51 protein-coding genes and 2 pseudogenes are annotated in these 56713 nt (G+C 71.1%); 32 read left to right on the top strand and 21 right to left on the bottom strand.

The window, feature by feature from the left end:
- Window positions 1–496: 496 nt before the first annotated feature.
- Window positions 497–1261, top strand: coding sequence for a PIG-L deacetylase family protein (locus ABZX96_RS25380; RefSeq protein WP_355548689.1), 765 nt, complete (start codon window positions 497–499; stop codon window positions 1259–1261).
- A gap of 19 nt (window positions 1262–1280) precedes the next feature.
- On the opposite strand, the gene ABZX96_RS25375 is transcribed toward ABZX96_RS25380, so the two are convergent.
- On the bottom strand, window positions 1281–2213 hold the full coding sequence (locus ABZX96_RS25375) for an alpha/beta hydrolase (RefSeq protein WP_355548686.1): 933 nt from the start codon (window positions 2211–2213) through the stop codon (window positions 1281–1283).
- Between the two features lie 267 nt (window positions 2214–2480).
- On the opposite strand from ABZX96_RS25375, the gene ABZX96_RS25370 reads away from it, so the two are divergent.
- Both ABZX96_RS25370 and ABZX96_RS25365 read left to right on the top strand, forming a co-directional pair.
- Complete coding sequence (locus tag ABZX96_RS25370) at window positions 2481–2774, top strand: hypothetical protein (protein ID WP_355548683.1); 294 nt, start codon at window positions 2481–2483, stop codon at window positions 2772–2774.
- Between the two features lie 55 nt (window positions 2775–2829).
- Window positions 2830–3408, top strand: a complete 579-nt coding sequence (locus tag ABZX96_RS25365; RefSeq protein ID WP_355548680.1) for a Uma2 family endonuclease — start codon at window positions 2830–2832, stop codon at window positions 3406–3408.
- A 43-nt stretch (window positions 3409–3451) separates the two neighbouring features.
- Here ABZX96_RS25365 and tal read toward each other — a convergent pair whose 3' ends face one another.
- Window positions 3452–4579, bottom strand: a complete 1128-nt coding sequence (tal, locus tag ABZX96_RS25360; protein WP_355548677.1) for a transaldolase — start codon at window positions 4577–4579, stop codon at window positions 3452–3454.
- A 133-nt stretch (window positions 4580–4712) separates the two neighbouring features.
- On the opposite strand from tal, the gene ABZX96_RS25355 reads away from it, so the two are divergent.
- On the top strand, window positions 4713–5123 hold the full coding sequence (locus ABZX96_RS25355; RefSeq protein WP_355548674.1) for a hypothetical protein: 411 nt from the start codon (window positions 4713–4715) through the stop codon (window positions 5121–5123).
- A gap of 125 nt (window positions 5124–5248) precedes the next feature.
- Here ABZX96_RS25355 and ABZX96_RS25350 read toward each other — a convergent pair whose 3' ends face one another.
- The 3 genes from ABZX96_RS25350 to ABZX96_RS25340 form a co-directional block, all read right to left on the bottom strand.
- Window positions 5249–5638 (bottom strand): cupin domain-containing protein, encoded by a 390-nt coding sequence (locus tag ABZX96_RS25350; protein ID WP_355548672.1) that lies wholly within the window; start codon window positions 5636–5638, stop codon window positions 5249–5251.
- Window positions 5635–6348 carry a cupin domain-containing protein gene (locus tag ABZX96_RS25345; protein WP_355548670.1) on the bottom strand — a complete coding sequence of 238 codons (714 nt, stop codon included), beginning with the start codon at window positions 6346–6348 and terminating at the stop codon, window positions 5635–5637. Before ABZX96_RS25345 ends, ABZX96_RS25350 begins: the two co-directional genes overlap by 4 nt.
- A gap of 125 nt (window positions 6349–6473) precedes the next feature.
- Complete coding sequence (locus ABZX96_RS25340) at window positions 6474–7706, bottom strand: sedoheptulose 7-phosphate cyclase (RefSeq protein WP_355548668.1); 1233 nt, start codon at window positions 7704–7706, stop codon at window positions 6474–6476.
- A gap of 333 nt (window positions 7707–8039) precedes the next feature.
- On the opposite strand from ABZX96_RS25340, the gene ABZX96_RS25335 reads away from it, so the two are divergent.
- The 5 genes from ABZX96_RS25335 to ABZX96_RS25315 all read left to right on the top strand — a co-directional run bounded on the left by ABZX96_RS25335 (window position 8040) and on the right by ABZX96_RS25315 (window position 12919).
- Window positions 8040–9080, top strand: coding sequence for a VOC family protein (locus ABZX96_RS25335; protein WP_355548665.1), 1041 nt, complete (start codon window positions 8040–8042; stop codon window positions 9078–9080).
- A 193-nt stretch (window positions 9081–9273) separates the two neighbouring features.
- Window positions 9274–10317 carry a ketoacyl-ACP synthase III family protein gene (locus ABZX96_RS25330; protein ID WP_355548662.1) on the top strand — a complete coding sequence of 348 codons (1044 nt, stop codon included), beginning with the start codon at window positions 9274–9276 and terminating at the stop codon, window positions 10315–10317.
- Window positions 10318–10394: 77 nt separating this feature from the next.
- A complete protein-coding gene (locus ABZX96_RS25325) occupies window positions 10395–11378 on the top strand; it encodes a ketoacyl-ACP synthase III (protein WP_355548659.1) in 984 nt (327 codons plus the stop codon).
- 15 nt (window positions 11379–11393) lie between these two features.
- A complete protein-coding gene (locus ABZX96_RS25320; RefSeq protein ID WP_355548656.1) occupies window positions 11394–12134 on the top strand; it encodes an SDR family NAD(P)-dependent oxidoreductase in 741 nt (246 codons plus the stop codon).
- Complete coding sequence (locus tag ABZX96_RS25315; protein WP_355548653.1) at window positions 12131–12919, top strand: enoyl-CoA hydratase/isomerase family protein; 789 nt, start codon at window positions 12131–12133, stop codon at window positions 12917–12919. Before ABZX96_RS25320 ends, ABZX96_RS25315 begins: the two co-directional genes overlap by 4 nt.
- 249 nt (window positions 12920–13168) lie before the next feature.
- Here ABZX96_RS25315 and ABZX96_RS25310 read toward each other — a convergent pair whose 3' ends face one another.
- Entirely contained in the window at window positions 13169–14077 is a 909-nt protein-coding gene (locus ABZX96_RS25310; RefSeq protein ID WP_355548650.1) for an NADP-dependent oxidoreductase, read from the bottom strand.
- A gap of 351 nt (window positions 14078–14428) precedes the next feature.
- On the opposite strand from ABZX96_RS25310, the gene ABZX96_RS25305 reads away from it, so the two are divergent.
- From ABZX96_RS25305 to ABZX96_RS25275, 7 genes are all read left to right on the top strand, one after another.
- A complete protein-coding gene (locus ABZX96_RS25305; protein ID WP_355548647.1) occupies window positions 14429–15640 on the top strand; it encodes an acyltransferase in 1212 nt (403 codons plus the stop codon).
- 299 nt (window positions 15641–15939) lie between these two features.
- Complete coding sequence (locus tag ABZX96_RS25300; RefSeq protein ID WP_355548644.1) at window positions 15940–17172, top strand: cytochrome P450; 1233 nt, start codon at window positions 15940–15942, stop codon at window positions 17170–17172.
- 42 nt (window positions 17173–17214) lie between these two features.
- Complete coding sequence (locus ABZX96_RS25295; RefSeq protein ID WP_355548641.1) at window positions 17215–18492, top strand: MFS transporter; 1278 nt, start codon at window positions 17215–17217, stop codon at window positions 18490–18492.
- Between the two features lie 119 nt (window positions 18493–18611).
- On the top strand, window positions 18612–20246 hold the full coding sequence (locus ABZX96_RS25290) for an FAD-binding protein (protein WP_355548638.1): 1635 nt from the start codon (window positions 18612–18614) through the stop codon (window positions 20244–20246).
- Between the two features lie 146 nt (window positions 20247–20392).
- A complete protein-coding gene (locus ABZX96_RS25285; protein WP_355548635.1) occupies window positions 20393–21145 on the top strand; it encodes a 3-oxoacyl-ACP reductase family protein in 753 nt (250 codons plus the stop codon).
- 129 nt (window positions 21146–21274) lie between these two features.
- Complete coding sequence (ccrA, locus tag ABZX96_RS25280) at window positions 21275–22657, top strand: crotonyl-CoA carboxylase/reductase (RefSeq protein WP_355548632.1); 1383 nt, start codon at window positions 21275–21277, stop codon at window positions 22655–22657.
- 29 nt (window positions 22658–22686) lie between these two features.
- Window positions 22687–23649, top strand: coding sequence for a 3-hydroxybutyryl-CoA dehydrogenase (locus ABZX96_RS25275; RefSeq protein WP_355548629.1), 963 nt, complete (start codon window positions 22687–22689; stop codon window positions 23647–23649).
- Between the two features lie 290 nt (window positions 23650–23939).
- On the opposite strand, the gene ABZX96_RS25270 is transcribed toward ABZX96_RS25275, so the two are convergent.
- Window positions 23940–24410 (bottom strand): MarR family transcriptional regulator, encoded by a 471-nt coding sequence (locus ABZX96_RS25270; RefSeq protein WP_355548626.1) that lies wholly within the window; start codon window positions 24408–24410, stop codon window positions 23940–23942.
- 291 nt (window positions 24411–24701) lie between these two features.
- Complete coding sequence (locus tag ABZX96_RS25265) at window positions 24702–25937, bottom strand: sulfotransferase (RefSeq protein ID WP_355548623.1); 1236 nt, start codon at window positions 25935–25937, stop codon at window positions 24702–24704.
- A 410-nt stretch (window positions 25938–26347) separates the two neighbouring features.
- Between ABZX96_RS25265 and ABZX96_RS25260 the strand changes: the two genes are divergently transcribed.
- Both ABZX96_RS25260 and ABZX96_RS25255 read left to right on the top strand, forming a co-directional pair.
- Window positions 26348–27070, top strand: coding sequence for a ScbR family autoregulator-binding transcription factor (locus ABZX96_RS25260; protein WP_355548620.1), 723 nt, complete (start codon window positions 26348–26350; stop codon window positions 27068–27070).
- A gap of 240 nt (window positions 27071–27310) precedes the next feature.
- Window positions 27311–28630: a cytochrome P450 gene (locus ABZX96_RS25255; RefSeq protein WP_355548617.1), complete on the top strand. Its 1320-nt coding sequence runs from the start codon at window positions 27311–27313 to the stop codon at window positions 28628–28630.
- 53 nt (window positions 28631–28683) lie between these two features.
- Here ABZX96_RS25255 and ABZX96_RS25250 read toward each other — a convergent pair whose 3' ends face one another.
- The gene (locus ABZX96_RS25250; protein ID WP_355548614.1) at window positions 28684–29679 is read right to left on the bottom strand and encodes a ScbA/BarX family gamma-butyrolactone biosynthesis protein; all 996 of its coding nucleotides are present in this window, start codon (window positions 29677–29679) and stop codon (window positions 28684–28686) included.
- 235 nt (window positions 29680–29914) lie between these two features.
- On the opposite strand from ABZX96_RS25250, the gene ABZX96_RS25245 reads away from it, so the two are divergent.
- A complete protein-coding gene (locus ABZX96_RS25245) occupies window positions 29915–30589 on the top strand; it encodes a ScbR family autoregulator-binding transcription factor (RefSeq protein WP_355548611.1) in 675 nt (224 codons plus the stop codon).
- Between the two features lie 64 nt (window positions 30590–30653).
- Complete coding sequence (locus ABZX96_RS25240; RefSeq protein WP_355548608.1) at window positions 30654–31418, top strand: SDR family oxidoreductase; 765 nt, start codon at window positions 30654–30656, stop codon at window positions 31416–31418.
- 220 nt (window positions 31419–31638) lie between these two features.
- On the opposite strand, the gene ABZX96_RS25235 is transcribed toward ABZX96_RS25240, so the two are convergent.
- Complete coding sequence (locus ABZX96_RS25235; protein WP_355548605.1) at window positions 31639–31812, bottom strand: hypothetical protein; 174 nt, start codon at window positions 31810–31812, stop codon at window positions 31639–31641.
- Between the two features lie 211 nt (window positions 31813–32023).
- Between ABZX96_RS25235 and ABZX96_RS25230 the strand changes: the two are divergent.
- Window positions 32024–32248, top strand: a pseudogene (locus tag ABZX96_RS25230) (prevent-host-death protein).
- Between the two features lie 61 nt (window positions 32249–32309).
- Here the strand turns inward: ABZX96_RS25230 and ABZX96_RS25225 are convergent.
- The 5 genes from ABZX96_RS25225 to ABZX96_RS25205 form a co-directional block, all read right to left on the bottom strand.
- A complete protein-coding gene (locus tag ABZX96_RS25225) occupies window positions 32310–36131 on the bottom strand; it encodes an AAA domain-containing protein (protein WP_355548602.1) in 3822 nt (1273 codons plus the stop codon).
- A 629-nt stretch (window positions 36132–36760) separates the two neighbouring features.
- Window positions 36761–37147: a hypothetical protein gene (locus ABZX96_RS25220; RefSeq protein WP_355548731.1), complete on the bottom strand. Its 387-nt coding sequence runs from the start codon at window positions 37145–37147 to the stop codon at window positions 36761–36763.
- A complete protein-coding gene (locus tag ABZX96_RS25215; protein ID WP_355548599.1) occupies window positions 37051–37446 on the bottom strand; it encodes a hypothetical protein in 396 nt (131 codons plus the stop codon). The genes ABZX96_RS25220 and ABZX96_RS25215 overlap by 97 nt, the downstream gene beginning before the upstream one ends.
- A gap of 137 nt (window positions 37447–37583) precedes the next feature.
- Complete coding sequence (locus ABZX96_RS25210; protein WP_355548596.1) at window positions 37584–38114, bottom strand: NUDIX domain-containing protein; 531 nt, start codon at window positions 38112–38114, stop codon at window positions 37584–37586.
- 1 nt (window position 38115) lies between these two features.
- Window positions 38116–39471, bottom strand: a complete 1356-nt coding sequence (locus ABZX96_RS25205) for a tetratricopeptide repeat protein (RefSeq protein WP_355548593.1) — start codon at window positions 39469–39471, stop codon at window positions 38116–38118.
- 222 nt (window positions 39472–39693) lie between these two features.
- Between ABZX96_RS25205 and ABZX96_RS25200 the strand changes: the two genes are divergently transcribed.
- The 5 genes from ABZX96_RS25200 to ABZX96_RS25180 all read left to right on the top strand — a co-directional run bounded on the left by ABZX96_RS25200 (window position 39694) and on the right by ABZX96_RS25180 (window position 42942).
- Entirely contained in the window at window positions 39694–40443 is a 750-nt protein-coding gene (locus tag ABZX96_RS25200; protein ID WP_355548590.1) for a hypothetical protein, read from the top strand.
- An 81-nt stretch (window positions 40444–40524) separates the two neighbouring features.
- Complete coding sequence (locus ABZX96_RS25195; RefSeq protein WP_355548587.1) at window positions 40525–41436, top strand: aminoglycoside phosphotransferase family protein; 912 nt, start codon at window positions 40525–40527, stop codon at window positions 41434–41436.
- Between the two features lies 1 nt (window position 41437).
- Complete coding sequence (locus tag ABZX96_RS25190) at window positions 41438–42130, top strand: class I SAM-dependent methyltransferase (protein ID WP_355548584.1); 693 nt, start codon at window positions 41438–41440, stop codon at window positions 42128–42130.
- A 31-nt stretch (window positions 42131–42161) separates the two neighbouring features.
- On the top strand, window positions 42162–42707 hold the full coding sequence (locus ABZX96_RS25185; RefSeq protein ID WP_355548581.1) for an HAD domain-containing protein: 546 nt from the start codon (window positions 42162–42164) through the stop codon (window positions 42705–42707).
- A gap of 112 nt (window positions 42708–42819) precedes the next feature.
- Window positions 42820–42942, top strand: a complete 123-nt coding sequence (locus ABZX96_RS25180) for a hypothetical protein (RefSeq protein WP_355548578.1) — start codon at window positions 42820–42822, stop codon at window positions 42940–42942.
- Window positions 42943–43050: 108 nt separating this feature from the next.
- Here the strand turns inward: ABZX96_RS25180 and ychF are convergent, their stop codons facing one another.
- On the bottom strand, window positions 43051–44139 hold the full coding sequence (gene ychF, locus ABZX96_RS25175) for a redox-regulated ATPase YchF (RefSeq protein WP_355548575.1): 1089 nt from the start codon (window positions 44137–44139) through the stop codon (window positions 43051–43053).
- Between the two features lie 263 nt (window positions 44140–44402).
- Here ychF and ABZX96_RS25170 point away from each other — a divergent pair.
- A pseudogene (locus tag ABZX96_RS25170) lies at window positions 44403–45077 on the top strand (DUF6542 domain-containing protein); the annotation flags it as partial.
- 115 nt (window positions 45078–45192) lie between these two features.
- Here the strand turns inward: ABZX96_RS25170 and ppgK are convergent.
- Both ppgK and ABZX96_RS25160 read right to left on the bottom strand, forming a co-directional pair.
- A complete protein-coding gene (gene ppgK / locus ABZX96_RS25165) occupies window positions 45193–46002 on the bottom strand; it encodes a polyphosphate--glucose phosphotransferase (protein WP_355548572.1) in 810 nt (269 codons plus the stop codon).
- A 76-nt stretch (window positions 46003–46078) separates the two neighbouring features.
- Window positions 46079–47095 (bottom strand): 4-hydroxy-3-methylbut-2-enyl diphosphate reductase, encoded by a 1017-nt coding sequence (locus tag ABZX96_RS25160; protein WP_355548569.1) that lies wholly within the window; start codon window positions 47093–47095, stop codon window positions 46079–46081.
- Window positions 47096–47666: 571 nt separating this feature from the next.
- On the opposite strand from ABZX96_RS25160, the gene ABZX96_RS25155 reads away from it, so the two are divergent.
- Window positions 47667–49109 carry an APC family permease gene (locus tag ABZX96_RS25155; protein ID WP_355548566.1) on the top strand — a complete coding sequence of 481 codons (1443 nt, stop codon included), beginning with the start codon at window positions 47667–47669 and terminating at the stop codon, window positions 49107–49109.
- A gap of 227 nt (window positions 49110–49336) precedes the next feature.
- On the opposite strand, the gene ABZX96_RS25150 is transcribed toward ABZX96_RS25155, so the two are convergent.
- On the bottom strand, window positions 49337–50350 hold the full coding sequence (locus ABZX96_RS25150; RefSeq protein ID WP_355548563.1) for a winged helix-turn-helix domain-containing protein: 1014 nt from the start codon (window positions 50348–50350) through the stop codon (window positions 49337–49339).
- Window positions 50351–50410: 60 nt separating this feature from the next.
- On the opposite strand from ABZX96_RS25150, the gene ABZX96_RS25145 reads away from it, so the two are divergent.
- The 3 genes from ABZX96_RS25145 to ABZX96_RS25135 all read left to right on the top strand — a co-directional run bounded on the left by ABZX96_RS25145 (window position 50411) and on the right by ABZX96_RS25135 (window position 53484).
- On the top strand, window positions 50411–51649 hold the full coding sequence (locus ABZX96_RS25145; protein ID WP_355548560.1) for an MFS transporter: 1239 nt from the start codon (window positions 50411–50413) through the stop codon (window positions 51647–51649).
- A gap of 292 nt (window positions 51650–51941) precedes the next feature.
- Window positions 51942–53192 (top strand): exodeoxyribonuclease VII large subunit, encoded by a 1251-nt coding sequence (xseA, locus tag ABZX96_RS25140; protein WP_355548557.1) that lies wholly within the window; start codon window positions 51942–51944, stop codon window positions 53190–53192.
- Between the two features lie 10 nt (window positions 53193–53202).
- Window positions 53203–53484: an exodeoxyribonuclease VII small subunit gene (locus ABZX96_RS25135; RefSeq protein ID WP_355548554.1), complete on the top strand. Its 282-nt coding sequence runs from the start codon at window positions 53203–53205 to the stop codon at window positions 53482–53484.
- A gap of 197 nt (window positions 53485–53681) precedes the next feature.
- Here the strand turns inward: ABZX96_RS25135 and ABZX96_RS25130 are convergent, their stop codons facing one another.
- Both ABZX96_RS25130 and ABZX96_RS25125 read right to left on the bottom strand, forming a co-directional pair.
- Entirely contained in the window at window positions 53682–54275 is a 594-nt protein-coding gene (locus ABZX96_RS25130) for a malonic semialdehyde reductase (RefSeq protein WP_355548551.1), read from the bottom strand.
- A 409-nt stretch (window positions 54276–54684) separates the two neighbouring features.
- Entirely contained in the window at window positions 54685–55224 is a 540-nt protein-coding gene (locus tag ABZX96_RS25125; protein ID WP_355548722.1) for a DUF4245 domain-containing protein, read from the bottom strand.
- 312 nt (window positions 55225–55536) lie between these two features.
- Between ABZX96_RS25125 and glpX the strand changes: the two genes are divergently transcribed.
- Entirely contained in the window at window positions 55537–56568 is a 1032-nt protein-coding gene (glpX, locus tag ABZX96_RS25120) for a class II fructose-bisphosphatase (protein ID WP_355548548.1), read from the top strand.
- Window positions 56569–56713: the final 145 nt, after the last annotated feature.

Raw genomic sequence — 56713 nt, 5'->3', positions numbered from 1 at the left:
CCGGCCCTAGCGGAGAGCGACGACGGCCGGCAGGTCCGTTCGACGCCGCTGCCGGGCACACCACTCGGGGGCGGGGCGGCCGAAGCCCCGGACGGGCGTGCCGCACTCCGCGCATGCGCCGCCGCGCGTGCCTCACTCCGCGCGTGCGCCTCCACACGTGCCTCGCTCCATGCATGCGCCGCCGCGCGTGCGCCTCCGCATCGCGGCCGACAGGCCCGTCCGCGCCCGGGCCCCTCCCCCGGGCCCCTGGCGGCGGAGCGCCCCCGACCGACAGAGGCCGGTCCGCGCGCGGCCCCCCGGCCCCGGCGCAAGCCGGCGCGCGCACACCGTCCGCCTGACTCCGTCCCTCCGCGACGGAACGGTCGTACGATTCCGGCACGGCCCGTGTCCGCACCGCGAAGAACCCGCCCCAAGGCCGCCCCGGCGCCGCGAAGGCACCCCGCGCCGACGCCGGCGAGACCCCGCCGCGCCCCGTCCGGCCAGGAGAGGAGCCTCCATGTCCACCGCCGCCCAGCCCGCGCCCCCCACCCCGCTCGATCCCATGCCGGAGGACTGGCAGCGCGCGCTGGCCATCGTCGCCCACCCCGACGACCTGGAGTACGGCGCCGCCGCCGCGATCGCCGAATGGACCGACGCGGGCCGCGAGGTCGTCTACGTCCTGGCGACGCGCGGCGAGGCGGGCATCGACGGACTCGGCCCCGAGGAGTGCGCCAAGATCCGCGAGGCCGAGCAGCGGGCCAGCGCCGCCGTCGTCGGCGTGCGGACGGTGGAGTTCCTCGATCACCGGGACGGCATGATCGAGGAGGGCCTGCCGCTGCGCCGCGACCTGTCGGCCGCCATCCGGCGGCACCGCCCCGAGGTGGTGATCACCATCAACCACCACGACGACTGGTTCGGCGTGCACTGGAACACCCCCGACCACCGGATCGTGGGGCGCGCCGTCCTGGACGCGGTCGGCGACGCGGCCAACCGCTGGATCTTCCCCGAGCTGGTGACGGACCACGGGCTGGAGCCCTGGAAGGGCGTGCGCTGGGTCGCCGTGGCCGGTTCCCAGTACGCCACCCACGCGGTCGAGGTCGGCCCGGGCGTCGAGCGGGCCATCGCCTCCCTGTCCGAGCACCGGGCGTACATCCAGGGCCTGGGCGGCGAACACCAGGACGCGCACGCCTACGCCCGCGAGTTCATCGGCTACTCCCTGAAGATGGGCGCCGAACGCCACCAGGGGCGGCCCGCGGTCACCTTCCAGGTGTACGCGACCTGAGCGCCGCCGCGCAGCGCCCCTACGCCCGAGCGGCCCGCCGCACGAACCCCGATATCAACTCCGCCACCTCCCCCGGCCGTTCCAGCGGCATGGCGTGGGTGCCGTCCACCCCGGCCACGGTCACCTGCGGGTGGTCCCGCCCCAGCCGCTCCAGGTCACGGGCCAGCCCCTTCGTGTAGGCGGCCATCAGCTCGTCGAACCAGGGCACGCCCGGCACCGAGGGGTTGGGCCGCAGCGCCCGGACGATCAGCAGCGGACGGCACACCCCCGCATACCGCGCGAACAGGTCCAGCCCGGCCATGGCCGCGTGCATCTCCAGCCCCGGCATACGCGCGGGCCGCAGAAAGAGCGCCCCGTCCTCCGTCTCCCCCAGCGAACGCCGCACGCCCGCCTCCAGCAGGTCGTACGGGATCCCCAACTTTTGCGCCATGGATGCCTGGTACGCGAGGACACCGTCCAACGCCTCCTTCGGGAAGGCCCGCCCGGCCGCGTCCTCGGTGAACTTCCGGGCCTCGGCGAGGCGTTCCTCGACGTACGAGCGGTCGAGTCCGAGGTACTGCTCGGGGCGGCCCATCCCGTGGCCGTCAAGGTTGACGGCGACGGGGACGCCAGGGTCTTCGTCCAGACACAAGGTGGCGACCATGCCGCCCAGCGAGTGCCCGACGACGGCCGCGTCCGCGAGCCCCAGGGCAGCGCGCACGGCCGCCACGTCCGCGAGCACGTCCGGGAACGTCCAGGTCCCGTCGCCGGACCGCCCGTGGCCGCGCAGGTCCATCGCCACGACGCGGTGCCGGCCGGTGAGCAGCGGGGCGACCCGCTCCCAGTCCAGGAGCGTCCGCCCGGCACCGTGCAGGAGCAGGAGCGGCGGGCCGTCGCCGCCGTGGTCGCGTACGGCCAGTTCGAGGCCGTCGGGCGTGCGGACGTGGAGGTCATGGGGGTGGTGGGAGGTCATGCCCTCACGCTAGGCGCGTTCGGCGGCACGAAGATCGTCCGCGCAGAGGACGAAGAGGGGGCGATTCCCGGGCCATAATGGATCTACGGCGGTTCGGTGGGGCTCCTTTTCTGCACGGTTGGCCGCGGGCCTCCTTCGAACTTGATCGGGTTTTCTGCGGCCTGGCATGAGCGGCCCGCTCGGTGCCCGTCACGCCAGCGGTCGTTCCCCGTCCGGGGTCCGCTCCTCGGTTCCGTGGCCCTCACTCCCACTGGTACGGCTTCTCCCATGAGCGGCGGCAAGAAGCACCCGATCAGCCCGGCTGAAGGCCAAGCCGCGACCGAAGCCCTCGACCATCGTGTCGCCATGGACAAGCTGCGCGAGATCGTCACCAGCTTCGAGACCGATGACGACGAGCTCTCCCGCGACGAGATCGAAGCGGCTCGCGCCCTCCCGCGTCACGACCACCGGCGAGCCGACGGACCGGCTACCCGATGCCCGACGGTCCATTTGCCTGGCTATGAAGCCTTCGTCGAGCCGAGCCCGATCTCACGCAGTTCAGGATCGATTGCCGTTCGATGACCGGCTCACCAGGGAACTCGCGGCCCGGCCCGAGCCAAGTCACTACGGTTGTGCCATGACCGCCCCACCCGACCGGACGCGCCCGCCGCGCCCCGAAGGCCGGCTCGCGGAGGACCTGGACCGCCTGCCCGAGGCGCCCCGTCACACCGAGCTGATCGACGGCGCGCTGGTCGTCAGGAAGTCCCCGCAACGGTCATGGCACGGCCGTCTCGTCACCGGTCTCACGGTCGCGCTCATGGACCAAGCCCCGGCCACCATGGAAGTCGAGCGGGAGATGACCATCCGGCTCGACGCCCGCAACCGCCCCGAGCCCGATCTCCTGGTCACCACTCTCCCGTACGACCCCGACCGCACGTGCTACGCCCCGGCGGACGTCCTGCTGGTCGTCGAGGTCGTGTCGCCCGAGTCGGCCCACCGGGACCGCACGGTGAAGTTCCGCAAGTACGCGGAGGCCGGTATCCCCCACTACTGGCGCGTCGAGGAGGAGGCCGGCTCCCCCGTCGTCCACGTCTACGAACTCGACGGCCCGGCACGGGCCTACGCTCCGGCCGGGATCTTCCGCCGCACCGTCCAGCGATCGGTGCCCTTCGAGATCGGGATCGACCTCGACCGGCTGGCGGCCGGGCGGCGGTAGACCGGTCTCCCGCCGCCCGCGCAGGGGCGGGCGGGCCGCCGCGCTACAGGGCCAGGGCCAGGGACCGCCGATGTGCGTCCAGCGCACCGCCCACCGCGGTGAGCAGCGCGGCCCTGGACGCGGCGGACTGCCGGAGTGTCGCGGCTTCCAACTGGCTCACGACGGTGCGGTAGGAGATGCCGAACCACGGCAGGTAGGAGAGGACGCGCCGCGACTCCTCGTAGTGGCGACGCACGCTGTCGCCCCGGACCGCGCCGTGGTCGGCGACGGCCCGCAACGTCTCCTCGGACAGCACGCTGATCGTGTCCGGGGCGACGAGTTCCTCGACGTACTCGGTGTCCGGGCGGACCGGTGTCGTGCGCTCGTTGGAGGTCCACGCCAGACGCTGCGGACGGGCTCCGTGTGCTTCCAGCGCTTGCCACCTCGGCGAGCCGAACACGTTCTCGTACACCTCGTAGGCCAGACGGGCGTTGACCACCCCGCACTTCCCCGTCAGCGCCCGCGCCTCCGCGGTGCCGGCCCGGTCCAGTTCCCGGTCGATCTCGACGTCCAGCGGACTGACGGAGAACGACGCGACGGAGGCGACGGTCCGCAGGTCGCGCCCCGCCGCGTGGGCCCGCTCCAGGCCGTTGAGGAAGGCCTCGGTGACCTGGGCATAGCGTTCGGGCGAGAAGATCGCGACAGCGTTCACGCCGATGCCCTCGGCGAGACAGGCGCTGATCGCGGGCAGGTTGGCGGCCGAGGCCGGGATCTTGACCAGGACGTTCGGACGGTTGACCGTGCGCCACAGGGCACGGGCTTCCGCCACGGTCGCGTCCGCGTCCCAGGCGTTCCGGGAGTCGATGTCGATGGAGGCGAAACCGTCGCGCCCCGCGGTGCGCTCGTGGACGGGGAGCAGCGCGTCGCACGCCGCCCGGACGTCCTCGGTGGCCAGTTCCCAGACGACCTCCTCCGCCGTGAGCCCGCGGTGCGCCAGGTTGCCTATCCGTTCTTGATAGGCACCGTCTATGGACAGCGCTTCAGCGAAAACGGCAGGACGGCCAACCACTCCCGTGATGCCTTCCGTCCCGGTCTTCCGGCGCGTGCCGCTCGAAGCGGGCTCGGCCGGTGGGATGCCGTCGAGCCAGACGGAGACACCCTCGTTGGCGAGCCGTGTGAAGACGTCGTTCATGGCGTTGCTCAGAACTCCTACGGTTGCACGGGCGGGGAAGTGCGGGTGGGGGGTTCGGTGTCGTTGGGCGGTCGGGTGCGGGCTCGTCGCTGTGGGCGGCGTCGGAAGGGTCGGACGAGTCGGACGAGTCGAGGTGGACGAAGACCTCGTGGTCGGCCGTGTGGAAGGCGGGCCAGTCACCGGGCAGGTCGTCATCGGGCAGGTCGTCGTCGTGGAAGATCGCCTCGATGGGGCTGACGGGGTCGGCGGCGCCCCATTCGAAGCATGCTTCGGGTTGTGTGACGTGCTCTCCGGGATGAGGGAAGGGCTCGCGCACGCCCTCGTCAACGCGGTCGATGCGGTCAACGTCGATGTCGATGCCGCCGACGCCGCCGATCGGGCACTCGTCGAGGCATGCCCGGTCGACCGCATCGACGCAGGGGGCGGCGCGGCCACAGGCCATAAGGGGACTCCTAGGGAGGTGGGGGGTGGGGGTGAGCCGGAGTTTCAGCCGGTGACGGGCCAGGTGTCGCCGCCCGCGAGCAGCGCGGGAAGGCCGCACTGATCACCCGGTCCGGACGGCTGCCCTCCGCACGCCGCGACGACGGCCCCCTCACGCCGCGCCGACTCGTGGACCGGCACCGGCGTCAGGTCGACATGCACGGTGTACGCCGTTTCGGAACGGGCTTCTCAGTCGGCCGGGAGGAGTTCCGGTATCCGGCGCGGCAGCCGGGCGGACACGTCGGCCGGCAGGCCGCGGACCGTGACCGCCGTCGCGGGCCGGGCGCCGGTCCGCAGCACGCCGTTGACGCCATGCGGGACAAGCAGCACCTGTCCGGTGTTGGCCGTGATGGTTTCGTCCTCGTCCACACGCAGGGTGAGCTGACCGCTGATGACGAGGATCGCTTCCTCGACCCCGTGGTCGGCCCGGATGTCGAGGCGGGCGCCGGGCGGCAGGGCCCAGTACTCGACGCCCTCGCACTCGCTGTGCAGCATGCCCCGCCTGATCAGGCTCTGCCACTGGGCGGACCGGCCACCGGCCCGCACCATGACATCGCCCCGGGCCCTGGAGACGATCACTTCTCGCCGCCTTCGCCCTCGACCGCCAGCGTCACCACGAGCAGCCGCAGCGCCTCCGCCGCCCGGAAGGTCGACCGCGAACCGGCCTCCAGCAGCAGGCAGGTGTCCTTGCCGACGGTCACGGTCTCCGTCAGGCCCGCGGCCTCCACCACGCCGTCACCGGCGTGGACGTAGACGGCGAGTTCGGCCCCGGGGGTGCCCAGCACCCGTTCGTCCCCCGCGGCGACGTCGATGACCTCGACGCGCTTGAGGGGTCCGCTGAACACGCCCGCCGTGTCCACGCGCTTCTCCTGGAACAGGTCGTGGACCACGGCCTGTGTCATGTCTCCTCCTTCAGGGGACTCGCCTCCGGCCAGTACCGAACTCGTGGCCGGGGCGAGGGTTTCGATGACCCACCAGTCGAGGTGGTCGTCACCCGTGTTGCGCAGGCCGTGGATGTTGCCCACGCTGGTCAGGGCGAGCGAACCGGCCCGGACCTCGTGCGGCCCGCCGTTCAGCAGGAGTTCCCCGGTGCCCGACAGGATGAGGTAGATCTCCTCGGTGCGGGTGTGCCGGTGTTCGCCGCTGACGGCCTTGGCCGGGAGCGAGGCCCATTCGACGGCCTCGCTGAGCGAGCGCAGTTGCCGGCGGGTGGCGAAGGCCTTCCAGTAGGTCTTGCCTTCGGCGCCGTGCACGCCGTACACCGACGCCTTGGTGCTGGTGTCGCTCACCGCGACCCAGGGGACGGCGGTTTCTTCGTGTTCTTGGTGTTCTTCGCGTTCTTCGTGGGCGTGTTCTCCGTGGACGTGTTGCTTATGGACGTCTTCTACGTGGGCGTGTTCCGAGTGGGTCGTGGTCACTCCGCGTCTCCCCAGTGGTAGTCGGCCAGCTTCTGGGCGGCGTCGGACAGTTCGTCTTCGGTGAGGTCGTTGACGAACACGGCGGAGCCGATGCCGACGGGAAGCGGCAGGCGCTGCTGTCCGTCGCGGTGCCGCACGGTGTCCCGCAGCGCCGGCACCAGCAGCTTGGGCGTGCAGGTCTCGTGCCAGGTCGGCAGGCCGAGGGCGGCCATCACGCGCAGGATGCGGCGCCGCTGCTCCGCGTCGAGCAGGCCGCGCTGTTCGGCGATGACGGTGGTGAGCGCCATGTCCACGGCCACGGCCTCGCCGTGCAGCAGCTCGGGCAGTGCGTGCATCTCGACGACCGGGCTGAACGAGTGGCCGTAGTCCACGACCCGCTCCAGCACCTTCTCCCAGAGGTTGGGCTGCAGCTCCTCCAGCATGCCGTGGATCGCCCGCTCGATGACCTCGGTCGCGGGGTCCTCCACCGGGTGGGAGGACAGCCCGATGCCGGGGGCGGCCGGCGGCTGCAGGCGGTTGCGCAGCAGGTCGTCGCCGTACTGCTCCAGAAGGTCGAACAGGCGCGCGTCCTTGATCAGGGCGATCTTGAGGATCTCGGCCAGGCCGTTGCTGATGTGCCGCTCGTCCAGGGTGTTGAGGAACGTGCGGTCGAGCAGGGTGCGCTGGGCCGGGAAGTAGGTGCCGAGCCGGTTCTTGTGCCCGTCGTTGTTGACCCCGGTCTTGGCCCCCACGCCCGCGTCGACCAGGCCGATGAGGGTCGTGGGGATGCGGATCCACGGGGTGGACCGCCGGTACATGCTGGCGGCGAATCCCACGATGTCCATGAGGACGCCGCCGCCGATGGCGATGACGGGCTCGCGCCGACGGTCGATGCCGAAGGTGTCGAGACCGTCGATGACCTTGAGCACCAGCTCCATGTTCTTGGCGGGCTCGCCGGTCGGCAGGACGAGCAGGTGGTAATCGACGTTGTGGTGGTCGAAGTAGTTCCTGATCCGGGTGCCGTAGAGCTCGTCGACGACGGAGTCGACCACGATGAAGCGGCGGACCACCTGCCCTTCGACGGCGTCCTCCAGGATCGCCCGGTTCTCGGTGCTCAGCAGGTTCTCCTCCACCCGCACCTCGTAGCCGACCTGCTGCGTGGCCCGTACGGCCCAGTGCGTGACGGGGGCTCCGACGGTGAACAGCCCGTCCGAGACGGTGCGTTCGGCCGACTGAAGGTCTGACTGCATGCCTGTCTCCTCGATGGGAACGGTGCGGCTCCGCGCGGGGACGGTCTCGTGCCGCACAGCGCGGTATTGATCTCTTCGCTCAGGGACTATGACAGTCGATCAATGCATTCGCAAGCATGTTGACGAGTGGCCGGCGTCACCAGTGTATATATCGAGGCGCCCCCGCCATGCGTGCAACCACCCTTCGAACGCGCCCCCACCTGCAATGAAGCACCGGACTACCCCCAACCCACCCAAGCAACCCCACCTGTTTAGTTGCTTTCAGATGCATGCATCGCTATCGTCCTCAACCACGGGTTTCCGTCACGCAGATCATCGGGAGGGAGCGCGGGCATGCCGCGCCTAGACGTAGAGGCCGATCACACGACCGGCCGCACCGGTATTCCGTCCATCCGCCGCGTGGACCACTTCGCGTTCACCGTGAAAGACCTCGACGCGGCCGTCCGGTTCCTCGCCGAGGTCCTCGGCGGCGAGCTGTGCTACATCGAAGGACCCGTCCAGGACCCCCAAGGGGACTGGATGAGCCGCAAGCTGGGGGTGCACCCCAGGGCCGTGGCCCACGTGGCCATGGTGCGCGTCGGTCCGCACACCAATCTGGAGCTGTTCCAGTACACCGCCCCCAGGCAGCGCACGGCGGCGGTGCCGCTGGACGGCCCGGGTGGCCGCCGGATGGCGCTGCGCGTCGAGGACGTCGACGCCGTGGCCGCCCGGCTGCGCCGGCGCCCGGACACCACGGTGACCTGCGACGCGGTCTGCCCGACCGTCCAGCCGGGGCGCTCCGTGCGACGGGTGGGGTTCACCACCTCGTGGGGCATGGAGCTGCAACTGTGCGGCACGGCCGACCCGTTGGACGCGCGGAGCGCAGCCGCATCGCCGTCGGCGGCGGGCCCGGCCAAGGTGCTGGGCGCCGATCACCTGGCGCTCACCGTCGGCGACCTCGCGGCGTCCGTGCGGTTCTTCACGGACGTCATCGGCGCCTCGCCGCTCCCCCCGCGCAGCCCGCGTGAGCGTTCGGGGGCCCCGACCCGCGCCCACCTGCGCCTCGGGCCCACCGACCGGATCGAACTGCGCCAGTACGAGGGGAACGGCGTCCCGCCCGCCCCCGGCAACAGCGATGTGGGGGGTTCCCACCTCGCCTTCCACGTGGACGACGTCGACACCGCGGCGGCCTACCTCCGGTCCCAGCCGGGCGTGCGTGTGATGGGCGAGCCCGAGACCATCACCGGCGGGCCCATCGAGGGCAACCGGTGGGTGTACTTCACCACCCCCATCGGCGTGCAGATGGAGATCCTTCGCATGCCGGACGGACGGCTGCCCTACGAGCGGACGACCGCTGCCCGCCGGGCGTCCTCGCACTCCTTCGTCTGGGCGTAGACCGGCCGCGGCACGCACCCGCCGCTCCGGGCCGGGCAGCGGCACGCACCCGCCGCTCCGTGAGCGTTCCGGACCGGGCAGGCAGCCGTCCCGAGGCGGACGGTCGATGCCGCCCGTCCCCGGGCCGCCTCCCCCGCGCCCCCTTCACCCCGCCCCGTTTCCGCCATCCACTTCTTCCCTGAGGAGCACCACCATGCGGTGGGACCACCTGTACATCGCCGGTACCGGCGCCTACCTGCCCAAGACCATGAGCGTCGAGGAAGCCATCGACGCCGGGGCGTACGACGAGGAGTCCGTCCGGCACAGCGGGCACCTGTCCGTCACCGTCGCCGCTCCCGAGGACAGCATCCCGGACATGGCGGTGCGGGCGGGCCGCCAGGCGCTGGAGCGTTCCGGTTACCGGCCGGAGGACGTCGCGGCGGTCACGTACTCCGTCGTCTTCCACAACGGCATCGACATCTGGAACTCCGGTTCCTACATCCAAAAGGGCATCGCCGCGCCGGGCTGCCTGGCGGCCGAGGTGCGCTCGGGCTCCAACGGCGGGCTGATCGCGGCCGAGCTCGCCGCCGGCTACCTGCACGCCCACCCCACCGCGAAGGTCGCCGTCTCCACGGCGGGCGACCTGTGGACGGACCCGTACTTCGACCGGTGGCGCACCGACCGCATCCTGTACGGCGACGGGGCGGCGGCCGTGGCGCTGTCCCGGGAGGGCGGCTTCGCCCGCATCGTGTCGATGGCGACCTACTCCGACCCCGAGCTGGAGGCCATGCACCGCGGTCACGAGCCGTTCGGTCCCTTCCAGCACGACGCCGAGCACCCCATCGACCTCAACCGCCGCCACCAGCAGTTCCTTGAGGACTTCGACAAGGACGAGGTGTGGCGCCGGGTCGAGGGCGGTTTGCGGAAGGCCGCGCACCAGGCCCTCGAAGAGGCCGGCCGGTCCATGGACGAGATGGACCACCTCGTCGCCCCGCACTTCGGCGCCGGTCTCACGCTGCGCCAGTGCCTGCGCCCGCTGGGCGTGGAGGACCTGAACCGGACCGCCTGGGACTTCTCCCGGCGCACCGGCCACCTCGGCCCCGCCGACCAGTTCGCCGGTCTCAACCACCTCACCGAGACCGGTGCCCTCACCCCCGGCAAGCGCGTCCTGCTGCTCGGCGTCGGCGGCGGGTTCACCTGGACCTGCGCCGTGGTCGACGTCCTCGAAGCGCCCGCGTGGCGTGACATTCCGGCGTGAACCGCACCGCGCCGGCGGCCCCGTTCCCGAGTCCCGTCGGGATTCCCACCCACCAGCCAGTCAAGGAGACACCGAGAATGCCCGTCGGAATCGTCGGTCTCGGCGCGTACGCTCCGCCACGCGTCATCGACAACGCGCAGATCAGCGAGTGGACCGGGGTCACCCCGGAGTGGATCACCGAACGGACGGGGGTGCACGCCCGGCACTACGCGGACCCGGGTGTCACCACCTCCGCCATGGCCGCGCGGGCGGTCGAGGAGCTGTTCGCCGAGTCGCCCCACCACCGCGAGGGCGTGGGCCTGACGGTGCTCGCCACCTCCACGCCCGACCAGCCGCAGCCCGCGACCGCGGTGCGGATGCAGAAGCTGCTGCGGATGCACAGCACGCCCGCCTTCGACGTGAACGCCGTCTGCTCCGGATTCGTGTACGGGCTGAGCGTGGCCGAGTCGATGGTGCGCACGTCGCCCGGGAACGGGACGGCGCTGGTCATCGGCGCCGACATGTACTCCAGCATCATGGACCGCGGCGACCGGCGCACCGTGTCGCTGTTCGGCGACGGCGCCGCCGCGGTGCTGCTCGGTGAGGTGCCCGAGGGGTACGGCATCCACGCGACCCGGCTGTTCTCCGACGGCGACGGCGCGGACCTGGTCGAGGTCGCGGCCGGCGGCACCCGTGAGATCGCGGACGACGCCGCCCGCGCGGCCGGCCGGCACTACTTCCGGATGCAGGGGCGCGCGGTCAAGGACTACGCGCTCCAGGTCATCCCGAAGGTCGTGGACGACGTCCTGAGCCAGTCCGGCCTGCACATCGGCGACATCGACCGGGTCTTCATCCACCAGGGCAACGCCCGGCTGGTCGAGGCGGTCGCGCGGCAGCTCGGCGTGGAGATGGACCGGGTCCCGCTCACCGCGCCGCAGTACGGCAACACCGGCGCCGCCTCCATCCCCTTCACCCTGTGCCACGCGCACCGCGAGCGGCCGATCGAGCGCGGCGAGCGGATCCTGTTCGCGGCCGTGGGTGGCGGGATGACCGCGGGCGCGGCCGTCCTGACCTGGTACTGAGAGGAGGAGCTTGCCATGCGTCTGAAGGACAAGGTGGCCGTCATCACGGGCGGCACCCGCGGCCTCGGCCGGGCGATTGCGGAGCGGTTCGTCGACGAGGGCGCCACCGTGGTCTGCGCGGCCCGGAACCCGTACGACATCCAGAACCTGATCAACCAGCTCCCGGACCGGGTCATGTTCCACGAGACCGACGTGAGCGACCCCAAGAGCGTGGACGGCCTCATGGACGCCGCGGTGGCGGCCTACGGGCAGATCGACGTCCTCGTCGCCAACGCCGGCGTCAACCGCGACGGCAAGGTCGACCGCATCGCCCCCGACGACTGGCGGGCCATGATGGAGACCAACGTCAACGGCACCTTCTACAGCCTCCAGAGCGCGGCCCGCCGCATGATCCGGCAGGGCACCGGCCGCATCATCACCGTCTCCTCCAGCATGGCGACCCGCGTGGCCATCGGCGCCGCCGGCTACTCGGCGACCAAGGCGGCCATCGAGACGCTCACCAAGGTCTCCGCCATCGAACTGGGCCGCAAGGGCATCCAGGTCAACTGCCTCGCGCCGGGCGTCCTGGAGGACGGCATGGGGCGCGAGCTGTCGCAGAACGAGAAGGTCTGGGAGGCGTACCACACCCGCTTCTCGCTGGGGCGCGCCGGAAAGCTGGACGAGGCGGCTCTCGGCGCGGTGTTCCTCGCCGCCGAGGACAGCTCGTACGTCAACGGACATGTGCTGGAAGTCAACGGAGGTCTGCTGTGGGCGTGAAGCGTGAGGAACCCGGGGTCCGGCTCGTCGTGGCCGACGGCGTCGGCACCATCGAACTGTCGCGGGCCCCCGTCAACGCCCTGGACCGGGCGACGCAGACGGAGCTGCGGGAGGCCGCGCACGAGGCGGCCCACCGCAGGGACGTGGAGGCGGTCGTGCTCTACGGCGGTCCCGAGAAGTTCTCCGCCGGCGCCGACATCCAGGAGATGGCGGGCCTGGAGCCGATCGACATGGTGCTGTGGGCGAGCCAGCTCCAGGCGGCGTTCACCGCGGTCGCCGACATCCCCAAACCCGTCGTGGCGGCGGTCACCGGCTTCGCGCTCGGCGGCGGCTGCGAGCTGGCGCTCACGGCCGACCACCGCATCCTCGCCACGGAGACGAAGATCGGGCTGCCCGAGGTGAAGCTCGGCGTCATCCCCGGCGCCGGCGGCACCCAGCGGCTGTCCCGGCTGGTGGGAACGGCCAAGGCCAAGGAGATCATGTTCACCGGGCGGGCCCTGAGCGCCCAGGAGGCACTGGAGATCGGCCTCGCCGACCGGGTGGTGGAGCGGGACCAGGTGCTCAAGGAGGCCATGGCCTGGGCGCGGCAGTTCGTGGGCGGGCCCTCGCTGGCCCTGCGGGCGATCAAGCAGGCCGTGGACCTGGGGACGGGCACCGATCTGCGCTCGGGCCTGGAGATCGAACGCACCCTGTTCGAGGGGCTGTTCGGGACGCGGGACCAGCTTGCGGGCATGCGGACGTTCGTGGAGTCCGGGCCGGGCAAGGCGGTGTTCACCGGGCGGTGAGGCCGGAGCGTCGTACGGGTGCGGCCCCGGGGAGGATCCCCGGGGCCGCACCCGTTTTTCGTGCCGTGCTTTTGAGGTGACTGGGCTGCTGCTGACGGCAGGTGACTGCCGGCGGCGCGGGCTGCCGACGGCCCGTGGCTGCCGACCGCAGGTGCCTGCTGACGGCAGGTGATTGCCAACGGCACGCGGCTGCCGACGGCGCTCCCCGCGTCAGGAGCCCCGTCGGCGCGGCGTCACGGCGTCACCGCCTCACGGCGTCAGCAGCAGCTTGCCGCGCACGCCACCGGCGGCCAGCCTGCGGTGCGCCTCCGGCCCGAAGGAGAAGTCGCCGACCTCGGCCACACGCAGGGTGAGCACCCCCTCGTCGACCAGCGACGACAGGATCGCCAACTGGTCGCCGTCCTGCTCGACGAAGGTCTGGGACACGGTGATGCCCCGCTCGGCCTTCGGCGGCTCGGGGGCGTAGATGGAACCGGCGCGCCCGCCGTCCCGTACCGCGCCGATCACCTTCGGCGCGATGCCGGCGGTCTCCAGGAGGACGTCCGCGATGCCGCCCGGCACCGGCTCGGCGGAGGAGAGCACCGAGGCGGCGCCCAGCTCCCGGGCCAGTTCGGCGTCCTCGGGGCGGGCCAGGGCGATGACCTCGACGCCGCGGGAGGCGGCGAGCTGGGAGGCGAAGCCGCCCACCGCGCCGACCGCGCCGCTGATCAGGAGCTTCTCGCCGGGCCGCGGGTCCAGCTTGGCCAGGGCCTGGTACGCGGTGAGCCCGGCCAGCGGCAGCGCGGCGGCCTCCACCAGGTCCACGGTGCGCGGCGCGGGCGCGGCGATCGCGGCGGGCAGGGCGACGAACTCGGCGTGGGTGCCGATGCCGGTCGCGTACTGCGCCGACATGGCCACCACCCGGTCGCCGGGAGCGAAGCGGTCCACGCCCTCGCCGACGGCCTCGACCGTGCCGGACAGGTCCCAGCCGAGGATCAGCGGGAAGGGGTGGGTGATGTTCGCGGCCATGGCGCCGCCGCGGACCAGCAGGTCGACGGGGTTGACGCCGGTGCCCGCCGTGCGGACCAGGATCTGGCCCGGCTGGGGGGCGGGGGTGGGGAGTTCGGTGACGGTCAGCAGCTCGGGGCCGCCGTACTCGGCGAGCGTCAGTGCACGCATGTCGGGTGTCCTTCCGTCCGTAGACATTGAAAACACTTGCACCCGGAAGCATACGACCATTGATCGAACGACGACACCGAGCCCCCGCACCTTCAACAACCCGCAGCGCAATCCCGCAACTTGCCCGCCCTTATTTGCTTGCGGCTGCATACTTCTCCGCATTAAGGTGACCCCAACGGTCGAGGCGAAGCCATCGCGCCCCGGAGTCGGTCCGGCCTATCGGACTGGTCCATCGATCCAGCCGATCGACCCGGCCGACCGACCCGGCGCCCTTCGCCACCCTGTCCGCACCGCCGCGAGCCGCGGGTGCCGACCTCTTATCCGTTTCTCTCCGCAGGGAGGCAGTCCCCCATGCCCAGAACCACCGACTCACCGGCCGTGCCCGGTAGTTCGCGGCTTCCCACACTGACCGGGATGCGCTTCATCGCCGCGGCGCTCGTGTTCCTCCACCACGGGATCTGGGTGAACGTCTTCGCCGACGGCGATGTCGTGTCCTTCTACCACGACCTGTTCATCAACGCCGGGCACGTCGGCGTCTCGTTCTTCTTCCTGCTCAGCGGCTTCGTGCTCACCTGGTCGGCCCGGAAGAAGGACACCTTCGGGCGCTACCTGCGGCGCCGGCTCGTCAAGCTCTACCCCAACCACGTGGTGACCTTCGTGGCGGCGCTGCTGCTCATCGCCACGTCCACCCAGCTCTACCAGGCGATCCCGAACCTGTTCATGGTGCAGTCCTGGTTCCCCGTCTACGACCTGCTGTTCAGCGTGAACCCGCCGAGCTGGTCGCTGGCCTGCGAGGCGCTGTTCTACCTCGCGTTCCCGCTGCTGCTGCGCTGGGCCAACCGGATTCCGGTGGTGAAGCTCTGGTGGTGGGCGGTCGGAGTGATCGCCGCCGTCATCGGCGCCGCGGTGTTCGCGCAGACCGTGCTGACCGGCGGCCCGGCCATGCCGGACGGGCAGCCGGTGGGCCTCTACCAGTTCTGGTTCGTGTACGCCCTGCCGCCGGTGCGCGCGCTGGACTTCTTCCTGGGCATCCTGCTGGCGCGCATCGTCATCAACGGCAAGTGGATCCGCGTCGGCATCCTGCCCGCCACGCTGCTCTTCGTCGCCTGCTACGCCCTGGCCGGTCAACTCCCTTACGTGTACGGGCTGAACGCGGCGACGATCATCCCGATCGCCCTGTTGGTGCCCGCGGCGGCGGTGGCCGACATCAACGGGCGGCGGACCGGCCTCCAGGGGCGCTTCGCGATCTGGCTGGGCGAGATCTCGTATGCCTTCTACCTCGTGCACGCCATCGTCCTCATCTGGTGCCGCGCCCAGCTCGGCAATCCGCAGGGCTGGAGCACCCCCGCCGGCCTGGCACTGCTGCTGGCCGGGATGGTGCTGAGCGCGCTGGTCGCCTGGGCGCTGTACGCCCTGGTGGAACGGCCGGCGATGCGCCGGTGGAGCAAGCCGCGGGCGGACCGGGCGCGGGCCGGGGCCGCGACGCAGACCACGACCACGACCGCGCCCGAGGCGAAGGCCGCGATGGACCCCGAACCGGGCGAGCTCGCCGCGACCCGGTAGGCCCGTCGAAGGGGAGCCCCCAAGGGGGAGAGCGTCACGTCCATGGCACCTCTCCCCCTCGCAACGGTCGCCCCTCTGGCACTGCCACACATTGATCTGCGGTCATTTTACGAACCGGTCATGCGGTTGTTAACCCTCTCATGCACCTGACCGTGAGCCCTACCGCGCCCGTTTTGCCCACCTATACCTACCTAATCCGCGCATCTTGACCGGCATCCACCCTGCGAGACAGTCGGTTGACAAACCGGCGGGCACGTTTTTTACTGACGTCAGTTCGTAGCGATCTTGGGGAGAGAACGATGACGACGAACACGGGGGTCCTCACCAGGCCGCAGGCCATCAGCTTCGGTGGGGAGGAGAACCCCTACGCCCTGTACGCGCGACTGCGCCGGCAGGGCCCCGTAAGCCACATGTGCCTGCCGGACGGCGGGGAATTCTGGCTGGTGACGCGGTACGCGGACGCCAAGGAGGCGCTGACCGACCAGCGGTTGAGCAAGGACCCGAACCTGGTCGGCGACCGCTGGCGCGCCACCGTCGCCCAGCCGACCGACGGCGAGGACGCCTCGCTCGTCCGCCACCTCCTCAACGTCGATCCGCCGGACCACACCCGACTGCGCCGCCTCGTCCACAAGGGCTTCACCCCCCGGCGCATCGAGGCGCTGCGCGGCCGGATCCAGGAGATCACCGACGGCCTGCTCGGCGAGCTGGAGACGGCCGAGGGCCCGGTGGACCTGCTGGACGCGTTCGCCTTCAAGCTCCCGGTCACCGTGATCTGCGAACTCCTCGGCGTCCCGCTCGCCGACGTGGACGACATCCACCACTGGTCGACGGCGCTGTCGACCCTCGTCGCCGACGAGGAGGGCCACGCCCGCGTCGCGGAGGCCGCCGGTCAACTCGGCGAGTACCTGGCGGAGTTGGTGGAGCACAAGGCCGACCACCCGGGCGACGACCTGATCAGCGCACTGATCGAGGCACGGGACGAGGGGCAGCGCCTGTCCCACGGGGAACTCACCGCGATGGCCTTCCTCATGCTGATCGGCGGCCACGAGACCACGGTGCACCTCATCGGCAACGGGATGCTCTCGCTGATGCGGCATCCGGACCAGATGGAGCTGCTGCTGAACGACCCGTCGCTGATCACCAGCGCGATCGAGGAGTTCCTGCGGTACGAGGGCTCGGTGGAGGTCGCCACCTGGCGGTTCGCCAAGGAGGACCTGGACTTCGACGGGGTGGTGGTGCCCGCCGGCGCCCCCGTGCTCGTCTCGCTCGCCTCGGCGGGCCGCGACCCGGAGCGCTTCGAGGACCCCGACACCTTCGACATCACCCGCGGCGACGCCGGCCACCTGGTGTTCGGCCACGGGATGCACTACTGCCTCGGCGCGCCGCTGGCCCGCATGGAGGGGCAGATCGCCGTCGGCAGTCTGGTGCGCCGGTTCCCCGGTATCCGGCTCGCCGTACCGGCGCGGGAGCTCCGCTGGCGCGAGGGCCTGCTGATCCGCGGGCTCTACGAACTCCCCGTCCACCTGCGCTGACCCACGGCCCCGTCACCCTTCACCCCCTCCGGAGTCACGCCCATGCCGGCCCCTCTCCTCGCCCTCGTGCTGAGTGTGTTCAGCCTGGGCACCGCCGAGTCCGTCATCGCCGGTCTGTTACCGCGGCTCTCGGCGGACCTCGACGTCTCGCTGTCCCAGGCCGGTCTGCTGGTCTCCGGGTACGCGCTGGCCATCGTGGTCGGTGGACCGCTGGTCACGCTGGCGACCAGCCGACTGCCCCGCAAGCCCCTGCTGGTGGCGCTGATGTCGCTGTTCGTCGCCGGCAACGTGCTCGCGGCGCTGGCCCCCGGGTACGGCGTGCTCATGACGGCCCGGGTGCTGTCCGCCCTCAGTCACTGCACGCTGTTCGCCCTCTCCCTGATCACGGCGGCGGAGATCGCCGGGCCGCGCAAGTCCGGCTCCGCGGTGGCCCGCATCATCATCGGCGTCAACCTGGCGACGATCGTGGGCGTGCCGCTGGGGCTGCTGCTGGCCCAGCAGTGGGGGTGGCGGGCGACGTTCTGGGGCGTGACGGCGCTCAGCGCGATTTCGCTGGTGGCCTGCGTCCTGCTGGTGCCCGGCGTGCGGACGAGCGGTGAGGAAGGCGCCGCCGCCGAGCTGAAGGTGCTGCGGGACCGCCGGGTCCAGGTGGCGCTGGTGCTGACGGTGGTCGGCATGGCGGGCGGGTTCGCCGCCTTCACCTTCCTCACGCCGCTGCTGGAGCAGGTCAGCGGGTTCTCCGGGCCCCAAGTAACCATCCTGCTCTTCTTGTTCGGTCTCGGTTCGCTCGCCGGCGGCCTGCTCGGCGGCAGGCTGGCGGACCGGGCCCTGATGGGGTCGCTGACCGTACTGCTCGGCGTGCTGGCCGTGGCCCTGGCCGCCTTCGCGGGCGTCGCCCCGCAGCCGGTCGCCGCCGTCGGCGCCCTGGTCGTCTTCAGCGTCGTCTTCTTCGCGCTCAACCCCGGCCTCGGGGCCCGCGTCCTCAACTCCGTCTCCGGCCGTGCCCCCACCCTCGCCGTCTCCATGAGCATCGCGTCGGTACAGACCGCGATCGCGCTCGGGGCCTGGCTCGGTGGGCAGGTGCTCGACCTCGGATACGGGCTGCGGAGCGTGTTCCTGGTCGCCGCGGCCGTCACCGTCGCCGGCTGCTCCCTCGCCTGGCTCGAATGGCGAGCCGATCATCGCGCTACCCCACAGCCCGGGAACCCGGCCGCGACCGCGCCGGCGACCGATGATCCGCGAACGCCCCTCACCAGCGCCGTCCCCGAGGCGTCCGCCGCGGCGAGCGCCCCGGCGCTCACGCCGGATCGTCTCGGCTGACCGGCCTCTCTCATGCCCCGCCGCGCGCTTCGGCACGGCGGTCGGCCTCTCCTCCCCCCACCCCGCACAGCCCACCGCGGCGCTCGTCGCCTCCCTCCAGAGAAGGTAAGGAAACAGAAGTGACCAGCACGGTGTCACGCAGAAGGTTCGTCAAACGCACCGCGACCGGCGTCGGCGTCGCGGCGGTGGGGACCGGACTCGGTGCGGGGGTCTTCGCCCCGTCCGTCGCCACCGCCGCGGAGGAAGGGACGTCGGCCGGCTTCGGGCCCGTCACCGTCGGCTCCTCGGACCACCGCTACGCGGACCTGCGCCGCGGCACGAACCAGCGGTTCGAAGGGAGCCCGGAGAACATCCAGCTCGTCGGCACGACCGGTCAGGTCGTCATGGCCGTGCAGGGGGCGGTGACCGCGGGCAAGAAGATCGCCGTCCGCAGCGGCGGGCACTGCTACGAGGACTTCGTGGCCAACCCCGCCGTCAAGGTCGTCATCGACCTGTCCGCGATGAACGCCGTCGGATTCGACGAGACCCGCAACGCCTTCGTCGTCCAGGCGGGTGCCAAGCTGGGCCAGGTCTACGAGCGGCTGTTCAAGGGCTGGGGCGTCACGGTGCCCGGCGGCGCCTGCCCGACCGTCGGCGCCGGCGGTCACATCCAGGGCGGCGGCTACGGCGCCCTGTCCCGCAAGCACGGCCTGATCAGCGACCACCTGTACGCGGTCGAGGTCGTCGTGGTGGACAAGGGGGGCACGGCCAAGGCCGTCATCGCCACCCGCGAGACGAGCGACCCCAACCGCGACCTGTGGTGGGCCCACACCGGAGGCGGCGGCGGCAATTTCGGCGTGGTGACCCGGTACTGGCTGCGCGCCCCGGGCGCCACCGGGTCCAACCCGGCCAAGCTGCTGCCCGAGGCCCCGTCCGAGGTGTGGATCTCCACGGTCAACTGGCCCTGGGCGGGCCTGACGAAGGCCGGTTTCGGCCGGCTGATGAAGAACTACGCCCAGTGGCACATCGACCACAGCGCCCCGGGCGCGCCCGAACTCTCCCTCTTCAGCGAGCTCAAGCCGTCCCACAAGGCGGCCGGCGCCATCTCGCTGACCGTCCAGGTGGAGGCGTCGGCCCCGGGCGCCGAGCAGATGCTCAAGGACTTCGTGGCCTACATCGGCGCGGGCACCGGTGTGACGGCCCAGGTGGCCGAGCACCGGAAGGTGCCGTGGCTGCATGCCACCCAGTGGACCGGCTTCACCGGCCCCGACCCGCTGTTCCGCTTCAAGGGCAAGCCCGCCTACCAGCGCAAGAACTTCACCGACGCGCAGGTCGACGCGATGTACCGGCACCTGACGCGGACCGACTACGAGTACCCGGCCGCGCTGATGCTGATCTCCGCCTACGGCGGCAAGGTCAACGAGATCGCCCCGGCCGCCACCGCCGTGGCCCAGCGGGACTCGATCCTGAAGGTGCAGACCGCGGTGCTGTGGACCGACCCCGCCGACGACGCCAAGCACCTGGCCTGGGTGCGGGAGTTCTTCCGCGACCTGTACAGCGAGACCGGCGGCGTGCCCGGCCTGGACGGCGTCACGGACGGGATGTTCATCAACTACGCCGACGTGGACGTCAAGGACCCGGCCTGGAACCCGTCCGGACCGCCGTGGCAGCAGCTCTACTACAAGGGCAACTACGCCGCCTTGCAGAAGGCCAAGGCGAAGTGGGACCCGCGGAACACCTTCTCGCACGCGCTCTCCATCGAGCTGCCGAGCTGAGCCGTCCCACCGGCGCCACCTCCCTTCCGGAGCCGCCTCTACCGGGGTCGGCATCCCCCATAAAATTGCTTGCGCATGAAATGAAGCTGAGCTAGATTCCTGTGTAAGCGCCACCAGAAGAAACAGACGAAAGAGGTATGACCCACATGACCACCCAGACCGTCAAGCGCCTGCAGGGCAAGAAGGCCCTGGTCACCGCCTCCTCCCGGGGCATCGGCCGGGCCATCGCCCTGCGCCTGGCCGCGGACGGCGCCGACGTGGCCGTCACGTACCAGAGCAACGCCGCCGCCGCTCAGGAGGTCGTCGACGCCATCGTCGCCGGCGGTGGCAAGGCCATTGCCCTGCAGGCCGACTTCGCCAAGAAGGAGGACGTCGAGAACCTGTACAAGGAGGCCGTCAACGCCTTCGGTTCGCTCGACATCGTCGTCAACAACGCCGGCATCGGCGCCAACGGCAACATCGCCGACGTGGACGACGAGACCTTCGACCGCGTCGTCGACGTGAACCTCAAGGGCACCTTCTACTCGCTGCGCCAGGCCGCGGCCCAGGTCAGCGACGGTGGCCGGATCGTCAACATCTCCACCGGCTACACCCACTCCACCTTCGCGGGCACCGGCGTCTACACGGCCACCAAGGCCGCCGTCGAGCAGCTCGGTCTCGCCCTCGCCCGTGAGGTCGGCGGTCGCGGCGTCACCGTCAACTCGGTGCTGCCGGGTCTGGTCCGCACGGACCAGACCGCTCCGATCGCGGACCAGTACGACGCCTTCGCGCAGATGATGCCGCTCGGCCGCATCGCCGAGCCGGAGGACATCGCGAACGTGGTCGCGTTCCTCGCGAGCGACGACGCCTCCTACATCACGGGTCAGTACATCGCCGCCGCCGGCGGCCTCGTTTCCTGATCCCGGGCCGCGGCACCCGCGGCGTCACCGGCCGCGCGGGCGGAATGTGCCTCCCCCGTCCATTCCGCCCGCGCCCCTCCCCCCACAGCGAGCCCAAGTTTCCCCCCGCGTCGACGACGAAGGACTGACATGGATTCCCTGGCGGAGGCCGTCCTGCACGGCGCCACCCCTGAACAGCTGGAGCGGGAGCCGCTGCCCGGCGACTATCTGGCCGTCCACACGCGGGCGGAGGACGCGGACATGTTCCGCGGCGTCGCCGACAAGGACGTACGGAAGTCCCTGCACGTCGGCCGGGTCCCGATGCCGGAACTGGCGCCGGACGAGGTGCTGGTCGCCGTCATGGCGAGCTCCATCAACTACAACACCGTCTGGTCGGCCACCTTCGAACCGGTGCCGACCTTCGCCTTCCTCGACAAGCTGGGCAGGCAGGGCGGCTGGGCCGAGCGGCACCGGCAGCCCTTCCACGTCCTGGGGTCCGACGCGTCCGGTGTCGTGGTCCGGGCCGGTTCCGCCGTCCGCCGCTGGAAGGCCGGCGACCACGTCGTCGTCAGCTGCGTCCAGGTCGACGACCAGGAACCGGCGACGCACGCCGACGGCATGATGGGCGCCGAACAGCGGATCTGGGGCTACGAGACCAACTTCGGCGGACTGGCGCACTACACCGTCGTCCGCGCCAGCCAGCTCCTGTCCAAGCCCGCCCACCTGACCTGGGAGGAGTCGGCGAGCACCATGCTCACCGCCGCGACCTCCTACCGCATGCTGATCAGCGACCGGGGCGCCCGCATCAAGCAGGGCGACATCGTGCTCATCTGGGGCGCGACCGGCGGGCTCGGCGGATTCGCCGTGCAGCTCGTCAAGAACGCCGGGGGCATCCCCATCGGCGTCGTCAGCTCGCCGGCCAAGGCCGAGATCCTGCGGCGGATGGGCTGCGACATCGTCATCGACCGTACGGAGATCGGCCTGGACGGCGACTCCGCGCCCGGCCCCGAGAAGACCATCGCACTCGGCAAGCGGCTCGGCCGGGCCATCCGGGAACGCGTCGGCGAGGACCCCCACGTCGTCTTCGACTTCATCGGCCAGGCCACCTTCGGCATCTCCGTCTTCGTGGTGCGCCGCGGCGGCGCGGTGGTGACCTGCGGCTCCAGCACCGGGTACACCCACCAGTTCGACAACCGCTATCTGTGGATGAACCTCAAGCGGATCATCGGCAGCCACGCCGCCAACCTCCAGGAGCAGTGGGAGTGCAACCGGCTGTTCCAGCTCGGCATGCTCGCGCCCATCCTCTCCACGACCTACCCGCTCGCCGAGACCGCCGAGGCCGCCCGCCTCGTGCAGACCAACCGGCACACCGGCAAGGTCGGGGTGCTCGCCCTCGCCCCCGAGCCCGGGCTCGGCGTCACCGACCCGGGGCTCCGCGCCCGCATCGGCGAGGAGCGGCTGAGCCCGCTGGCGGACGCCGCGGCCCCGCGTGAGCTCGCCCTGACCTCGCGCGAACCGGCCCTGGTGGGCTGACGGTGACGGACGAGAAAGGGACGAGTGCCATGGTGGAGATCGTGTCCGGAGCGTTCACGTCCGGAGTACGGGGGGACTCGGGCGTACAGGAGGACTCCGGCGTGCGGGAGGCCGCCGAGGCGGAGACCGGCGCCGCGCCGATCGAGCGGGTGGGCGTCGTCGGCTGCGGCACCATGGGGGCCGGCATCGCCGAACTGTGCGTCAGGGCCGGGCTCGACGTCCGGGTGGCCGTCAGCTCCGAGGGCTCCTGGGCCCGGGGCGAGGCGAGGATCCGCGCTTCCCTGGACCGCGCCGTCGCCAAGGGCCGGATCACCGAGGCCGACCGGGCCGCCGCGCTGGACCGCGTCTCCTTCACCACGGACCTCGGCGAGCTGGCCGACAGCCAGCTCGTGCTGGAATCCGTACGCGAGGACGAGCAGGTCAAGCTGGAGGTGTTCGCCTCCCTCGACAAGGTCCTGGAGTCCGAGGACGCGATCATCGCCACCAACACCTCGTCCCTGTCGGTGGCGCGGCTCGCCCGCGCCACCACGCGGCCGGACCGGGTCGTCGGCATCCACTTCTTCAACCCGGTGCCCGTACTGCCCCTGGTGGAACTGGTCGGCTCCGTCCTCACCTCCCCCCGGACCCGCGCCCGCGCGGCCGAGTTCGCCGGCGGGACGCTCGGCAAGACCGTCGTCAGCGCTCCCGACCGGGCGGGCTTCCTGGTGAACGCGCTGCTGTTCCCCTATCTCATCTCAGCCATCCGCATGGTCGACAACGGCCTCGCCACGCCTGAGGTCATCGACCAGGGCATGGTGGCGGGCTGCGCCCACCCGATGGGCCCGCTCAAGCTCGCCGACCTCATCGGCCTCGACACCACGGTCTCCATCGCGCAGGCGCTGTACGAGGAGACCAAGGAATCCCTCTACGCCCCGCCGCCGCTGCTGCTGCGCATGGTCGAGTGCGGGCTGCTGGGGAAGAAGTCGGGGCAGGGGTTCTATACGTACGGGTAGCGGGCCGCCCTCCCGTACCTCGGCACCGCGAAGTCGCACACATCGATATCCGTTGAGCCACGGCGAGAGCGCCGTGGCTCAACGCCGTGTACGCGCGGCGCCTGGCGCTCGTCCGGCGACGACTCGGCGCTCGGGAACGCCGACGCGAGGGGGGAGTTATCCGCCGACGCGAGAGTCATCTCTCCGCCGACGCAGGGGGCAGTTCTCCGCCGTCGCGGGGCTCAGCTCTCCGCCGATGCCAAGGGCAGTTCTCCGCCGACGCGGGAGTCAGTTCTCCGCCGACGCGGGAGTCAGTTCTCCGCCGACGCGGGGTTGTGCCGCAGCCGGGCCACCAGCGGGGCGGTCTGCTCGTCGAACGAGGCCACGTCGAGGGCCGTGGTGAGTTCCTTCTGGAAGGTCGCGGCGGCGGCCGTCACGACCGCCTTGCCCTGGTCGCTGATCTGCGCGTACATGACGCGACGGTCCTCTTCGCCGATCGACCGGGTGGCCAGCCCTTCGCTCTCCAGCCGCGCGACCAGCCGGCTCACCGTGGACTGGCTCAGCCCGATGGCCTCGGCCAGATCCTGCATGCGCACCCCGCCGGCCTTCGCGTTCTCGCGCATGACGACGAGCGCGGTGTACTCCGCGACGCTGACGCCATGGCCGCGTTGCAGCCGCTTGTCCAACGTGCTGCTGATACGGCTGGTCAGAACCGTCAGCTGCAGCCAGAGCTCGATCTCGGTGTCTCGGCGTCCACGCCCTGCGGCCACGTTGATCTCCACACCTTGTCGTTCCGGCCCCCGTGCTGACACTCAATATTAATGTACCCGCATGCATTGACAAGGTTGACAGGAAAACGAGTTCTTCCCCGCGGATAAATACGGGAAAACGCGAGTGGCCGGGAGCGGCGTTCTCCCGGCTACTTCTCTCTTCTTCTCTCTACTTCTCTCAGCACACGACTCGGCACCTGACCTCGTCGGCAGACGCTCCTGAACAGCGACGATCACGTTCCCGGCCGCGTCCGCGACCCCGCTCCCGGTCCCACTCTCGGTCCCGTTCCCTCTCGCGTTCTCCTAGAGGGCGTACGCCCCGACGTAATCCGCGAATCTCTCCCGCAATTCGCCGGCCGACAGACCGAAGTCATCGGCCTGGAACCGGTGCGGAGGCGACGCGGGAGCGGCCGTCGACCGCACCAGTCCCTCCACATTCCCCAGCACCGCCGGACTCGGTTCCACGCCGAGGAAACGCAGGACCCTCCCGACGGTCGCGGCCGGGGCGGAGACCAGGTCGGCGTGGCGCACATCGAGGAGCCGGTCGGGCCCGAGCCGGCGGTCGGCCGCCGAGGCCCGCGCCAGGTGGCGTTCCAGGTGATCGGCCCACTCCCGGCCCACTTCCCGCGGGACGACGCGGAGCGAGGTGGCGCGCCGCAGCCCCGCGGAGAGCCCCGCGGTGATCGTCACCACGGTCGCGGGGTCGCGGTGCACCCGGATGATCCGCGCATCGGGGTAGACGCGCAGCAGCTCCTCGACGCGGACGGCGTGGAAGGGCGCCCGCAGGACGAGCGAGGCGACCGGTATCCGCGACGTGATCGCCTGGAGCTGTTCCCGGTGGAAGGCGTAGGCGGCGGTGAGGTCGGCGTTCTCCAGTTCCGCCACGTACCGGGGGATGCGCAGGTTCATTCCGGTCGCCGGACTCTGGAACGCGTTGAAGAGGAGCTGGTGGCATCCCCCGGGGCGGGTGGCCTCGCGGAGCCGTCCCACCGTGCGGTGGCGCAGGTGCCGCCGGGATTCCTCCACCTGCGCGCGGGCCCGCCCGATCAGCATGAGCCGGCCGGGGGAGCCCTCGGCGGTCGGGTAGAGCATTTCCCAGAGGGTCGGCGCGTCCACGCTCGGGTGTTCGACCAGCAGGTTCTGGAGCAGTGACGCGCCGCTGCCGGGGAGTCCGGAGATGAACACGGGGTCCGCGATGTCCGCGGCGGCGACGTTTGGGGCCTCCCGCATCAGGGCCGCGAGCCGCGTCTGCTGGGTGAGGGCGGAGAGCAGCCGTTCGCGGACCGCTGCCGCGCCTTCCCAGGTGAGGTCCGCTTCGGCGTTCACCGCCTCGACCAGGCGGTCGAGTTCGGGCAGGAAGCGCAGGGGCGGCTCTTCGCCGGGGTACCGGGCCCGCGCGCAGGACAGGAGTTCACCCAGGTTGATGCGGACGGGGCCGGACCACCGCGGGTCGCTGGGGTGCCCGGCCTCCCCCTGGGCCCACCCCGTCGCGGGCCGCGCGCTGGGCGCGGCCACCTGGCTGTCGGAAACACGCTGCATCACTCGCCAACCCCCGGATGATCACCAGTACCTGAGATGTTCACGGACTCCCTGATCAACATCTCCGAGCGCGTCGACATTAAAAACCGTTCATGCGGTTTGTCAACCGCCCGCGAACGACCCATCGCGCCACCGACCGCACCACAGCACCCCCTCACACGCTGCGGAGAAGTACCACCGACGCATTCACGCCCGACCGCTGGCCGAATAATGCAGCATGGTTGGTTTTTTTCTCACCAGCACGTACGCTGCTCGCACCCCCTCTGGATCGACCGAGGCCGCAGCACCCATGCGGTCTCGGCACCGGAGCTAGCGCCATTCATCCGAACAACACCGCTCGACCGGTTTCCTTGCCCCTCATGGACCTGCGACGTGGCGGCGGGGATGAAGAGTCAGCACGGAGTCGACCGTTGACAAAGCAGGAGAGGGCGGCGATCACCCGCCGCGATCTGATCCGTTCCGCCGCCGTTGCCTTCGACCAGCACGGTTACGCCCAGGCGACCTTGAACGACATCAGCAAGCGGGCCGGCGTCAGCACCGGAGCCCTTCACTTCCACTTCCCCAACAAGGCGGCGCTCGCCGAGGCCGTGGAGCTGGCCGCGATCGAGACGCTGCGCGCCGTGATGCGCGAGGCCCACGACAGCGGCAAGCCACCGCTGCAGACGCTGTCGGACGCCTCGTACGGAGTGCTGCGATTGCTGCGCGGGAACATCGTGTTCCGGGCCGGCTTCCAGCTGAACGCCGATCTCACCTGGGAGTCCGACGTCGACCTGAGCAGCGAGTGGCACGCCTGCGTCCGCCGGCTCGTCGACGAAGCCGCCCGGGAGGGCGCGCTCGGCCGCGACGTGACCCCTCAAGACGTCGCGACCACGATCATGGCCACGATGACGGGGTTAGGGCACCTCGGGCACGAGGAACCGGAGTGGCTCTCGCGGCGCACGCTCGCGGGATTCTGGGAGCTGCTGATGCCCCGGATAGCCGTGACGAAACCGACCGGGAGCCCCGCCGATCAACCGACCGGTGGCCCCACCGACCGGCCGGCCACCGGCCCCGCCGACGAGCCGACCGGCAACCTCGCCGACGAGTTGGCCGCCGGCGCCCGCGACGGCGAAGGCGGCGCACCGCATCCCTGAATTCACCAAAGCGTCATGACTCCGTGATGATCAATAGCTGCGGAGTGTGACACTCTCTCGTCCCCCCCACGGTCCCGGTCTGGCCGAATCCCGCCGGTCGTCCCGCCGCCCGAAAGCCTCGCGCACGCGCTTGCCTTTCCCGCCGCCGGTGACACCGGCCGTGACGGCCCGGACCGGCACCGGTCGCACGCAGCACTGTCCACGGAACGGAAGAGGATGCCGAACATGCAGGGATGCCCGATGCGAATCGACGCGGCCGGCCAGGACATCCAGGGCGAGGCCGCTCGCATCCGCCGTGGCGGCACGGCCGTCCCGGTCGAACTCCCGGGCGGGGTGAGGGCCTGGGCCGTCGCCGACCCCGCGGCGATACGCCACCTGTTCACCTCGCCCGACGTCTCGAAGGACGCCGTCCGCCACTGGCCGGCCTGGACGAACGGGGAGGTGCCCGAGGACTGGGCCCTGTCCATGTGGGTGTCCATCCGCAGCATGTTCACGGCGTACGGCCCGGAACACACCCGCCTGCGCAAGCTGGTGTCGAGCTCGTTCACCGCGCACCGGACCAAGGCGCTCTACCCCGCCGTACGCGCCATCGCCACTGAACTGCTCGACGAGCTGGCCGCGTTGCCCGCGGGAGGGGCGCTCGACCTCCGCGCCCGGTTCGCGGTCCCGCTGCCGGCGCGGGTCATCTGCGAGTTGTTCGGCGTCCCGCGCCACCGCCGTGACGAGCTCTGCGAGATCTTCGACCACCTCTTCGACACCTCGGCCGACGCGGCCGTCATCGCCCGGTCCGCCGCGTCGCTCTACCGGATTCTGGGCGAACTGGTCGACGCCAAACGGAAGAACCCCGGAGACGACCTCACCAGCGGACTTGTCCTCAAGCAGCGGGCGTCCCTGGAGGACGGGGACGACGCGCCCCTGGACGATCAGGAGCTGCTCGACACCCTCGTCCACCTCCTGTCGGCGGGTTACGAGACCACCGTCAACCTCATCGACCACGCGGTGCACGCCCTGCTCACCCACCCCGACCAGCTCGAACTCGTCCGGTCGGGGCGGGCGTCCTGGGAGGACGTGGTCGAGGAGACCCTGCGCTGGGAACCGGCCGCCGCGAACCTGATGCTCCGCTACGCCGTCGAGGACGTCGACCTGGGCGACGTGGTGATCCCCCGGGGCGAGGCCATCCTGCTCTCCGTCGCCGGGGCGGGCCGCGATCGGCGGGCGCACGGCGAGGACGCGGACCGGTTCGACGTCACCCGGCCGACCCGGCGCGAGCACCTGGCTTTCGGCCACGGCGTGCACCACTGCCTGGGGGCGCCGCTCGCCCGGATGGAAGCGGTCGTCGCCCTGTCCACGCTCTTCACGCGCTTCCCCGATCTCAGCCTCGCCGTGCCGTCCGGTGCGCTGCAGCCGGTGGCGTCCTTCATCTCCAACGGACACCGCGAACTCCCGGTCCTGCTGACCTCCCCCGCCGAGCAGCACCAACCGCACGAACCGCACGAGCGGCACGAGCGGCACGAACCGCGTCGGCAGGCCGAGCCGGTCCCCTGCCTGGTGGCCGGTTGAGACACGAAAGGGGGCCACGACCTGCCGGCCGTGGCCCCCGGGCGAACGGTGGATCACCTACGTCCGGCGTAGCCCTGGATCACGCACCGGAAGGCGACCTCTCCGCGCTGGACACCGGTCACCTCGACCGCGCTCGCCCCCGCCGACCACGCCTTCACCGCACGGGCCTCGATGAAGCACGGACTGTCGAATTCGACGTACCGATGCGCACGGATCGCGGCGGACACGGGGGCGAACTCCGCGTCCGGATCGAACCTCCCGTCCGGGGCGATTCCCCCGTCCGGGCCGAATCCCCCCTCCCCGGCGAAGGCATACGCGGCCTGCTGCGCCGCCTCCAGAAGAACGAGCCCGGGAACGTGGTCGACGGCGTGGTCGATCAGGGCCGGGTGCCCCGTATCGCTGATCAGTTCCCAGCGGTTCGGGCGGCCCGTGGCGGAGAGGGTCACCTCGTCAACGGCGGACCGCCCCACGACGGAGGGCGCCACGGGGCGGGGCATCGCCCCCGGTCGCGCCGTGAGACGGTCGCCGCGCAGCCTGCGGTAGACCCTCTCCGGCACCCAGCTGAAGTGGGACTTCCCCGTCGCGAACGGCCGGCCGTCCTGATACAGGCCGATCCGTACCCGCAGGCCGCGGCGGCCGGTCCAGCTGTATTCCGCCTCCGCCCGAAGCGGCGCCCATATAGAGGTGTGCTGGCGCGGATCGACGGCGTACATCAGGTCGTCCAGCAGGAAGTGGTTCCCGTGGGTGGCGACGCCGAGCCCGGCGTGCGTGAGCCCCAGGCCGACCTGGCGCAGGGTCTGGGCGATCAGCATGTGGTGGTGCGCGCTCCCCCGGGCGGGAGCGAAGAAGCGGTGCCGTTTCGACCAGTCGACCGTGAGCGAGAAAGCGGTGTCGCCGCGCCTGCGCCAGTCGGTGACGAGAACGTCCTCGGCGGCGGCTCGGTGAGCGAACGCCGGGGTGATCGCCGCGGCCTTCCGGCTGGGCGCGGGAATCTCCAACAGCATCATCGAAGCGGACGGTGACTGGCTGTCCTGCGCAAAATCGATCATGGCCCCCCCCCGGGTCATCGTTGCGGCGAAGATCGCGCCCTCATGGTACTAAAATACCGACCAATCGGTTCTTGATGATGCGCACTAAAAAGCGGCGGACCGGATTCCACATGCTGGGACCACGGCAATAGGGAGTTGCGGGGAGTCTGGGCATCTTTGGCCATGTCATACGATACTGGGCGGCCGGTTTGGAAAACGGGCCGGTCAGCGCCACCACTTGTCAGGGAGACCTTGTATGGCACGCCAGGAACGTGCGATCCGGACTCGCAACGCGGTGCTTGAAGCCGCTGCCGCGGTCTTCGCCGAACACGGCTACGAGTCAGCGACCATCGTGCAGATCCTTGAGCAGGCCAAGGTGACCAAGGGCGCGCTGTACTTCCACTTCGCCTCCAAGGAGGACCTGGCACGCGGCGTTCTCGACCACGCCGTGACGGAGCCGCCGCCGGACCACCCGATCAAGGTCCAGACGTTCGTCGACATGGGACTGCTGCTCGCTCACCGCCTCCCGAGGGAGCCCCTGCTGCGCGGCGCCGCCCGCATCGCGGCGGACCAGAGCGCCCAGCGCTTCTTCGGCTGGCCCTGGCAGGACTGGGTGAAGCTCACCGCACAGCAGCTGTCCGCCGCCAAGGACCAGGGCGAGGTCCTCCCGCACGTCGACCCGGAGCAGATCGCCCAGGCGATGGTCGGCGCGTTCACCGGAACCCAGCTCATGGCGCAGGCCATGACCCAGATGGCCGACTTCGCGGAGCGGGTCTCCTTCCTGTACGGCCTGGTGCTGCCGAGCATCGCCGTACCGGGGGTCCTGGGCCAGGTGGACACCTCGCCGGAGCGCGGTGCCCGCCTCTACGCCGACTTCCTGGCCGCCTCCAAGGCCGCCGAGTCCGCCGAGGCCGAGAGCCCGGACGACTGACGCTCCACGCGCACGGTTTTCCATTCACATCACGCGAGTCATCGCGACAGGGGGCAAGTCACCTATGGGTGCCTTGAAAGGCAAGACCGCACTCGTCACCGGAGGCAGCCGGGGCATCGGCCGTGGAGTGGCCGAGCGCCTGGCCGCGGACGGCGCGGCCGTCGCGGTCCACTACTGCGACAACGAGGCCGCGGCACTCGACACCGTCAACGCCATCCGCGACGACGGCGGCACGGCCTTCCCGGTCGCCGCCGACCTCGGCAGACCGGACGCCGCCCGCGTCCTCTACCGCGCCTTCGACGCCGCCCTGAACGACTCCGGCCTGCCGCCCGGCCTGGACATCCTCGTCAACAACGCCGCCATCGGCCCCCTCGGCGACATCGAGACGGCCACCGAGGACCACTTCGACGAGGTATTCACGATCAACGCGCGCGGCCCCTTCTTCGTCACCAAATACGGCCTGGACCGCATGCGCGACGACGGCCGCATCGTCAACGTCTCCTCGGCGGCGACCCGCACCGCCTTCCCCGAATCCCTCGCCTACTCCATGTCCAAAGGCGCGATAGACGTCCTGACCCTGGCCCTGGCCAAACACGTCGGACACCGCGGCATCACGGTCAACACCGTCGCCCCCGGCTTCGTCGAAACAGACATGAACGCCCCCCTCCGCCAAACCCCCGAGGCCGCGGCAGGCCTGGCCGCCTTCTCGGTCTTCAACCGCATGGGACGCCCCTCGGATATAGGGGACGCGGTGGCCTTTTTGGTGTCGGACGAGGCGCGGTGGATCACGGGGCAGTGGATCAGTGTGAGTGGAGGGGCGGGGTTGTGAGGGAAGCGGGGTGGTGAGGGGGCGGGGCCTGAGGGCGTTGGTGGCTCCGGCACGTCCGCTTACAGGGCGACGGCTCCGCACGAAACCTCGCTGATCGTGGCAGCCGACATGACCACATCGATCCCGTCACGCTCCGCGTGCTCCAGGAGCCGCATCGCCTAGCGACCCCGGTCGACCCCCGAGGAGAAAACCCGCGAATCGAGCCCCGGCACTTCGACATTCACGTTGCGCGCTCCGACTCCTCGGTCCCGTACAGGAGCGCGCGGGCCTCGGCCATCTCCTCATCGGTGAACGCCCCGCATTCCCCTTGATAGCCGTCCAGCTCTTCCCGCAGAAGCCCGCGCCGCTCAGCCCGTTCGGCCAACTCGGTGACATAGCCGGAGACATTGTCCATATGCGCCTTCCTGCTCACCAACAGCTCTGCGGGCAGCGTCCATCGTGACCGTCTTCGTCTTCGCCACGCCGCGACCATAACGTGGTATTGCGCCACGCCGGAGAGAAACCGTGCCAGGGAGCACGGCTCCAGAACAGTCGCAGCTCATCCGGCACCCTCAAGCGGCCATGGGCCATGGTGCACGCAAGGAACACTCGGTGCACATGGACACATGACACAGTCACCGCCCACAGAGTCCATCCGTGACCCCCGGGCACATCTGGCCGAGCTCTTGGCGCGAGCCGACCGGAACGGCGTGCCCATCGACGTGCCGCGCGAGTACTAGGAATGGGAAGAGCGCGAGATCAACCGGATCATCGACGAGCGCGCGGCCGTCCCGGCGCCCGGCATCCCGATCGAGGACATCATGAGGGAGACCCTGGCACGCGGTGAGTGAGTAACACACCGTCTTCCGAACGGAAATGTCATCCCAGCAGCTCAGACGGCCTTCCGCCGGCTCAGCGCTCCGGGGTCCACCGGTGGATCAGCTCGTGCTGTGCCAAGTCCTTGAAGTAGCGGTGCCGCGACCAGGCATCGATGTCGCCGATGACGATGAGGCGGCGACGGGCGCGGGTCACGGCGACGTTGAGGAGGTTGGGCTTTTGAGCGGCCCAGTTCCGGGGCCCCACCTGGTCGGCACCGGTGCCCAGCACCAGGATCACGATGTCCGCTTCCTTGCCTTGCGTGGTGTGCACCGTGCCGAAGCGCTTGGAGGTGAGACTCCCGCCCACCACTTTTCGGATGCCGTGGACGACGTCGCGGAACGGGCTGACGACGAAGACGGACTCGTTCAGACGGCGCTTTCGCTCCGCGGCGAGGTCCCCTCCCGCGGCCTCGCCGGGGAACGCCTCGCCGATGTCCGGGCGTTCCTGGCGGATCGCCTCGTCGATGCGGGTGCGGATCCGGTCGAGGGTGATCTCCAGGGCCGTTCCTTCCTCCGGGTTCCACTTCTCCTGGACCGGCAGGGCGCGGACGTCCCACCACACACTGCGCTGCGCCAGCGGGAAGTCGTCCTGGTCCCGAACGACTCCGTAGACCATCATCCCGTCGTAGGCGATCTTGTTGCTGACGTCGAACATCAGTCGGTCGCAGCGGCGGTGCACCCGCAGGGGCGAGCCGAGCCAGATGTCCTCGCCGTCCTGGTCCTTCAGCCAGGTGCCGTACGGGTTGAGGCGGTCGGCGAGGGACTGGACGGAGGCGGCGGCCGGGGCCCACCGGCGGTCCACCTCGAAGTGTCCGGCCAAGCGCCGCTGGCCCGTCCACGGCAGGGTGACCACGGGTTCGAGCTGCAGCGGGTCGCCGACGACGACGGCGCGACGGGCCCGCCACAGGGCGCCGACCACCTCCTGCGGGGCGGCCTGGCCGGCCTCGTCGACGAACAGCCAGCCCAGAGCCTCACTGCCCAGCCGGGCGAACATGCGGCCCACCGACGCGAAGGTCGTCGAGACCACGGGAACCACCAGGAACAGCATCTGCCAGGCGGCCAGCACCGTGTCGGCGTCCAGATCCGCCGGCGCCTGCCCTTTGACCACCTCCATCACGGCCCGCAGATTCTTGCGCATGCGTTCGGGCGCGGTGGCCAGCAGCGCGCGGTGCAGGTCCAGTGCCGCGAGGAAGAGTTCCGAGCGCGCCTCGGCGAACTCGGCGTCCATCCACGGCGCCGACCGCTCCCGGGTCTCCATCGCCTGACGGTCGTCGAGGGCCGCCCGCCATTCGGCTCCCGGCACGTGGTCGCCCCACCGCTCCTCGGCCGCGGCCAGCCGGTGCTGCTCGGCTTGCTGCTCGCGGCGCCGCCGGGCCACCTGCCGTCCGGCCTCGGTGGCGAGGGTGGCCTGTCGCTCACGTGCCTGCTCGCACGCGGTCAGCCGGGCCTCGGTGCGTCTGATGGCGGCCAGTGCCCGATCCAGTTCCCCCTGGGCGGAGCGCAGAGCCGCCTGTCGTGCGGCCCGAACGGATTCGAGCTCGGCAAGACGGGCGTCCGCGGCCTCCACATCCGCCTGGAGCGATAGGCGCCCGGTTTCCCAGCGCCGCATGGGCTCTCGGGTGACCAGTCTCCTGATCCGGCCGGGTTTGTCCGCGTCGTGGGCGCGGAGCGCCGACTCCGCCGTCCTGACGCCTTCCTCGCCGGAGCGGACCTCGGCTTCGGCCAGGTCGAGTCGCGTGCGCTCGGCGGACATCGCGTCCCGGCGCCGGGCGTGCCCCTCCCGGTGGTCGGCGAGTTCCCCTTCGACACGGCGCTGCTCCTCTCGCAGAAGCAGCAGCGTGTCCTGGGCGCCGGACTCCCAGGCCACCAGCTCGTCCAGGAGGGCGTCGGGCCCGGCGAGCCGGGCGAGCAGATCCGCGATCTCCTGGCGCTCCGCGGCCAGCGCGTGCACACGACCGCGGGCCCTGATGAAGCGCCGGACCGCCTGCTTCCAGGTCCCCTTCCCCAGCGGCGGCGCCTCATCGGCTTCAGAACCCGCGCTCCGAGCGTTCCGCGGGGAGGCGGAGAGGTGGATGCCCTGCAGCTGCAGGATCTTGTGCAGGCCCAGGAGCGGGCTGTCCCCGTTCGCCTCCGGCCTCGTCCTGTTGTCGCCCTTGCCCTGCCCGCCCCACCAGAAGCGCTGTACGAAGTCGGACCGATTGCCGCGCCGTCCCAGGCGTGCGGCGATCGCACCCCAGGCGTCTTCCTCCAGCGCCAGGCTGGCGGGGCCGGCGAGGTAATCGGCGCGTCCTCGCCACGCGTCACCGATCGATCGCGCGCCGGGGACTTCCAGGGTGACGTTCTCCACCGCTCCGTTGTTGGACGAGGCGATCACGATCTCGAAGCCGGTGAGTTCGGGGATCAGGGGGTGGATGGTCTGCGGGTACGTCTTGCCGGCGGTCTCCTCGGTGCGCCAGGTACGCGGCTGTGAGGCGAAGGCGTCCTCCGGCCGCTCCAGGACCGCCAACCGCTCGGCCCGCTGGACCACCAGGGCCGCGATCAGGTCGCGCAGCATGGTCGTCTTGCCGGTTCCGGGTGGTCCGTTGACCGCGTAGAGGCCGCCGCCGTCGTCCTGCCCGAGACTCGCCAGGATGCGGTTGACCGCGAACTGCTGGCTGAGCACCAGCGGCTTGTCGGCATCCGCCGGCCACCGGCCCAGGGGCATGCTCGACGGCTGCACGCTCTCCAGCACGACCTCCGGCAGGCGCCGCACGTCGAAGCGGTCCATCGCGTCCAGGTCCGTCTCGGCCCGCAGGTAATCCACCAGGGCGGTGCCGGCCTGTCCGGCTTCGAGGACATCGGCGACCTGTTCCAGGTCGTCGGCGTAGAAGCTGTTGAGAAAGACGTCCTCGCCCGCCTCGTCCGCGCGCCGTGCCGCGACCTGAACACTCTTGACCCGGATCGCGTTGGGCCGGAGAGCGTCGGCGACGCCGAGTTGCTCGGCCACCCACCGGGTGATGGCCGCCAGGTCATGCACGTCCAGGACTTTCGTGCCCACCTCGGCCGGGGGTCCCTCCTGCTCCGCCTCGCGCTGCCCGGCTTCCTCCGCATCACCGCTGCCCGGGTCGTGGCCGGATCCCGCGCCGCCGCCCGGATCGTGGCCGGATCCCGCGCTGTCGCCCGAGGAACGGCCGGTGAGCTTGGCCGCGGCGGAATCGATCACCTCACCGCCGATGTCTTCGATCACCTTCGCGGCCACCGGCCCCGCCACGGGCCCCAGCCCTCCGCTCACCACACCGGCCGCCACCCCGAGCCCGCCCTTCGCCGCACTGACGACGATGCGGGACATCAGCCCCGCGACCGGGCCGAGCCCCGACGGCGGCGACTCCGACCGCTGCGACGCGGGGCCGGCCGGGGGCCGGCGATCGACTTCGACCTTCCCGTCGCCCAGGTCCAGCAGCCGCTGCAGCAGGCGCGTGCTGTCCTCGTCGAAACCGGTCAGCCACTGGTCGCTCTGCGGCCCGGGACGCAGGGTCCGCCCGACCGCCCAGGCACACGAGGACAGGGTGGCACTGTCCTTGATCAGCACCCCGTCCTGGTTCACGGTGAAGCAGAGCACGGCGCTGTCGCCGCCCATCCGGCCATCGAGATCCTGCTCGGACTCGGGAACACGGAACGCCCGCAACAAGGCGTCACGCACCTTGTCGACCTTGAAGACCCCCGCGTAGACCGTGTGCTGCCACACGGAGTTCGGCCGGGGCCGGGTCCGGCTGACGACGGATCCGCGTTCCCAGGGCAGCGGCCGATCCGGTCCCACGGCGAAAAGGTTCTTGCGCGGATCCACCGGCTCGACCTTCGGCGGGGAGAAATACTCCACGGCCCGCCAATAGCGCAGGATCCGCGCTTGACGCTGCCGCTCATCCCTCGCTCGCTTGGCAGCCCTCACGCGTCCCCCCTGAGATCGTCGGTGCCGAGGCAACGTAGCAGAGCCCGGAATACGCGATCGCGGTATCGACAGGACCGATGCGGTAGGTGCGTTGCGGCATCGATCGAGCACACCGCCGTCGTGACAGCCACGGCGGGGACAACCCCAGGCCCGACTAATTGGGCGCCTCGCCAAGCGCCTCCTGGAGTCGACCCACGACCCCACCCGTCCGTATATACGTTCCCTGCCGCCCGGCACCACACAGAGCCCGTCCCGGCACGGGCGCCTTCGTCTTTACCCGGCACCCTCCCGGCACCCTCCCGGCACGGGAAAAGGCCAAGGGCCCGACTCGGAAGAGTCGGCCCCTTTCCGATCCGCGCGTCTGCCGGATCAGCGGCGTGGTGGTACGCCGACCGCTACACGTTGAAGCGGAATGCCCGCGGACTGATCCGGACTTGCGATGGAGCCCCGTCCAGGGTTCTAACCTGGGGTTTTCTGGTTGGCGCGCGTTGGCTCCCGACGACCGTTTACGGGCGTCCTGCGGACCGGCTGCGGACTGGCAGACATCCGCGATCCCCCAGTCAGCGGTTCGGCGGAACGCTTTCAGTGAGTTCCTGGTACGCGTCCATGGCATCACCCCCGTGCAGCGTGATGACCTCGTCCTCCGACGGGGCCCCAAAGCTGCCATGCGCGTCGTAGACCCGCAGGACCCGCAATGTGGCAGCCTTCCGAGCGAGTTCACGCGCAAAGCGACCATTACCAAGCCGGTCGATCAGGCCATTGGTGACGAAGAGGTCACATGACGTGCGCAGTGCGACCGCTGCTTCGCCGGTAAGGGCATCGCCTTGGGCTACCAGGAACGACTCCGCGATCAGCACCAGCTCGTCAGCCGAGTAGGCAGGGAAGCCCTCCCCGAGGGCGCAGACGAAGCGGGTCTCGTCACAGTCGAGCACTGCGTGGGAGAGCATGTTCCATGTTTGATCGAGTAGGCCGTCGTCCACAAGAACTTCGCCGCCTTGGCGAGCCACAGGTCGCGGGGCGTCTCTAAACGGAAGTTCACGTAGCTCCCGACCTGGAACCGGGAGGACAATGGGGTCTGGAGCTTCGTGCGCATGGCGCCGAAGGACTGGGTTTGACCGTGCATGGCCTCGATCGCCTGGCCCTGGAGCTGTCCCGCGGCATGCAGTCCCAGCCAGGCGTCAGCAGCAAGAGGGTTGTGCGCGACGGCCGCGTGAAAAGATGCAGCCGCAGCGGCCCCATTACCCACTCTCAGCTGCGCAACCCCTTCGAGCCACGCTTACTCGCAATTCTTGATCGGACGGCCGTGATACGGACGGCCCCTGCACCCAGGTCTCCCGTGCTGTCGTTTGTTGGCTCAAGATCTGCCCGCATTGGATGAGCGGGCTAGTTCCACCCGTCAAGTGATACCTGAGAGTTGCCACCCAAGTACTGATGCAGGGCGCTGGCGGTGGTGTCTACGAATTCCTCGGGGATGGCATTGGCGTCGACCCAGCGGACCTGGGAGTGCTTGCGGGGTTCGCGGTTCTCGGGTTCGCCGGTCCATTCATGGGCAGCGAAGACGACGGTGAGGAAGCCGTTGGGGGCCTCGACGCCCCAGGCGCCGTGGATGATGTGGGCGACCTTAAGGGAATCGGGCTTCACCGTGAGGCCGGTCTCCTCGTACAGCTCGCGGACCGCTGTCTCCGTGATGGGCTCGCCCGGTTCGCTCTTGCCGACGGGGAGGTCCCACAGGCCCTGGGCGAACTTCGCGTTCTCGCTCCGCTGGAGAAGGACGACGCGGTTGGTGTCCTTGTCGTGGACGATGACGGCCGCGACCAGCAAGGTCATCGATTCGAGCGCCGGCTTGAGGGCCTTGGGCTGGTCGTCGGTCTGCTGGGCCACGGTGTTCCCTTCGTCGGGCGGATTGTTGGGCATGTTAGGCGAGGGCTTCGCGGGCTCGACGGGCGAGATCGGCGGCGCCGGGAACGCGGCGGCGCTGGTAGACCGCGAGCGTGGAGCGGATTGAGGTGATCGCCTTGCGGGTGCGGTCAGAGGTCATGCCTTCCATGAGGACCAGGGCCTGGGTCCAGGCGGCGACGGCTTCGTCGGCGCGGGCCTGGGCGGCGAGGCTGTCGCCGAGGTCGGCGTGGGTGAGGGCGTGGACGCGCTTGTACTTCTCCGGGTCCCAGCGGGTGAGGGCGTCTCGGTGCTGCTGTTCGGTGCCGATGTGGTCGGCGAGGTCGGTGAGGGTGCGGGCGGTGTGGCTGGCCACGGTGCCGGCGGCGGGGCCGCTCACACGGGAGTAGCTGGGCTGGGGGCCGTCGTCGCAGAGGAGGGCGTCCTCGGCGGCGAGCAGGGCGCGTGCGGCCGACGGGTGCTCGGCGGTGGCTGCGTAGGCGCGGGCGTGGGTGATGTGGAGGAGGGCTTCGGTCTGGCCGTCGACGTGGCCGAGACCTGCATGAAGGGCGCCTTCGACGAGGTCGACGCAGTGGTCGGGCTGCTTGAGGCTCAGGGCCTGGTGGGCGAGGGCGCGCATCATCCAGGCGGCGTGGCCGTGGGGGTCGGCTTCGCAGGCGAGCTTGTAGCCGACCTGGTAGTAGCGCTGGGCGGCGCCTTCGTCGCCGAGGTCGTGGTGCTTCCATCCTGCGAGGTAGGCGAGTTCGGCGACGGCGCCGAAGGCGGCCCGGCGTAAGGCTTCGCTGGGGAAGCGCCCGCGCAGCATGGGGGCGGCTGTGTCGGCGAGGTACGCGGCGACGGTGGTCAGGCCGTGCCCGCCACCGAGGCGTTCGTCGGCGGCGCTGAAGGCTGCGGTGATCTGGCGTACGACGTCCACGTCTTCCGCGCCGACCAGGGACGTGCCCGTGCGGGCGCGGAGCATGCGGGCGGTGGCCTCGTGGTCGTAACCGAGCGGCATGGCGACGCCGGCGGTGGTGAAGGCCGCGATGGCGAGGAAGCGGCGGCGCTCGACATCGGCCCGCCCCAGGTCGGTGACCGCGAGGACGGGGTCGGATTCCGCCGACGTATCGGCATCACCGACGGGCAGACCGATCTCGGTACGGGTTACCGTACGTCCCGCTCGCCGGGACAGCGCCTCGGCCAGGTACTGGCCTACCCGGCCCGAAGGGGCACGAGTGCCGTTCGCCCAGTGCGAGACGGCCGACTTGTTGGTCTGGAGGATCTCGCCGTTCTCGGCGGCCACGCGCCGCACGTCTCGGGCGAGTGCCTCGTAGGTGCAGTCGACCGCCGCGATGACGTCGCGCAGACGGGAGTTGGGTTCTCTCGGCGCCGCCACGATCGCCTCCACCTCGGAGCTGTAAACCGCGTATACCGCTTCAGCCGCCTTCCACCGTACCCACTCAGCGTGACCACCGGTTCACTTATCAGCAGCCGCCCGGAACGGCGCGACCGTGATCCAGGCTCCCCTTGGTCCGGGCGGCACCCCGAAGTTCCGTACGCCCACACCGGGCTCGGGCATTCCTGTGCCCGGACCTGGCCGATCAGAGACGGAGACACGGTGACCACCATCGACACCACGGCCATCACGGTCGAGCTGCCCGAGGCGTTCGACCCGCGCTGGAGCCGCTTGCCCGGCATCCAGGTCGACGGGCGACGCATCACGATCGACCCGGCCGAGTACTTCTTCCGCTTCGAGTCGAGCACCTGGCTCGTCGCCGACTGGGATCTGGTCAAGTCCCAGCTCCTGGACGTGGACGAGACGACCGAGAGCGCGGTCGAGCAGCTCGCGCTGGAGTTCATCAAGCAGCACGGAGAGTCCACCTCCGACGCCGCCCGCGTTCTGGCCACCGCGTACGAGGTGTACGCGTACCTCTTCCGCGACGAGTACCTGGCCGGCCTTGGCCTGCCGCAGATCACCGCCGACCACCTGCGGATGCTCCGCGAGGCCGCCACGCTCATGGCGCTCAACAAGGTCGAGCTCGACGGGCGCATCTCCAACGTCGGCCCGTGCTGGTTCTTCCCCGCCGCCACCTCCGTCGTCTTCGACCTGGACGACGAGACGGGCGGGATGCTCGACGAGGTCTACCACGGTGGCTGGTTCAACGAGCACCGCCGGATCGAGTCCATCAAGGCCCACACCGCCCTCGGCGGCCGGCTCGTGCACGGCTGCCAGTCCGTGCCGGACCAGTCCGGCGGCGTGGTCGCGCCCTACGGTGCCTCGATGGCGAACTTCCGCGACGAGCTCGCCGCGTTCAAGGCGGGCTGGATCGAGCAGGTCTACGCCCACCGCGTGAACCCCGCCGCGTAACCCACCACCCGATCAGGCTCCGGGGCGGACCGGCATCCCTCGCCCGCCCCGGACGCCACTACCCCTCCCCGGAGCCATCCCGTGACCACAAACCCCAGCGCCGAACTCCTCGACAACCTGCTCACTGCGACCGGCCAGACCACCGCCGTACGGGAGGAGGTACGCGTGTGGCCCATGTCCGGCGTCGAGCGCGTGACCTTCCCCGACGGCTCCACGGTCGTCTTCAAGTACGCCAAGAAGCCCTTCGACAGCGAGGACCAGGCCCTCCGCCTGGCTCACACCCTCGGCGTACCCGTCCCCCAGGTCCCCGCCTCCGCCGTCCTGGACGGCTGGCTCGGCATGCTCATGGAGGACCTCGGACCGTCCGTCCGCGAGGCCGACGACCTCGACGGCGTCGCCGCGGCCGTGGTCCTGCACGGAACCCGTACGGCTCCGCCCTTGCCCGTCCTCGACCAGGACCGGCTGCGCACGCTGCCCGCCCGGGCACTGGAGCACCTCGAACGGCTGCGCAAGGCCGATCGGTGGCAGGACGCCGACGACGTCGAGGACGCGCTCGATCGGATCGGCGAGGCCGCCGAAGCCCGCTCGGCCGGAGCGACGCTGGAACCGTTCGGCTGGGTGCACTCCGAGTTCCACCCCACCAGCCTCCACATCGGCGAGCGCGGGTGGCGGCTGCTCGACTTCGCCCGTGCCTTCACCGGCCCCGGACTGCTCGACCTCGCCAGCTGGCACGGCACCATCGAGCCCCCGCACCCCGTCCGCCTGCGCGTCTTCCTGGAGCAGTACGTCACCGCCGGCGGCACCCCAGACGCCCTCGCCCGGCGCGGCGGGCTCACCGCCGAGAACTGGGCCCTGGGCTGGCACCGCATGTGGGCCGTCGAGTGGTTCATGGAGCAGGCCATTCGCTGGATCGACGACCCGGCCACCGACCCCGCCTACATCAAGGCCGTCCGCCGCCACCTCACCGACGTCCTCCACCTCCTGGAGATCTGACGTGCTCGCGCAGGCATCCCCCTGGCACGCCCACGCCGCCCAACGCACCGCCGCCGGACTCGCCGAACCTCTTGCCGTACCCGCCCGGATGGAGTGGACCACCCGACCCGGCCAAGGACCCGGAGCCGAGACCCTCGGCCCCGACCTGCGCGGCAAGCGACTTCTGGAACTCGGCTGCGGCCCCGGCCACAACACCGCCCACCTCGCCACCCGCCACGGCGCCCACGTCACCGGCATCGACCTGGTCGGCCTCCAGGTCCGCCGCGCCCGCTCCCACTACGGACGGCTCACCAACCTCGCCTTCGTCGCCGACCACGCCCTGCACTACCTGCACGCCGCCGACGGGCAGTTCGACGCGATCTACTCCGTCTTCGGCGCCATCGGGCTTGTCGCCCCCGAGCTCCTGCTCCCGGCCATCGCTCGACGCCTCACGCCCGGACGAGTGCTCGCCTTCTCGGTTCCGCACCCGCAGCGTGGTGGCCGCAGCCCCTCTGGCGACGATCGGCCTCGCCGCGATTACGTCGCCCTTCCCGACCGCACCCGGCTACCCATCGCCCGCTGGGAGTTCGACACCGACCGCTGGGAGAGGCACCTCAGCGAGGCGGGCTTCTGGCTCACCTCGGCCCAGGAGTTCCACGACGCCCGCATGGGCCACTGGCCCACCACCCTGCTGATCCGCGCCCGCAAGCTCTGACAGTCGCGTTCATCCGGACTCTGGAGGACCGATGCGCCAGCCCTACCTACTCCTCGACATCGACGGCGTCCTCATACCCTTCCCCGACGAGCACGGCTCGACCCCGGCCAGTCACACCCGCCACGACGTCGTCCCCGCCGGCCGGAGTGCCGACAACCCGGTCGCCGTCTGGCTCGACCCTGCCCACGGCCCCATGCTCATGGACGTCATTCGCACCTGCTTGGTCACCCCGATCTGGTGCACCAGCTGGCGCCAGGATGCCAGCACTCTCATCGGGCCCCTCCTGGGCCTCCCGGCGCTGCCGTACGTCGATCTCCCGCGTCCGCAGATCACCACCAGCCACCCGAACGGCTACCTCTGGAAGCGCGACCACGTCGACGCCTGGCTCGGCGACGCCCCCGCTGTGTGGATCGACGACGACTTCACCAGCCTCGACCACGCCTGGGCGGCGGAGCGCACCGGCAAGGGAACGGCGACTTTCCTCGTTCAGCCCGACCCACACGACGGGCTGAAGCCCGAGCACCTGGCCGAGGTGACGAAGTGGGTCGCGCGGTTACCCGCAGCCCGTGCCGCCTGACGACTTATGCCTCGCTGCCACGGGCAGCGAGGGCAACAGCCCCGGGAAACGCCGGGCGGTACCGGTTTTCTGCCGTGCCTGTTTTCGTTGCCCGCACGGCGCTAACGCGGCCATGACGCTGAACATCTACACCCACCTGTGGCCCGACTCCGAGGAGCGGACCCGGGCCGTCGTCGACAAGGCGTACGCGGACCGATCCGACGCGGGCGCGGAGCAGGCCGCCGAAGCAGCGTAACCACTCCCCCACACGCTGACCTACGTCAGCACGCTGCGGACCGAGTGCGGACCACAAAGGCCGCCCAACCCGCTACGTCGCAGGTCAGACGGCCTTTCGCCGGACGTCTTAGACGTTAAACCGGAACTCCACCACATCCCCGTCCTGCATCACATACTCCTTGCCCTCCATGCGGGCCTTGCCGGCCGCGCGGGCTTCGGTGACCGAGCCGGTTTCGACCAGGTCGGCGAAGGAGATGACCTCCGCCTTGATGAAGCCCTTCTGGAAGTCGGTGTGGATGACGCCGGCGGCCTCGGGGGCGGTGGCGCCCTTCTTGATGGTCCAGGCGCGGGTTTCCTTGGGGCCGGCGGTGAGGTAGGTCTGCAGGCCCAGGGTGTCGAAGCCGACGCGGGCGAGGGTGGCGAGGCCGGGTTCCTCCTGGCCGACGGACTGGAGGAGTTCCAGGGCCTCCGCGTCGTCGAGCTCGGCGAGGTCGGCTTCCAGCTTGGCGTTCAGGAAGATCGCCTCGGCGGGGGCGACGAGGGCGCGCTGCTCGTTCTTGAAGGACTCGTCGGTCAGCTCGTCCTCGTCGACGTTGAAGACGTAGAGGAAGGGCTTGGTCGTCAGGAGGTGCAGGTCGCGCAGCAGCTCGCCCTGCTCGGACTCCTTGGTGATCCCGGCGGAGAAGAGGGTGCGGCCCTCCTCCAGGATGGCCTTGGCCGCCTCGACGGCCTTGACCTGGACCTGCTTGTCCTTCTGGATGCGGGACTCCTTGACCAGGCGCGGGAGCACCTTCTCGATGGTCTGGAGGTCCGCGAGGATCAGCTCGGTGTTGATCGTCTCGATGTCGTCCTTCGGCGAGACCTTGCCGTCGACGTGGACGACGTTCTCGTCCTTGAAGGCGCGGATGACCTGGCAGATCGCGTCGGACTCGCGGATGTTCGCAAGGAACTTGTTGCCCAGGCCCTCGCCCTCGGACGCGCCGCGGACGATGCCGGCGATGTCCACGAAGTCGACCGTGGCCGGGAGGATCTTCTGCGAACCGAAGATCTCGGCGAGCGTGGCCAGGCGGGTGTCCGGGACGCCGACGACGCCGACGTTCGGCTCGATGGTGGCGAACGGGTAGTTGGCCGCCAGCACGTCGTTCTTGGTCAGGGCGTTGAACAGGGTCGACTTGCCGACATTCGGCAGGCCGACGATTCCGATCGTGAGCGACACGTTGGCGACTTCCCGGAGCGAGGAGGTAGGTGGGCTGTTCTGTGCGGCCCAAGGGCCGGTGAACCAGTCTACGGGGCGCCGTGCGGGGCGAGCCCGGGCCTGGTCTGTGACCTTGTGACGCCTTGGTTCTCCGCCTCGTCGGCTCGGCGCTTCTGCCTTCGTTCCCGCACGCGGCATCACTCCGCAAGGGCTTCGCTCACTGCGCCGAACGGCGCTCCGGGGTCACACAAAGCGCGTGTCTCATGACTGATTGATACCACTTGGTGGATTTTGCGACCTACCGTGACCGCGTGGAGCAACCAAGAACACGCACCGGCGGGCGCGGCCCGGCGGCGAAAGGCCGGGTCGCCGGGGAGCGGAAGGCCCGGGCGTCGGGCCTTCCCAACGCCGTCGCCCAGGACGTGGCGTCCGTCCCGCGCACGGCCTCGCGGGCGGTCGTGCCCCGCGGGGCCGGTGGCTGGGGCGCGGGCGCGTCGTCGCGAGGGAGTGGGCGTCCGGCGGGTGGCGCCGGGGCCGTGGGGGCGGCCGACGGCGAGGCCGTCTACCGGGTGCGGCGGCGATCGGTGTTCGCCGCGCCGGCCGCGGCCGTCCGGCGGCTGCCCGCGCCGCGGCTGACGGGGCTGGGCTGCGGGCTGCTGACCACGGTGCTGCTGCTCGGGTTCGGGGTGCTGGACCGTTTCCTGTGGGACGGAGACCTCACCGTCTACGGCGTCTTCTTCCTGACGATGAGCGTGGCCGCCGCGGTGTGGGTGCGCCCGCTCGACCTGATCACGGCGCCGGTCGCACTGCCCATCGCCTACACCGTCGGGATCTTCCCGCTCAGCGGCGACCTCGACGGCGGGATCGACGAGCTGCTGGTCGGCGCCTTCACGGTGCTGGCCGTGCACGCGGCGTGGCTGTACGGCGGGACGCTGCTGTGCGGGCTGATCGTGGCGCTGCGCAAGGCGGCGCTGATCGCCGAGCGGCAGAGCGCCCGGCGTGCGCGCCGGCGCTCGGAGCGTGGAACGAGCGGGTCGGGAGCACGCCCGCCGGACGGACGGGGCTCGCCAGCGGTCAGGAACCGGACGGCGGGACCGTCGCCGGAACCTCGGGTGGCAGGGCCGAAGGCCGCCGAGCGGCGCGCGCGGCCATCGCGGCACCCACGATCCCCGCGTTGTTCTGGAGCTGCGCAGGCACCACCTCGGCCTTGATGCCCTCGATCAGCGGCAGGAACTTCTCCGCCTTCCGGCTGACGCCGCCGCCGATCACGAACAGTTGGGGCGAGAGCAGCATCTCGACGTGGGCGAGGTAGCGCTGCACGCGCCGCGCCCACTCCTGCCAGTTCAGGTCCTCCTCGTCCTTCACCCGTGTGGAGGCCCGGGTCTCGGCGTCGTGGCCGTCCAGTTCGAGGTGGCCCAGTTCCGTGTTGGCGAGCAGCACGCCGTCGCTGAAGACGGCGCTGCCGATGCCGGTGCCGAAGGTCAGCACCACGACCGTGCCCATCCGGCCCTTGCTCGCGCCGAAGTGCATCTCCGCCAGCCCGGCCGCGTCCGCGTCGTTGAGCAGGGTGACGGGGCAGCCGCCCGCGTCGCCGCCCAGCCGCTCGGTCAGCAGGGCGGCGGCCTCCAGGCCGATCCAGCCCTTGTCGACATTGGCGGCCGTACGGGTCCGGCCGTTGGTGACCACGCCGGGGAACGTGGCGCCGACCGGGCCCGTCCAGCCGAAGTGGTCCACGACCGCCTTGACGCAGTCGGCGACGGCGTCGGGGGTGGCCGGCTGGGGGGTCAGCACCTTGTACCGCTCGTCGGCCAGGTCGCCGCGTTCCAGATCCACCGGGGCACCCTTGATGCCCGATCCGCCGATGTCCACACCGAAGACCTTCATGGGAGCAAGGCTAGGCGGGAACGGGGCTGATCACCCCTCGGCGCACGCCGACGCCGGGGCCCGCCACCCGGCGGGCTCAGCCCTCGGTCGCGGCCTTGGCCTCCGCGCGCAGGTCCCGGCGCAGTTCCTTGGGCAGCGAGAAGGTGATCGACTCCTCGGCGGCCTTGACCGTCTCCACGTCCTCGTAACCGCGCGCGGCCAGCCAGTCGAGCACGCCGTGGACGAGGATGTCGGGCACCGAGGCGCCGGAGGTGACGCCGACCGTGCTCACGCCCTCCAGCCACGCCTCGTCGATCTCCTCGGCGTAGTCCACCAGGTGGGCGGCGCCCGCGCCGGCGCCGAGGGCCACCTCGACCAGCCGCACCGAGTTGGAGGAGTTCTTGGAGCCGACGACGATGACGAGGTCGGCCTCGGCGCCCATCTGCTTCACGGCCGTCTGGCGGTTCTGCGTGGCGTAGCAGATGTCGTCGCTCGGCGGCGAGAGGAGGTTGGGGAACCGCTCCTTGAGGGCGCCCACCGTCTCCATCGTCTCGTCGACCGACAGTGTGGTCTGGGAGAGCCAGACGACCTTGTCCGGGTCGCGGACCTCGACGTTCTTCACGTCCTCGGGGCCGTCGACCAGCGTGATGTGGTCCGGGGCCTCGCCGCTGGTGCCGATGACCTCTTCGTGGCCCTCGTGGCCGATCAGGAGGATGTCGTAGTCCTCCTTGGCGAACCGGACGGCCTCCTTGTGGACCTTGGTGACCAGCGGGCAGGTCGCGTCGATGGTCGCGAGCCTGCCGCGGCGGGCCTCCTCGTGGACGACCGGGGCGACGCCGTGGGCGGAGAAGATGACGATGTTGCCCTCGGGCACCTCCTCCGTCTCCTCGACGAAGATCGCGCCCTTCTTCTCCAGGGTCTTGACCACGTATTTGTTGTGGACGATCTCGTGGCGCACGTAGACGGGGGCGCCGTACTGCTCCAGGGCCTTCTCGACGGCGATCACGGCGCGGTCGACACCCGCGCAGTACCCACGGGGTGCGGCGAGCAGGACCCGGCGTCGGGGGGCGGAACGCGGCGCGTCTCCGCTGGGCGTAGCAGTCATACGAAACATCGTACGGGTCTGGGGAGCGGATGCCCTGGGGGCACTGGTGGACGAGGGAGTGGGGCGTCGGGGGTTCTGTCCGGGGGCCTGTCAGGGACCTGCCCGGGGTTCCGTCGTGGGTCCTGTCCGGGGTCCCGTCGGGGTTTCGTGGGGTTTCGTGGGGTTTCGTCGGGAGGGGTGGGTGGTGGGTGAGCGTTCCGGGTGGGTCGGCTGGTCGCTTGCGTCTGTGGGCGCGCGGGGGCGGGCGTGGGCGCGCATGGGCGCATGGGTCGGCGTGGGCGGGCATGGGCGGGCGTCCTTCGGGTGCCGGGCGCGTCCTGGCCGTGCGGCGTGGCCGTGTGCCCGAAGCTGGGAGGCAGCCGGTGATCAACGCGCACCTTGGGCGCGTGCGCTCGTACGCTCCCGCGCGTCACGGGGGCTCGCGGGTGGTTACGAGACCGCGTGTGCGCGGGAGCGCGTACCGCCGGCGAGCGCGGTGTCCTCTCCTCGCGCTCCGACAGGCCCGCCCAGACCAGCACAAACCCATCCGATCCCCCAGTGCTCCCCACCGATCCACGCGTCACCAGCGGAGGTGTCCGTCATGACCGCTCCGGCCGCCGAGCCGAATCCGCCGTCCGCGTACGGGGGCGCCAGCGCGCAGAGCGGTGGTGCGCTCCGGCGCACGCTGTCCTTCCGCGACCTGGTCGTCTACGGGCTGCTGTTCATCGCGCCCATGGCCCCCGTCGGGATCTTCGGGACGCTCCAGGCCAAGTCGCACGGGGCGATCACGATCGTCTACATCGTCGCGACCCTCGCCATGGCCTTCACCGCCTACTCGTACGCGCAGATGGTGCGGGTCGCCCCCCAGGCGGGGTCGGTCTTCGCCTACGCGCGGGTAGGGCTGGGCGAGGGCGCGGGCTTCGTCGCCGGGTGGATGGCGATGCTGGACTACCTCCTCATCCCCGCCGTGGCCTATCTCTTCTCCGGTATCGCGATGCACTCCCTGGTGCCGTCGGTGCACCAGTGGGTGTGGACGGCGATCGCCGTGGTCGTCACGACGCTGCTGAACCTGTGGGGCGTGCGGACCGCCGCGGCGGTCGGATTCGCGGTGCTGGCGATGGAGATCGCGGTGCTGGTGGTGTTCGTCGTGGCGGCCGTTTGGGTGCTGGTCACCGACGGGGCGCGGCGGGGCTGGGCGGCACCGCTGACGGGTGAGGGCGACTTCTCGATGGGGGCGGTGCTCGCCGCCGTCTCGGTGGCGGTGCTGTCGTACCTGGGGTTCGACGCCATCGCGTCGTTCGCGGAGGAGGCCAAGGAGACGGAGCGGTCGGCGGGCGCGGGGCGCGGGCGGCTTCCGGGCGCCCCGGCGTGGGTGGCCCGGGCGGTGCTCACCTGCCTGGTGGTGGCGGGGCTGCTGTTCGCCGTGCAGACGTACCTGGCGGCGCTGCTCGCCCCCATGACGGCCGGCGAACTGGCGGCCGAGCCCGCCGCGCAGGGCGACGCCTTCTACGCGACGGTCGACTCCGCGGTGGGCGGCTGGCTCCACGACCTCGTGGCCGTCAGCAAGGCCATCGGCGCGGCGTTCGCGGCGCTGGCCGGACAGGCGGCGGCCGGGCGGCTGCTGTTCGCGATGGCCCGGGACCGGCGGCTGCCGGGCGCCATGTCGAAGGTGGACGCGGACAGCGGGGTGCCGCGCCGGGCGCTCTTGGGGGCGGCGGTGGTGACCCTGCTGGCGGCGGTGTGGGCGGCCCGCCAGGACGCCGGTCTCGACCACCTCTCCTCGATCGTGAACGTGGGCGCGCTGACCGCCTTCGCCCTCCTGCACGCGTCCGTGATCGGCTGGTTCTGGGTACGCAAGCGGGCCGCGAAACCGGGCCTGGTGCGGCATGTGCTCGTCCCGTTGCTGGGCCTGGCGGTGGTGGTCGCGGTGATCGTGGAGGCGTCGGGGACGGCACAGGTGGTGGGCGCCGTCTGGCTGGCGATCGGGCTGGTGGTGCTGGCGGTCCAGCACCCGGGGCGGCGGGATCGGGGCAGGGTGGGGTGAGCAGCGGGAGGAACGGGCGCGGCGAGGCCGGACAGACGGACGGCCGGACGGCCGATCGGTAGGGCGTCCGGGCAGCCGATCGGTAGGACGGCCGGGCGGTAGGGCATCCGGGCAGCCGATCGGTAGGACGGCCGGGCGGCCTCAAGGCCGATCGCGCCGCGTCACCGAACACCGAAGCCCATGCTGTGGAGCGGGCCCGTCCATCCGTTGTGGCGCAGGCCCGCCCGTCAAAGATCGCCGGCCCCGGAGAACTGCGCTGCCACGAGGACCTGACCTGCCGCAGCGCGGAAGTAGAGGACCGAGCGGCCCGCCCGCCGGCGCCGGGCCAGGTGGGCCTCGCGCAGGATGCGCAGGTGCCGGCCCACCGAGCCCAGGGGCAGGCCGGTGAGGGCCACGAGCTGGGTGGTGGTCTTCGGGGTGTCGAGCAGCATGAGGAGTTCGGCCCGGGCGGGGCCGAGAAGGGCGGCCAGGGCCTTGGGCGCCGGGCGGAGGTCGTCGTCGATCAGAACCCCCGAGCACGGGTAGACGACCGCGTACCGCCGGGCGGAACGCGAACGCCCATGGTCGAAGGGCGGGACGTCCCAGCAGACCCAGCTCTGGTTCAGCGTGACCGGGACGAACATCAGCCGCCCCCGGGAAAGTTCCAGTGGCGGGCTGTCGCAGACGGTGGTCTGCAGACGGTCGTCACCGAGCCAGCGCATGTCCGGGCGCATCTCGTTCAAAGTGGTGGCCCAGCCGTGCAGTCCGAGCCGGGCGGCACGCGCGACGATGTCGGCCTCGATGATGCGGAGGCGGCGCGGCCAGGACGGCTCGATGGCCTTCGTCCACACCCACTCCAGCAAGTCCGCGGCTCGCTGTGCCAGGTCGTCCCGGCGCAGAAGACTCGGCAGCGAGCCGTTCAGCGACTCCTCCAGGTCGGCGCGGACCGTCGCGGGCGGGGTGCCGCGGACCTGCTCCAGCTCCTCGGCGAACGTGCGATCGCCGTCGCCGGAGGGTGTGGGAGTGAGGAAGGTGGCGTTCCACCGGCGCCGCAGCGCGGCGCTGACCAGGGTGGCCGTGACCGGGTCGGCGGCAAGGAGGTCCCGGTAGCTCGCGAGGTGAGCGGCGAGCCACTGGTGCTCGCCGATGTGGGCGGCGCGGCCGAGGTGCAGCGTCTTCAGGCCGGCGAGCGTCTCGGCCAGCGGAGAGATGACGAAACGGCTCCCGGCCAGAGTGTCCGTATCGACCCGCCACCAGCTCATGGTTTCGCCTCCCCGCGAAAATCTAACGGCCGGTGACGCGCGTCGGAGAGGCTCCCCGCCATGCGTTCGTATCGGGAACTCTTCCGTACCAGCGAGTTCACCCCCCTCTTCCTCGCCTCGGCCGGGCACACCACGGCCCAGACGGTGAGCGGGCTGGCCCTGGGCGTCCTGGTGTACCGGCAGACGGACTCGGCGCTGCTGTCCTCCCTGGCCATGTTCGGTACCGCGTTCGCCCAGGTAATAGGGGCGGCCACCGTACTGTCCGGTGCGGACCGGCTGCCGCCGCGCGCCGCCATGACGGTCCTCGGCCTCCTCTTCGGCGCGGGCACGGCCGCGCAGGCCGTGCCCGGGCTGCCGGTCTGGGCCGTGTTCGCCGTACTGCTGGGGCTGGGCGTCGTGGGGTCGGTCGGTGGCGGGGTGAGATACGGGCTGCTCAACGAGATCCTGACCCGGGACGGCTACCTTTTGGGGCGGTCCGTCCTCAACATGTCGACCGGGGTCGTCCAGATCTGCGGCTTCGCGCTCGGTGGCGCGCTGGTGACGGCGATCTCGGCGCGCGGCACGCTGCTCCTGTCCGCCGCCCTGTACGTGCTGGCCGCCGCGGTGGCGGGCTGCGGGCTCGGCAGCCGGCCGCCCAGGGGCGCCGGGAGGGCGTCGATAGCCGAGACCTGGCGCACCAACGCACGCCTCTGGTCCTCGGTGCCCCGCCGGTATGTCTACCTCGCGCTGTGGGTGCCGAACGGGCTGATCGTCGGGGTGGAATCGCTGTACGTCCCGTACTCGCCCGGCGACGCGGGCCTCCTCTTCGCCTTCGGAGCCGCGGGGATGCTGGTCGGGGACGTCGTCGCGGGCCGCTTCCTGCCGGCCCGGTGGCGGGAGCGGCTGACCGTCCCGTTGTGTGTTCTGCTCGCCGCCCCGTACCTGTTCTTCTCGCTGCGCCCGGGGGTGCCGATCGCCCTGGTGCTGGTCACGGTCGCCACCTTCGGGTACGCGGCGGGGCTCCTGCTGCAGGAACGGCTGATGGCGCTGACGCCCGACGCGCTGAGCGGACAGGCGCTGGGCCTGCACAGTTCCGGAATGCTCACCATGCAGGGGGTCGGGGCGGCGGTGGCCGGGTCGGTGGCCGAGCTGACGTCACCGGCCACCGGGATCGTGGTGATGGCGGCGGCCTCACTGACCGCGACCTTGATGCTGGCACCCGGGCTGCGCGGGGGCACTGCGGCAGGCGGCGAGGCAACGGGCTCGGAGCGGGGAGCCGTCACTGCCGGGGAGCGGGGAGCCACCGCTGCCGGGGAGTGATGTTCGGCGCGGCGAATGTGGCCCCCGTCATCGCTCAGCCGCGCGGCTTCCCTGCGGCCCTCCGGTCCGGAAAGCGCAGTGGACCGGGGAGCAGTGGGCCGAAGAGCAGTCGACCGAAGAGCAGTGGGCCGAGGAACGGTCCGACGGCCGGACCGAACGCCTCCCATCCCCGGCTCGCCGCCCCACCCGCGCCGGGCTCGCCGCCCCGCCCCACGCCCGGCTCGCCGCCCCGTCCCCGCCCATCGGCTCGCCGCCCGGCCCGTTGTCAGTGCCCGCCGTTAGTCTCGTGCGCATGGCTGTCAACACGTCCGCGGAGGCGCCGATCCCGGTCGGCGAGGTGTCGCGGCTCATCGGCGGGTGGATCGACCGGCTCGGCGCGGTGTGGGTCGAGGGGCAGATCACGCAGCTCTCGCGGCGGCCCGGCGCGGGGGTCGTCTTCCTGACGCTGCGCGATCCCTCGTACGACATCTCCGTCAGCGTGACGTGCTTCCGCCAGGTCTTCGACAAGATCGCGGACGTCGTGAGCGAGGGCGCCCGGGTGGTGGTGCACGCCAAGCCGGAGTGGTACGCGCCGCGCGGGCAGCTCTCGCTGCGGGCCGCGGAGATCCGTCCGGTGGGCGTCGGTGAGCTGCTGGCCCGCCTGGAGCAGCTGAAGAAGTCGCTGGCCGCCGAGGGGCTGTTCGCGGCCGAGCGGAAGAAGCCGCTCCCCTTCCTGCCGCAGTTGATCGGCCTGGTCTGCGGACGGGCCAGCGCGGCCGAGCGGGACGTCCTGGAGAACGCCCGGCTGCGCTGGCCGGCGGTCCGCTTCGAGGTGCGCAACGTGCCGGTGCAGGGCGTGCACGCCGTGCCGCGGGTGATCGAGGCGGTACGGGAGCTGGACGCGCTGCCCGAGGTGGACGTGATCGTGGTCGCGCGCGGCGGCGGCAGCGTGGAGGACCTGCTGCCGTTCTCGGACGAGCAGCTCGTACGGGCCGTCGCCGAGATGCGCACCCCGGTCGTCTCGGCGATCGGCCACGAGCCGGACACCCCCCTGCTCGACCTGGTGGCCGACCTGCGGGCCTCCACTCCGACGGACGCGGCGAAGAAGGTCGTACCGGACGTGGGTGAGGAGCTGGCGCGCATCCGGCAGCTGCGGGAACGGGCGCTGCGCGCCGTCGGCGGCTACCTCGACCGCGAGGAGCGCGGCCTGGCGGCGGCGCTGAGCAGGCCCTCGATGCGCGACCCGCACCGGATGGTGGAGGAGCGCGACGAGCAGGTCACGGCCCTGGTGGAGCGCGGTCGCCGGACGTTCCGGCACCTGCTGGACCGCGCGGATTCGGAGCTGGAGCACACGCTGGCCCGCGTGGTGGCCCTCTCGCCGAAGGCGACGCTGGAGCGCGGCTACGCGGTGCTCCAGAAGCCGGACGGGACGGCCGTGCGCGCTCCGGAGGAGGTGGGCCCGGAGGAGGAGCTGCGGGCGAGGGTGGCCGAGGGCGAGTTCCGGGTTCGCGTCCACGGGACGCCCGGTGCCGGGACGGCGGGCGCTGTCATACCCCCCGCTTAGGCTGGGTGCCATGGCGAAGACGGACAGCACGACGGACGGCAGGGTCGGCGGCGCGGAGGGGGACGCGGCGGTCTCCCCGCTCGGTTACGAACAGGCGCGGGACGAGCTGATCGAGGTCGTGCGCAGCCTGGAGGCCGGCGGCACGACGCTGGAGGAGTCGCTCGCCCTGTGGGAGCGGGGCGAGGAGCTGGCGAAGGTCTGCCGCCGCTGGCTGGAGGGCGCCCGCGCCCGGCTGGACGCGGCGCTGTCCGAGGCGGATCAGGCGGAGACGGGCGCGGCCGGGGAGGCGTAGGGCGGTTGCCCACCCCGGGGGCACCTGCCCCACCCACCGGAGGCGCCTGCCCACCCGGCGAGGGCACCTGCCTCGTCTGCCGGAGGCAGATGACATCCACCGGGGCGGACGCCGAACGCCACGGTGTCCGCCGATCAGCTCGCGCCGATCAGCGATCAGGCCGTGGCGTTCGGCGATCAGACCGCAGTGATGAGCGATCAGATGGTGGCGATCGCCTCGTTGGCCTCCAGGCGCGGCGAACGCGGGAAGAACGCGTCCTCGCCCGGCTTGCCGACGTTGATGACCATGAAGGACTTCTGCTTGCCGTCGCCGAAGAACTCCTTGTCCAGCGCGCCGAAGTCGAAGCCGGTCATCGGGCCCGCGGCCAGGCCGGCGGCGCGGATGCCGAGGATGAAGTAACCGGCCTGGAGCGTCGCGTTCTGCATGCCGGCGACCTCGCGGACGGCGAGCTCGGAGAAGTACGCGTCCTTGACGCCCGGGGCGTGCGGGAACAGGCGCGGCAGCTTCTCGTGGAAGTCCAGGTCCGCGGAGAGGACGATGGCCAGCGGCGCGGTCAGCGTCTTGGGACCGTTGGCGCCCATGGCGTGCTTGACCAGGCGCTCGCGCGCCTCCTGGGAGCGGACCAGGGTGATGCGCAGCGGCGACTGGTTGAAGGCGGTGGGGGCGAACTTCACCAGGTCGTAGATGGCCTGTATCTGCTCGTCCGTGACGGGCTCGTCCGTGAACGTGTTGGCGGTCTGGGCCTCGCGGAACAGGAGGTCCTGCGCGGCGGCGTCAAGGGCGAGAGACATAGCGGCACCTCGGGGTTTAGGTGGTGTTTCCTGTGCTTACGAGACACCACTCTAAGGCAATTGGATTAACGTTCAACTAAAAATGCCCCGCCTGTGGCTGTGTTCACATACTTGTCATACAAGGAATACGGACGGCGACCGCCCGCCGTCCGACTCGTGAACCGCGTACCGCCCAGCTCGCGAACCGCGTACCGCCCAGCCCGTGAACCGAGCACCGTCCGGCTCGTGGACCACTCCCCCGGCCCGCACGCCGAACAGCTCGCGAATCACCCGCGCCCCGGCCCGCCAACCACTCGGCACCCACCGCCCGGCCCACCAGCCGCCCACCACCCCCCACTCACCACTCACCCAACGCAAAAGCGGCGGCCACCGGCCCGAAGCCGACAGCCGCCCCTCGCGGTGGACGCGGTCAGTCCCCCTTCTTCGCCTCCAGGGACGCCGCCATCTCCGCCAGCCTCCCGTACGGGGCGGTGCCCGTGACCACCGTCGTCACGCCCGGCTCCTCACGGACCAGGGCGTTGTACGTCTCCCCCTTGTAGCGGTCCCACTTCGCGGCGCCGACGGCCTGGGTGCCCTCGACCTTCTCGGCCCCCAGGGTGACGTCCTTGATGAACTTCTCCGCCGGCGCGTCGCTCTGCTCCAGCGCCGCGTACTCCCGCTCGGGGTCCAGGAAGCCCAGGTGCCAGGCGCCACCCTTGCCGTCGTTGGACGCCTTGTACCAGACCGAGGTGGCCCGCCACCCCTTGCCCAGCCCCTTGGGCTCGGCGATCGCGTACGGGGCCGTGCGCCGGGCCGTGAGCAGCGCGACACGGTAGTCGGCCGTCTGTACCGCCTTGTCCTCCGCCGACTCGCTGTCGTCGTGCGGGATGAAGACGTAGATCCCCGCGACGAGGACGCCGATCACCGCCAACGACAGGACCATGTCCCGCACCGTCTGCTTGCCTCGCATACCTGCCACGCCCTCTATGGTCCCCCATGCCCGTGTCCGTACGGAGATGGCCCCCACCGGGTCGCCGAACGATCACCCGCCACGCGCAGCGCCCTCGCCCGCGTGCCACACGGCCCCGGAGCGCCCACCCGCGCCGGCGCTCCCGCCCACCCCGCGTTCCCCGCGAAAAGCCCCCCGTCCCTCCGCGCGGGTCATCTTGTCGCCGCTCATGCGTGGGGGGCCCTGCTCATTTTCACGACCTACCGATAAAGTCATGTTCACCCTCACCAGTCCGGCCGTCACCGTACGAAGCCGTACAGAAAGGTGCGCTCGATGACCGAGCATCATCTGCCGTCCCAACTAGAGGTCAGCCCCGAGGCTCCCGACCGCAACCTCGCCCTGGAACTCGTCCGGGTCACCGAGGCGGGTGCCATGGCGTCCGGCCGCTGGGTCGGCCGCGGCGACAAGAACGGAGCGGACGGCGCGGCGGTCAGGGCCATGCGCGCGCTGATCCACACCGTCTCCATGAACGGCGTCGTGGTCATCGGGGAGGGCGAGAAGGACAACGCCCCGATGCTCTACAACGGCGAGCGGGTGGGCGACGGGACCGGCGCGGAGTGCGACGTGGCCGTGGACCCGGTGGACGGCACCACCCTCACCGCCAAGGGCATGGCCAATGCCGTGTCCGTCCTGGCCGTGGCCGAGCGGGGCTCCATGTTCGACCCCAGCGCCGTCTTCTACATGGACAAGCTCGCCACCGGCCCCGAGGCCGCCGACTTCGTCGACATCACCGCCCCGGTCGCGGTGAACATCCGCCGGATCGCCAAGGCCAAGAAGTCCTCCGTCGAGGACGTCACCGTGGTCATCCTGGACCGGCCCCGCCACGAGGGCCTCGTCAAGGAGGTCCGGGAGGCCGGCGCCCGGATCAAGTTCATCTCGGACGGCGACGTGGCCGGCGCCATCATGGCCGCCCGCGAGGGCACCGGCGTGGACCTGCTCCTGGGCATCGGCGGCACGCCCGAGGGCATCATCGCGGCCTGCGCCCTGAAGTGCCTGGGCGGCACGCTCCAGGCCAAGCTGTGGCCCAAGGACGAGCAGGAGCGCGAGCGGGCCCTGGAGGCCGGCCACGACCTGGACAAGGTCCTGCAGATCGACGACCTGGTCCGCGGCGACAACGTCTTCTTCGTCGCCACCGGCATCACGGACGGCGACCTGCTGCGCGGTGTGCGGTACCGCGCCGAGACCGCCACCACCCAGTCGCTGGTCATGCGCTCGAAGTCGGGCACCATCCGCCTGATCGACTCCGAGCACCGGCTCTCGAAGCTGCGCGCCTACAGCACCATCGACTTCGAGCGCCCGAGCTGACGCCGTTACCGCGCCGGGACGACGACGGGAGGTCCGCATCGACCCGGTACGGGCGCCCGTACCGGCACGGCACGGCCCGGCCGCCCGCCCGGCACCGGCACAACGACACGGCCGGGGTCCCGCCGATCACGCGATGCGCGTCGGC

The organism is Streptomyces sp. NPDC003077, assembly GCF_040611095.1.
Lineage (GTDB): Bacteria > Actinomycetota > Actinomycetes > Streptomycetales > Streptomycetaceae > Streptomyces.
The sequence above is the reverse complement of the archived record's forward strand: the minus strand, read 5'-3'. Positions and strand labels throughout refer to the sequence as shown.

Excerpts from the sequence above, each read along its gene's own strand:
- ABZX96_RS25380 (WP_355548689.1), top strand. The coding sequence starts at position 497 with ATGTCCACCGCCGCCCAGCCCGCGCCCCCCACCCCGCTCGATCCCATG.
- ABZX96_RS25375 (WP_355548686.1), bottom strand. The coding sequence starts at position 2,213 with ATGACCTCCCACCACCCCCATGACCTCCACGTCCGCACGCCCGACGGC.
- ABZX96_RS25370 (WP_355548683.1), top strand. The coding sequence starts at position 2,481 with ATGAGCGGCGGCAAGAAGCACCCGATCAGCCCGGCTGAAGGCCAAGCC.
- ABZX96_RS25365 (WP_355548680.1), top strand. The coding sequence starts at position 2,830 with ATGACCGCCCCACCCGACCGGACGCGCCCGCCGCGCCCCGAAGGCCGG.
- tal (WP_355548677.1), bottom strand. The coding sequence starts at position 4,579 with ATGAACGACGTCTTCACACGGCTCGCCAACGAGGGTGTCTCCGTCTGG.
- ABZX96_RS25340 (WP_355548668.1), bottom strand. The coding sequence starts at position 7,706 with ATGCAGTCAGACCTTCAGTCGGCCGAACGCACCGTCTCGGACGGGCTG.
- ABZX96_RS25335 (WP_355548665.1), top strand. The coding sequence starts at position 8,040 with ATGCCGCGCCTAGACGTAGAGGCCGATCACACGACCGGCCGCACCGGT.
- ABZX96_RS25330 (WP_355548662.1), top strand. The coding sequence starts at position 9,274 with ATGCGGTGGGACCACCTGTACATCGCCGGTACCGGCGCCTACCTGCCC.
- ABZX96_RS25325 (WP_355548659.1), top strand. The coding sequence starts at position 10,395 with ATGCCCGTCGGAATCGTCGGTCTCGGCGCGTACGCTCCGCCACGCGTC.
- ABZX96_RS25320 (WP_355548656.1), top strand. The coding sequence starts at position 11,394 with ATGCGTCTGAAGGACAAGGTGGCCGTCATCACGGGCGGCACCCGCGGC.
- ABZX96_RS25310 (WP_355548650.1), bottom strand. The coding sequence starts at position 14,077 with ATGCGTGCACTGACGCTCGCCGAGTACGGCGGCCCCGAGCTGCTGACC.
- ABZX96_RS25305 (WP_355548647.1), top strand. The coding sequence starts at position 14,429 with ATGCCCAGAACCACCGACTCACCGGCCGTGCCCGGTAGTTCGCGGCTT.
- ABZX96_RS25300 (WP_355548644.1), top strand. The coding sequence starts at position 15,940 with ATGACGACGAACACGGGGGTCCTCACCAGGCCGCAGGCCATCAGCTTC.
- ABZX96_RS25295 (WP_355548641.1), top strand. The coding sequence starts at position 17,215 with ATGCCGGCCCCTCTCCTCGCCCTCGTGCTGAGTGTGTTCAGCCTGGGC.
- ABZX96_RS25285 (WP_355548635.1), top strand. The coding sequence starts at position 20,393 with ATGACCACCCAGACCGTCAAGCGCCTGCAGGGCAAGAAGGCCCTGGTC.
- ccrA (WP_355548632.1), top strand. The coding sequence starts at position 21,275 with ATGGATTCCCTGGCGGAGGCCGTCCTGCACGGCGCCACCCCTGAACAG.
- ABZX96_RS25275 (WP_355548629.1), top strand. The coding sequence starts at position 22,687 with ATGGTGGAGATCGTGTCCGGAGCGTTCACGTCCGGAGTACGGGGGGAC.
- ABZX96_RS25265 (WP_355548623.1), bottom strand. The coding sequence starts at position 25,937 with ATGCAGCGTGTTTCCGACAGCCAGGTGGCCGCGCCCAGCGCGCGGCCC.
- ABZX96_RS25255 (WP_355548617.1), top strand. The coding sequence starts at position 27,311 with ATGCGAATCGACGCGGCCGGCCAGGACATCCAGGGCGAGGCCGCTCGC.
- ABZX96_RS25250 (WP_355548614.1), bottom strand. The coding sequence starts at position 29,679 with ATGATCGATTTTGCGCAGGACAGCCAGTCACCGTCCGCTTCGATGATG.
- ABZX96_RS25245 (WP_355548611.1), top strand. The coding sequence starts at position 29,915 with ATGGCACGCCAGGAACGTGCGATCCGGACTCGCAACGCGGTGCTTGAA.
- ABZX96_RS25240 (WP_355548608.1), top strand. The coding sequence starts at position 30,654 with ATGGGTGCCTTGAAAGGCAAGACCGCACTCGTCACCGGAGGCAGCCGG.
- ABZX96_RS25235 (WP_355548605.1), bottom strand. The coding sequence starts at position 31,812 with ATGGACAATGTCTCCGGCTATGTCACCGAGTTGGCCGAACGGGCTGAG.
- ABZX96_RS25220 (WP_355548731.1), bottom strand. The coding sequence starts at position 37,147 with ATGCTCTCCCACGCAGTGCTCGACTGTGACGAGACCCGCTTCGTCTGC.
- ABZX96_RS25210 (WP_355548596.1), bottom strand. The coding sequence starts at position 38,114 with ATGCCCAACAATCCGCCCGACGAAGGGAACACCGTGGCCCAGCAGACC.
- ABZX96_RS25185 (WP_355548581.1), top strand. The coding sequence starts at position 42,162 with ATGCGCCAGCCCTACCTACTCCTCGACATCGACGGCGTCCTCATACCC.
- ABZX96_RS25180 (WP_355548578.1), top strand. The coding sequence starts at position 42,820 with ATGACGCTGAACATCTACACCCACCTGTGGCCCGACTCCGAGGAGCGG.
- ppgK (WP_355548572.1), bottom strand. The coding sequence starts at position 46,002 with ATGAAGGTCTTCGGTGTGGACATCGGCGGATCGGGCATCAAGGGTGCC.
- ABZX96_RS25160 (WP_355548569.1), bottom strand. The coding sequence starts at position 47,095 with ATGTTTCGTATGACTGCTACGCCCAGCGGAGACGCGCCGCGTTCCGCC.
- ABZX96_RS25155 (WP_355548566.1), top strand. The coding sequence starts at position 47,667 with ATGACCGCTCCGGCCGCCGAGCCGAATCCGCCGTCCGCGTACGGGGGC.
- ABZX96_RS25150 (WP_355548563.1), bottom strand. The coding sequence starts at position 50,350 with ATGAGCTGGTGGCGGGTCGATACGGACACTCTGGCCGGGAGCCGTTTC.
- ABZX96_RS25145 (WP_355548560.1), top strand. The coding sequence starts at position 50,411 with ATGCGTTCGTATCGGGAACTCTTCCGTACCAGCGAGTTCACCCCCCTC.
- xseA (WP_355548557.1), top strand. The coding sequence starts at position 51,942 with ATGGCTGTCAACACGTCCGCGGAGGCGCCGATCCCGGTCGGCGAGGTG.
- ABZX96_RS25135 (WP_355548554.1), top strand. The coding sequence starts at position 53,203 with ATGGCGAAGACGGACAGCACGACGGACGGCAGGGTCGGCGGCGCGGAG.
- ABZX96_RS25130 (WP_355548551.1), bottom strand. The coding sequence starts at position 54,275 with ATGTCTCTCGCCCTTGACGCCGCCGCGCAGGACCTCCTGTTCCGCGAG.
- ABZX96_RS25125 (WP_355548722.1), bottom strand. The coding sequence starts at position 55,224 with ATGCGAGGCAAGCAGACGGTGCGGGACATGGTCCTGTCGTTGGCGGTG.
- glpX (WP_355548548.1), top strand. The coding sequence starts at position 55,537 with ATGACCGAGCATCATCTGCCGTCCCAACTAGAGGTCAGCCCCGAGGCT.